A 40558-nucleotide genomic window follows, 5' to 3' on the forward strand; every position below is an offset into this window, starting at 1 on the left:
TTCCGAGACTCAGGACACTAGTTGCCTGCCACTGAAGTTGCCGATCAGCTGATCGGCAACGAGGCCCCACGCCACCATGTACGGCATGGCCTCTTCAAACTTGGCAGCAGACAGCCTGACAGCTGTCTCGATAGCTGCCGTCGCCGCTGTCGTTGGCGCGTTGTTCGGAGCGCTCGGGGCCTTTCTGGCCGCTCGGTACACCAGCAGGGGGACTGTGGGCGCCGCAGCGCGCACCGGAGCGGACGCCTATGGGAAGGCCGTTCGGGAGACACGCATGGATGCCTGCACGAGCTTCGCCAGCGCGGTGCGAGTCATGATCAGCGGCCTGCAGGACCAGGCGAACGCCGTGTACGTACATGGGCAAAGCCACGGGAGCGACAGCCAGCAGCCGCTCCCTACGTCAGCCGAGGTTCTGGCTCTCGGTGAACTCATTGGGGAGGATGCCGTACGCGTGCGGATTGCCGGCCCGAAGGTTGTTGCGGAGGAGGCTTACAAGGTGCTCGACAAGTGCACCGATCTCGTGGGCGACCTCAGCGAATACATCCGTCTCACCGCCAGCAGCCCCTTCTCCGTCGACAACCCAGAGCTCGCCATCATCATGGTGGACGGGCCCATCGTTCGGCATAGAGAAGTCATGGTCTCCATGATGGCGGCCTCTAACGCTCTCGCTGTCTTCCTAGATGTCGCACGCGACCACCTGGACGACTGGAATGGTCAGGCTGCTTGAGAGGCCACCGTGAGGGGCTAACAGCGTGACACCGACGCCGTACGACCACGGACCTCCGTCGCAGGTCAGCACGGTCGGCTCAGCAGGTCGTCTGTCGCCCTGGATTGCTTCGGGACGAAGCGGTCCCCCACCTGGGGGACCGCTGTTTTCAGAGACCTCACGGGTGCCCCAAAGTGTTGAGGTTGGCCGTAACCACTGCCAGGTGATGCGAGGTTGCCCACGCCCGCCAGTCTGTGCCACCGCCGGCTTTAGACCTCTGCCGCATGGCGCACTCATTTAGACGTGCGTCGCCCCATGAAGTTCGAGCCCCTGTGGCAGGCCAGTACGGAGACGCAACCAGGTCGGCGCTCAGAGTAAAGAAGTCATCATTGCCGGAGCGGACTCGCGGATAGACGAAGACCTGCCAGGCGTCCGGAGTCGTGTAGCGCATGTTGGGATCCGGCGTCCCACGGGACTTCTTCGGCATCCGAGGGTGCGTCACACCGAAGTCACCGAAGTCTGGCGGCCTCCCGCGGCATCCGCTCAAAACTCGCCGCCAGAGCTGCGCGTCGCGTCTAGCTATCGGCGTGACCTGTCCCCGCGGGAACCCAGTCAGGTTGGCAGGGAAGGCTCCGGCGGCAACACACTCACGCCGCCAGCGCCACGGAGAGAGTGCTGTCAGCGCGGCCAGAGCATGGTCAGCCAATTGATCTCTTACGAGGCTGGAATTAACCGGCCCAGCATCAATGAGCAGGTCGACCTCTTCCGGATCCAAGTGAAGCGCCCTAAGTAGTTCCCGGATCTGTCCGTAATCAGGAAGGCGCTCCGGCACGTCGGCGGCAATGGACACACGTAAGCAGACGCCACTCTGGTGCCGAGCGATCGCCTGAGAAGCCTCAGCCAAAACGTCGCGCGAATCTGTGTATCGGACTACCGGACACATCGCCACGCCACGGAGGCCGAGAGACTCGCTGAGGCGGACCATAGGGCCACCGGCCTCACCCTCAAGGACTCGTGTCGTTGGCAAGGCGCCGCTGTCGACCGTCAGGACGCCACCTTTCGGCACTGCGTCCATCGCGCGGTCGCAGAAGGTCTCCAGAACGTCCCGCACGTCTGGGTCAGGGACCAGCTCCATGACGGGGCGCATGAATGAACGAACCGCCGGCGTGACGTGTTCAAGGGCCGAGAACTCCCCCGCCTTGCCCTTGAGTATCGGAACGTATGCCAACGGCTTCCCCCAGCGCACTCAGCACCAGCCAATGGATGTCTCGCTCACTCCAACCAGAGTGTGACGAGAACCCGCCATCTCAGATAGAGGCATAAATCAGCCGCAAGGCTGATTCCCGCCCAACCGGGTAGCTCGGGGCATGCACAGCTACCAAGGGCTGAGGCGGCACAACGTGTGAGGGGCGCGTGAGAAGGACAGCAGACGAGGGAGTGACTGACGTTTGTGCAGGTAGACAGCACAATCGGACAGTTACTGATCACGGCCTCCGGAGCCGTGTGCGCAGGTTCGAATCCTGCCGGGGGCACTTCAGCCGGACCAGCGTGAAACACCCGCTGACCAGCAAGAGTGCCAAGCATGAAGACCTGGACCCAGTCCCACTGAGTCCAGGTCTTTGTCGTTGTTACGCACTGGTCGCGATAGACCTGCGATAGAAGCCGTCTCCGCTCCAACCTGCCGGGTCGGCAGGCGTCAGACTGCGAACCCCGTGCTGCGGTGTTTAGTCGAGCCGGCGCCCTCACCGCCCGACCAGCATGCATCCAACGCAGCGGGAGGGGTGGCTGGCTCGAGCGCCTCCAAGCATCCCCCTGACAGCAGGACACGTCCGGGCGCATCCAGCGGGACAGCCCCCTCGGCGCGACGTACCGTCGAAATCAAGGCCAATTCTCACCTGGTTCGGAATGGTAGGCGAGCAGTGAGGTTTCCTTCATTTCGCAGAAGCGTCACGGACGCAACGATTAGCGATCCGACTCCCGGCCCCCAGTACGACAACCTGCCGGATGCGCCGATCGAGGTCGAACTGAGAGGAAGACTGACCAAACTAATCACCAAGAGGACTAACGCCACCAAGAGGGGAAAGACTTCCGTTGGCCTCGGCCTTTTCATGATCGGCGTGGCGATCTACTTTGGGACCACATACGACGACAAGTACGAGGTGCTGCCATATGTGCTAATGACAATTCTCTACGGCGCTGCACTTTGCTTCATGGGAGCGATTATCCTCTCAACCCAGGCACTAGATATTGAAATTCACAGCATCGAAGACGATCTCGACCTTCTCGCCGTACAAAGACAATCTCCCACAGTGAGGGCATACACACTATTCAGGCGCCACCAACTCGACCTCAAGCGGTACTACAATCAATCTTTGACCCACAGCAAAGTGATCTTCTTTGTTGGAATTGCCTGCATTGCATCCGGATTCACCATTGTAGGTTTCACGCTATACCTCCTCAACAAAAACCTGCATGCCAGCACCACCTCACAAATCATTATCGGCACCGTTGGGGCCATCGGAGGCTTGCTGAGCAATTTCATCGCCGCCCTTTACCTCCGCATGTTTACCACCACCTCCGAATCACTTTCCACCCAGCACGATAGACTGATCTCTACCCACTTTCTCCACTTTGGCAACTTCCTGGCAACCAAAGTGGAGAGTGACGCAGGTCTAAGGGAAGAGACATTTAGCTCGATGGCGAAATCTCTCGCGGATTTTGCGAACCATAAAGAGATCCTTGACAGGGCAGCCAAACGAGAACCCGAAGTCGAATCCAAGAACGATCGAAGCGAAAAGAAATGAGACATTCCAGCTACAGCATTCCTGCTGATAGTGGCGAACCGACCCACCTCGCCTGAGGTGGGGCACGGCCGGTGAACCAATTGAGCTGAGGTCTGACCTAGTTGGTCACGCCCTGGGGTCTTCGCCGTCCTCTGGCCAGCCTATCTCCTTCTCGATCTTCTTGTTCATCGCCTCCTCTTGCCCATAAATGCAGCCCTCGTACACGCGGTGGATGACCTCGGGCAAGTTGCCCACCCGGCGGGCGACCTCGGCCACGGGCACCCCGGCGTTCAACCAGGTCGTGATACAGGTGTGCCGGAGATCGTACGGTCGGCCGCCAAGGATGGATGTCTGAAGGTCCGGCGGGAGCGCGAACTCCCGAGCGTCCTTCCAGACCCGCCAGTACGTGCTGCTGCCCACGAGACCGAGCCGCTCGTTCGTGAAGAGCCGGCCATCCTTGGCCGTGCCGAACGCGGTGAGGTGAGCCCGGAGCACGGCGACCAGCGGCGGCGGGATCGGGACTGGCCGATCGTCCTTGGCCTCCCGGGACTTCAGCCCGCGCTTGTCGTGGCGCTCCCCACTGTCCGTCCACTGCTTGCCCGACACGGGGTGCGTGTCCCGGAGGGTGAGCGTCCCCCATCCCTTCTCAGGGAGGTAGCAGTCCGACTTCCTCAGCCCAACCGCCTCGCTCGGGCAGAGGGCCGCGAAGTACATCACCGCGTAGAACGCCACCAGACGGCGCCCCTTCTTGCGGTCCCACGTCCCGACATACGAAACCGCGGCGGGAAATTGAGCGGCTTGGGTCTTGTTCACGAGAACGCGTGTGTCGACACGATCCGATGAGGAGATCTTCACCTTCTTGAGCCCGGCAAGAGGGTTCTCGACCAAGAGCTTGCGCTCGATCGCGTATTCCACGGATGTGTTCAAGGCGCGTCGCCTGCGGCGGGAAGTCTCTCCCGCCGCAGGCGACCCGTCCAGCTTGAACGAAAGCCGGTACTGGACGTCTCGCAGGATCTTCGGATCTTCCAACGCGGAGACGAACAACGACTTCCTCGAAAGCCACTGATGGGCATCTTCGAGTTCGGCCGGCGGCTCCTGCTCAGCGTTTGCCGGGACAACGGCCCAGCGGAGAGCAAGGCGTAGCTCCTCCACCTCTGGCATCTGCTTGTCTCTACGCCATGCTCAGCGCCACCGCCCTAGGCCCTGCTGAATGAAGGTGGAGGGGAGAACCGCGGCATCCCGCACCGCGGCACTCGCGTCGGCGCCGCGGGCCGGTGCGCCGACTACGTGATCGGCCGCGGCGGCATGCGCCACGGCCGCCAGATGGTACCGCTCAAGGGCCTCCTGCACATGCGCCGCGTACACGTGGACCTGTGCCTCCCTCCGCGCTCTGCCCACCCCGTCCCCGCTGAGCACCGCGTAGCGCGCCAACCGTTCCAGCGCGAGACAGAACTCCTCGACTGTGCGGAACGACCAGTCCACGGGGAAGTACGCCGTCGGCCGCCGGTCTCTGCCTCGGAGGGACTCCAGTGGAGTCCTGACCCTGCTCTCCGCGCTGGCCGGCAGCACCAGTGCCTCCAGGGCCACGACACCTCGACACACGGCTTCTCCATAGGGATCCGCCCGGCGCCGCGAGACGGCCTCTGCGGCTGTCGCCGCGGCCGCCAGGGCAAACAGGCCAGCGCTAATGGCGGCGGCGGTCGGCCGCAGAGGCCCACCCCATCCTCCCAACGCTCCGTAGAGCATCAGACCTGCCGCCAGGTTGGCCGGGCCGTACAGCCACAGCCGTGCGACTGCCCAGCGCCTGGACGCACATACCCGCACAGCGAGCGCGGCAGCGTCCGGCAGGCCGGCCCGGGCTCCGTCCGCGGCCGAGAGTGCCGTACACAGCTCGTCGATACGCCTCCGGGCCGACCGGCACCGGCGCAGCGGGCCGGAGGTCAGCCACCCCCCGGGACGTCTGCGCGTGCAGAGAACGAGACACGCCGTACCGATCAGAAGGAAGGGCATCCAGACGGTGCTGAAGTTCAGGAGGAACATGATCAGCCAGGCGGATGTCTCGGGCTGCCCTGTGCGAGTTCCTCGTGCCCCGGGAGGGCGATGGTCGCGGAGTGTGTCATGCGCCCCAGGCTCACACGCCCTACTGACAGTGCCGGGTCGGGGGGCAGGGCACCAGGAGTACGCTCCGACTGCGGGGCACCTCCACCCTTACCCGGCCGCGGTGAGCGCCGCGGCCAGCGCACGGGCGCTCGCCGGGACACCATGGACCGGTTCGCCATACAGGGGGTGGGCCTGGTCCAGGGTGGGCAAGAGGTTCGGTGCGCGGTCGGCCGGGGCGCGGTCGAGGACCGTGGTGCCCGTTTCGGCCTCCTGGGTGGGGGCGTAGCCGGCCGTGCGGAGGGCTGACAGCGTCTCCTCCGGCGGGGCGGTAGAGATCAGGACCGTGGGGGCGATGCGGCGCAGGCGGAGTTTGGTCAGGCCGCGGGCCTGGGCCACCTCGGCGATCAGTCCGGTGTCGTCCGAGCGGATGCAGCAGGCGGAGCGGACGACCTTGAGTTGTCCGTGGGTGCGGGCGGTGTCCTTGATCGTGTAGGCGAGCGGTTGTGGCAGCGGAGTGCCGCGCTCGCTCGCGGTGGTGAGGCGGTCGAGCAGTTCGTCCGCGCTCCAGCCGGCGTCCAGGGCGCGGCGTACGGAGGCCGCGGTGATCCGCCAGACCACGGCGTGCCCTTCGGACTCGATGTCGCCGACAGCGGAGAGCAGGTCCGCGAGGGCGGGCGCGGGCGCACCGGTGACGGTGGCGGTCAGGTCGCTCTGGAACCGGGCCGTCTCGCTGGGCTCGGGGAGCGCCGCGTACAGGTCCTCGCGCAGCGCGGTCACCGCCTGCGCCAGGGCAGGGCGCAGGGACAGGTCCTCGCCCAGGCCCTCGGAGCCGCGGGCGGACGGGTCCGTGCCCGCGCCGGGCACCGCCGGGTAGTGGTGGGCGGCTCCCGCCTCCAGCAGTCGGCACAGGGCCCGCCCGACGGGGGTGAGCGCGCCGTGAGCGACCACGCCGAGCAGGGCCGCCTCTGTCAGGGTGGCCGCCAGGCGGTCGAGCACTCCGTCCAGGCCGGTCAACTCCCCGGCGTCGTCTACGGCCAGGTGGCCGCGCAGGGCGGGCTGGAACCACGCGGCCAGGGAGAGCAGTTCGGTGTATCCCAGCGCGTCCCCGGTCAACCCGTGTCCGTCGGGGAGGACGGCGAGCGCTCGTAGGACCCCGGTGCGCAGGGTCACGGCGTCCTCGTCCTGCGGGCTGACGAGCGCGACCGGGGTCTCGTCGGGGTCCGGCCAGTGGCTGAGCACTGCGGGGACCACAGCCCAGGCGGCCAGCAGCGGCAGCAGCTTGCCCGCTGCGGGGGCGGCCGCCCAAGCGTCATAGCGGTCGCTCGGCAGCAGCCGGGCGGAGGGCTTGGGGCCCTTGGAGTTCCGGCGGCCGCGGGGAGCGGGGACCGGTTCGTCGTCCTGAGGCGCGGCCAGGCCGGCGTTGACCGCGAGGTCCAGCCACAGCCGGGTGTCGGCCTCATCGGCCCCGGCCGCCTTGGCCAGCCGCCGGGTGTCCCGTACGGCGATCCCGCCCGCCTTGCGGATCGCGACCGGCTGGGCGGCCAGCGCCCGCAGTACCAGTTCGGCCCGCCAGGCGGCCGCCGCGGCGGCCGTGCCGCCCTCACCCTCCCAGCCGGACGGCAGCGGCGCGGTGGCGGTGAACGGTTCAGGTTCCAGCCGGGGGCTGGGTGCCGCGCCCCCGTCACGGAGCGCACGGGCGACCTCGTACGGAAGCTCCACCAGGTCGAGACCGACGGGGACCAGCAGTCCTCGCATCGCCAGCCAGTCGGTTCCCTCGTCTCCGCTGCCGCCCTCCCGGAAGACGTACTTGGCGTCCGGGCCCGCGTACTGTGCCCCGTACCGTCCGACGAAGCAGTGGGTGCGCAGCAGCGGCGGGCCGGGTACCAGGTGGTCCAGCAGCTCCAGCGCCCGGGCCGGGGCGTCCGCCACCAGTGCCCGCACCCGGGCGGGATCGGCGAGGAGGTCGATGATCAGCTCTTGGGCCTGGTCGCGGGTACGGGCCGCGCCCTCGCCGAAGAGGTTTACGGCGATCCGTTTGACCTCGGGGGCGTTGTAGGCGTAGGTCAGCAGCCGGTTGGCGGTGCGACCGTAACCGTCGAACCCGGTGGCCCGGACATGCAACAGCGGCGGCAGCGCCAGTTTCCCCTTGGGCGCGGGGAGCAACAGCGCGCGCTCCCGCAGTCGGGCGAGCGTGTGCTCCGCCCGCCGCCGCTTCTCTCCCGGCTCGAACCAGGCCAGTACGTCCTGCTCGGGCACCAGTCGGTCCGCGGGCTCCACCGCGGCAACGGGCTTCCGCTGTTGCCAGGGATACCGGGGCCCGTCCTCGGCCTCGCCACCGACTACGGGGCCGTGGCGCTCCAGGGCGACGGCGGCGATGGAAGCGAGCAACTCCAGTTCTCCGGTAGTGCCCGCCATCAGGCCCTGGCCCACCGACTCGTCGGTGAGCAGGTGTTCGGCGAGCTCGCGCAGGGTGGTGATCCGCCGGTACTCGGCGGCGAGCGGCAGATCCCGCTCCTCCAGCAAGGCGGTCAGCCGCTCGGGATCCAGGGTGCCCAGCCATTTCGCGAGGGCGGTACGCGCATTCACCCGGCCAGGCTAGCGCCGTCCGGTCACCCCGCGGGGGTGAACGGCCGCGGCCCCTCAGACCGCCGTGCTCAGTGCATCAGCTACCCGTCTGACCTGGGTGAATACCTTGGTACTGTCCGGCCTCCGGAGCCGTGTGCGCAGGTTCGAATCCTGCCGGGGGCACTTACTGTGTAAGTGTCACAAGACCCCGCCACCAGCCGAAATGCTGAGGACGGGGTCTTCGCGTATGCGCAGCCAACTGCCGTGCCGTGCGGTGGTCCAGCCGTCCGTGCGCCGGGCGAGACGGTTCACGGGTCGACCACCTCGGTGGCGAAGGCCTCGGTGTCGGCGACTTCAGGACGCGCCGGACGCCACCACACGGCGCAGGTCGTCAAGGATCTGCGCGTCCGTCCCCTCAAGGGCCGACAGTGCGCTCGCCCATCGAATCCGGGCGGCCGGCTCATCCCCGAGTGCCCTCAGGATGTGCCCGTACTCGTGCTCCGCGAGCCCTCGTCCGTAGGAATCGCCACGGGTCACGGCCTCCTGGAGAAGCGAGGCACACACGTGCCTGGCCTGCCCGAGATCGCCCAGCACGCGCAGGGCGCCGGCCTTGCCCAGGCGTGTCTCGCGTTCCGCGTTCCAGTGGGAAGCGCTGGACGCCATGAGCTCCAGTGCTTCCTCGAAGCAGGACAGGGCCGCCTCCGGCTCGTCCAGGGCCAGGTGGACGCGGCCGAGGTTGCAGAGCGCGACCTGCTCCTGCACGGGGTCCCCCGCCTCCCGCGCGAAGCTCCGGCTCCGGGCGTGGTACGAGCTCGCCAGGCGCAGGTCGGTGAGTTCGGCGACGTATCCCTGGTGGCCGAGGAACAGGGCCTCCTCGCTCGCCGCCAGGGTCGCGGGACGGAGTTCGAGGCACCGCGCCAGCGTCGCCTGGGCCTCGGCGACACGGCCCAGTTCCTTCAGCAGCGCGGCGCGGTTGCCCAACTGTCGCATCCGGACCCCCTCATCGGGGAGGCGTTCGGCGAGAGCCACGGCCTCGTCCATGAGGAGCAGCGCCTCCCTGACGCGTCCGGCCGAGTAGTGCGCCGTGGCCAGTTGGGCCAGTGCCCGGCCTTCGGCCTCGGTGTTCCCGCTGGACCGGGCGAGCGCGATGGCACGGCGAGTGAGTCGTTTCAGGTCCTGGACCCGGCCGCGGTCGTGCAGGTAGGGGAACAGATCGTTGATCATCTCCAGGGTGCGGGAGGGGCCCAGGCGGCCGTCCGCGCCCTGGCCCGCCAGGAACAGCAGGTTTCCCACTTCCGCGTCGCCCCACTCAAGTGCGGCCGCGGCGTCGGTCAAGGCCGTGCAGGTGCGGCTCGCGGGATCCTTCGGGTGATCGGGCACACGTCTCGCATCGGGCCGCAGAGCGACGGCGCACCGCGCGAGCCCCTCCCGGTACCAGTGCAGGAACCGTGCGGTCGCTTCCTCGATCCGAGCCCGCTCACCGGGGCGTCCGGCGAGTTCCCGGGCGAAGTCGCGGACCAGGTCGTGGGGCTCGTAGCGGCCGCTGTCCGTCTCCTGGAGCAGCGCCACCTCCGCCAGGCGTTCCAGGGCCCTCTCGGCGTATCGCCCGGCTGTGTTCATGACAGCGGCGATCAGCGGTACCCCGTACTCCGGCAGGTCCAGCGCGCCGACGAGCACCAGCACCGCGGCGGCGTCGCCGTCCCGTGGATCGCCTGAGGCGAGGAGCGCCTCGTAGGCCACCATGAGGGACCGGCGGACGCTGAGGTCCTCCAGTTCGAGGTGGTCCAACCGGTCTTCCTGATGGTCCAGCCGTTCCACCAACGTCTCCACCGCGAGGGTCCGCCGACTCCTCAGGCGAGCGGCGGACACCCGCAGTGCGAGCGGCAGGCGACCGCACAGAGAGACCAGCCTGCCGACCGATTCGGCGTCGGACGCCGTCCAGGAGCGGCCCGACGCCCGTTCCAGCAGAAGGGCACTGTCCCCGGGCGAGAGCGGCTCCAGGTGGACGTGCGTGCTGGCTCCGAGTGTGGCCAGAGGCTGCCTGCTCGTGATGAGTACGGCGCAGCCGGCGCCGGCGGGCAGCAGCGGGCGCACCTGACTCACCGATGCCGCGTCGTCGAGCAGCAGCAGCGTGCGCGTGTCGGACATCGCCGAGCGCAGCAGGGCCGAGGCTGCCCCCACGTCGCAAGGAATCCGCCGGGAATCCACTCCCAGACCGAGCAGAAGGACGGCGAGGGCGTCGGCGGGTGTGACGGGAACCATCCCCGCCGATGCCCCGTGCAGGTTGAGATAGAGCTGACCGTCGGGGAACTCACCCTGAAGCTGTTCCGCGACGTGCAGGGCGAGGCCGGTCTTGCCGACACCCGGCATGCCACTGATCACGGCGAGCGTCGTGCGCCTGCGGTCGGACTCCAGCACCGAGCGGACGTACGCGGTCTGCTCCGCCCGGCCGACGAATTCACCGGGCGGCGCGGGAAGCTGAGCGGCCCGCGCGGGCAGACCGGTCTGGGGCCGGGATCGGGGGCGCGGGGCCGTCCGCGCCGTGCGGTCCGAGCGCGCGGGGGCGGCGGCGAGCACTTCCCGGTGTGCCTCCTGGATCGCCGGTCCTGGCTCCACCCCCAGTTCCTCCACCAGGGTCCGGCGCAGTGAGCGGAAGAGCGACAGTGCTTCCGCCTGGCGGTCCGTGCGTGCCAGGACGAGCATCAGCTGACGGTGAAGCGACTCCCGAAAAGGGTGCTCCTTGACCAGGACACCCAGCTCGGCAGCGATGCCGTCGAGTCGGTCGAGATGCAGCAGGGCCTCGAACCGGCATTCCAGCGCCTGGAGCCGCTGCTCCTGGAGGTAGGCGACGACAGGGTGCTCCCCCAGCCCCGGCACATCCGCGAACGGTGTACCGCGCCACATCCCCAAGGCCGCCACCGCGTCCCGCTCCGCCCCGGCCCAGTCCTCCCGGTGGCGGGCATCCTGGGCCCGGCGTATCAGCAGCTCGAAGGTCGCGCTGTCCAACTCGCCCTCGTACACCGCCAGTTCGAGCCCGTGTGCCACGGTACGCAGCCTCGTGCCACCGGCGCCGCCCAGGGTGCGCCGCAGTCGCGCCAGGTGATTGTGCAGGGAAGCGGCCGCCGTCGCCGGCTGCTCCTCACCCCAGAGCGCCTCCATGACCGCGCCCAGCGGCACCGTCCGGTTCGGCTGCAGCAGCAGTACTGCGAGCAGCGCGCGGGATTTCGGCCCGCCGATGACGACGGACCGGCCGTCCTCGTCCGACGCTCTCAGCGCTCCCAGTACACCGAACTTCACCAGCCGTCCCCCCGGATTGAACATCGAACGAGGCACCATCCTCGTTCAACACCGTTCCAGTACCAAAAGGCCGTGGCGGCGCGACCTGACACGGGGACAGCTCCTCGCTCGGCGCCGGCCCCGCCCTCTCCCTGCGCGTCGGTCCGGCGGTCGCCGGCCTCCTGCCGGTCCTCCGCTCCTGTCCGGTACGCGCGCTTCCGGTGATCCGTACGAAGGACGTGGGGCGGGGTCTGTGGGTTTTGAGGGGTGGGGAGGGTGCGGCCGGGTGCGTAGGTTGGACGGGAGGCCACCGTGTGCCGCTGACCAGGTGCTCTGTGGCGTGCTCTGACGACGAGATGGGGCGGCGCGACATGCGTGACCTGGTGGAGACGGCACAGCGGTGGACGGCCGAGGGGCGGGTCGGATTCCTGGCCCGGCCCGTGACCGAGCAGGGCTTCGGTCCGCGGGATCCCGCCGGCTCGGTGCTCGTGGACGCGGGCGGGGAGTGCGTAGGGGCCCTGTACCGGGGCGTCTTCGACGCCGAACTGGCCGCGGAGGCCGCCGCGATGGCGGCCGGGGACACCGCGCGGGTGTGCGAGGTGTCCGTCGGGGCCGAGGACGCCGTCGAGGCGAAGCTGACGTGCGGCGGGCAGGCCGAAGTGCTGCTGCAGCCGCTGAGCTCGATTCCCGCCGAGTGGTGGGAACTGCTCGGGCAGGGCGTCGGGGTCGCCCTCGTGACCCAGCTCAACGAGGGGGCGGACCAGGCCGTCAGCGTCGTGGTCCGGGGGTCGGACGTGCCCGGCACCGACGCCGAGCGGCGGGCCGGCGAGCTGCTGGCCACCCGGCGGCCGGGGCGGGACGCCCTGTACGGCGGGTCGGGGCTGGTCCTCGTGGAGGCGTACCCCTCGGCCCCCTTCGTGGTGATCGGCGGGACCGGGGAACTCGCGGAGGTCATCGAGGCGCAGGCCACTCTCCTCGGCTGGGGCGTCGCGAAGGTCGACACGGTCGACGGGGCGCGGAAGCTGCTCGAAACGCGGCGGGACGCGGCCTGCCTGGCCATGCTCAGCCACGACCCCGACTTCGACGTGCCCACGCTGCGCACCGCGCTCGCGCTCGGGATCCCGTACGTGGGTGCGCTCGGGTCCCGCAAGACGACCGCGCGGCGCCGCGAGGGGCTGCTCGCCGCCGGGGTGAGCGAGGCGCGGCTGCGGACGGTGCACGGGCCGATCGGCCTGGATCTGGGGGCCCAGAACCCGGCGGAGACGGCGCTGGCCATCTGCGCGGAGATCCTGGCGGTGCTCGGGGGCCGGGAGGTGCGCGGAGTGCGTGACGTGGACGGGCCGCTCAAGGGGTGAGACCTCCCCCTCCGTCACCTCGGGGAGGGGGCGTGACCTCCGCTTCCGGGGCCATCTGCTGAAAGTCGGCGGCCTTGATCGGGTGAGATGGGGCGAAATGCGGGAAAATGCGATGTATGGACATGACTCTGACCACCCTCGCGGTGGACAGCACCCTGACCGACATCGCCTGGTTCCTGGTCGTCGGGCTCGTTGTGGTCGGCGTGCTCCTCGGCGGCTTCAAGCTCGGCCAGCGGGTCCGGGCCCAGGAGCCGCCGCCACCCGCTCCCGAGAGCCAGCCCCACCTGCCGGACGGCGGGGCGGTCTACGAGGTGCGCGAGGAGCGGGACCCCGTGGAGTTGCCCGAGGGCGGCCTGCGCCCGCACGAGATGCAGGGCTACGGGAACTTCGGCTCCACCACCTCGGCCCATCCGGAGGAGGTCAGGGCCAACCGGGAAGCCGGGCACAAGCGGCCCGAAGGACCGGGTCCGCACCCGCAGCCGGGGGCTCCGCCCGGCTCGGGGCGCGGCGCGCACTCCTGACCACCGCCCTGACCGCCCCTGACCGCCCGCGACCGCCCGCACCGTCCTCAGGACCACCCCGACCTGTGACCCCCGGCCACCGTGCCGCGGGTCACAGGTCGGACCGCAGGCGCAGCACCTCCGGTGGCGGGTGGCGGGTCGAGGTGTGGCGGACCTCGGCCGCCAGGGGCGGGTCCAGCGGGTGGAAGGGGATTTCGCCGAGTCCGATGGCCGTGACGGTGGCACCCGCGCCGGCGGCCTCACCCCCGGCCTCCGGTGCCCGGGCGGCCAGCGCCGCCGCCACGTCCGCCCGCAGCGCCGCAGTCAGCGGGCTCGACGCCACCGGGTTCTCGTCGTCGACCGGCAGGACCAGGACGAGCGCGAGCGGCCGGCGCGCGGTGCCGGTGTACCCGACGACCGCCGCGTCGCGCACGTTCGTGTGCCGCAGCTTCTGCCAGGCGCGCCGCCCCGCCGGATAGGCCTGGTCCATCCGCTTGACGACCAGGCCCTCGATCCCGCTGGCGGGCAGGGTCTCGTACCAGGTCTCCGCGAGCTCCGGGTCGGTCGTCATCGGCACCGGCTGGAGCGGCGGTCCCAGGGGCAGCAGCAGGTCGACGAGGAGCGCGCGCCTGCGCTCGTACGGCCGGGCGCGCACGTCCAGCCCGGCGAGCTCCAGGACGTCGAAGGCCGCGTACGAGGCCGGCAGGGTCTGCGCCAGTACGGCGGCCCGCGCCGTGGTAGCGGCCGCCGCGCGGCGCTGGACGAGCGCGAAGTCGGTGCGGCCCGCGTGCCAGACGACCACCTCCCCGTCCAGCACGGTCCCTGCGGGCAACTGCCGGGCGGCCGCGGCCAGATCGGGGAAGGCATGGGTGACGATGCGGCCGGAGCGGGCCTGGAGGACCACCCCGTCCAAGGTGCGCAGCACGACGAGCCGGTGGCCGTCGAACTTCGGCTCGTAGGCCAGTCCGGGTGAGCGCGGCAGGCTCCGTACGGCGGCGGCCAGCGCGACGGTGATCACGGCAGCCGCCCGGCGCGGCCGGGATCGGCCAGAGGAGCGAACAGATCGCCGTGGCGAGCCAGCCGCGGCGGCAGGTCGTCGGCGAGGAAGACCAGGTCGGAGGGGGTGCGGCAGGCCTCGACCTCCGCCCACGAGACGGGGGCGGAGACGGTCGGCAGGGTGCGGGCGCGCAGCGTGTACGGGGCCGCCGTGGTCTTGGCGGCGGCGTTCTGGCTGTGGTCGACGAAGACCTTCCCCGGCCGCAGCGATTTCGTCATCCGGTGGACGACGAGATCGGGGAGCGCGCGTTCGGTCTCTTGGGCGAGGGCCTTCGCGTACGCCGAGACCTGCTCGGAGGGGGCCGGTTCCAGGGCGACGGCCAGGTGGAGGCCCTTGGAACCGGAGGTCTTGACGTAGGCGTCCAGGCCGTCGGCGGCGAGGCGGCCGCGCAGCCACAGGGCGGCCGCGCAGCATTCGAGGACGGTGGCGGGCGGGCCGGGGTCGAGGTCGACGATCAGCCGGTCGGCGAGGGCGGGGGCGCCGGCCGGCCACTGGGGGGTGTGGAACTCGACGACGAGGTTGGCCGCCCACATGAGGGAGGCCATGTCGGCGATGACCACCTGCTCGGCCCGCAGGTCCTCGGAGCGGGGAACGGGGGTGGTCTTCACCCAGGCGGGGGTACCGGGCGGCGGGTTCTTCGTGAAGAAGAGCTGGCCGTCCGGGCCGTCGGGATACCGCAGGAACGACACCGGCCGGTCGTGGATGTGGGCCAGCAGCGGAGCGGCGACGGTGGCGTAGTAGTGCAGCACCTCGCCCTTGGTGAAGCCGGTCTCGGGGTACAGGACCTTGTCGAGATTGCTGAGCGCGATGCGACGCCCCTCCACCATTGTGATCGGCGTCATACGATGAGATTGCCACGAAACAGGAGGAACCGTGCGATCCATTTGGAACGGGGCGATCTCCTTCGGCTTGGTCAGCATCCCGATCAAGCTCGTGAACGCCACCGAGAACCACTCGATCTCCTTCCGCCAGATCCACCTGAGCGACGGCGGCCGCGTCCGCTACCGCAAGGTGTGCGAGCTGGACGGGGAGGAGGTGTCGAGCGCGGAGATCGGCAAGGGGTACGAGGAGGCGGACGGGTCCGTCATCCCGATCACGGACGAGGACCTGGCGCAGCTGCCGATCGCCACCGCGAAGACGATCGAGATCGTGTCGTTCGTACCGGCCGACGCGATCGATCCGCTCCAGATGGACTCGGCGTACTACCTCGCGGCGAACGGGGCGACGGCCGCCAAGCCGTACACGCTGCTGCGGGAGGCACTGAAACGGAGCCGGAAGGTCGCGATCGCGAAGTACGCGCTGCGGGGACGGGAGCGGCTCGGGATGCTGCGGGTCGTCGACGACGTGATCGCAATGCACGGGCTGCTGTGGCCGGACGAGATCCGGGTGCCGGAGGGGGTGGCGCCGGAGGGCGAGGTATCGGTGCGGGAGGCCGAACTCGACCTGGCGGACGCGCTGATGGCGACGTTGGGGGAGGTGGAGATGGATTCGCTGCACGATGACTACCGCGAGGCGGTGGAGGCGATGATCGCGGCGAAGGCGGATGGCGGCGCACCGGCGGTCGCGGCGGGGCCGCCCTCGGTCGGGGGTCAAGTCATCGACCTGATGGCGGCGTTGGAGAACAGCGTGCGGGCGGCGAAGGCGTCGCGCGCGGGGTCCGCGGCGGACGGGGACGGGGACAAGGACGGCGAGGAGGGCGGAAGCACGGCGGAGGTGACGCCGATCCGGCGGAAGCGGACGGCGGGATCCGGGGCCGCTGCGCCGAAGGCGACGGGAGGGAAGAAGTCGACCGCGGCGGCCGCTGCCCCGAAGGCGGCGGGCGGCAAGAAGTCGACCGCGGCGACGGCGAAGAAGAAGGCGGCACCGACTTCGGCGTCGGGTGCGGCGAAGAAGACCACCTCCGCGAAGTCGCAGGCGGCAGCCACCCCGAAGAAGGCCGCGCCACCCCGCAAGCGAACCTCCGCCTGACCGCGCCCAGCCCGGCGGCGCCCTGCCCCTTGTCCCTTGTCCCTTGTCCCTTGTCCCTTGTCCCTTGCCCACCCTTACGTTGTTCCCGGGCTCCGCCCTGACCCGCGGAGCCCGGGCCGCGCCCGGACGCCGCGAGCGGACCCGCGCGCGCCGCCACACCCCACTAGGTCCACGTGCCGCGGTCGCGCCCGGCTGCGAACAGGGCTTCCACGTCCGGGGGCCCCAGGGCCGCCTCGGAGTCCGGGTCCGTCAGGAACGGGCCCAGCGTCGCCGGCGTCAGCACCCGCACGTCGCGCAGCGTCGGCGCCACCTCCACGCGGGCCGCGTCGACCACGGCCAGGATCGGGGTCACCGTCGCCGACAGCGCCCAGGTCGCGTACGCCGCCGCGCGCCGGGCCGTGCGCGGCTCCGGGCGGGGTTCCGCGCGGCCCAGCGTCAGGAGCAGGTCCCCGACCACCGCCCGCTGTCGGCGGCCCTGGATCGTGCGGACGCAGAACACGCCCGGCGGGCCGATCACGAGGTGGTCCGCGATGTCGCCCACGCAGTGGAGGACCCGCCACTCCTCGGGCTCCGGGAGCCCGTCCAGCACCTCGCCGATCCGCTGGCGTGCCGCCAGCTCCTGGCGGAACCGGTGGCGGGCCCGGGTGCCGGCGGCGCCGTGGGTGAGCTCGCCGATCAGCGCCTCCCCCGGCCGGTTCGGCGCCAGGTCGTCGTCGGGCGCCAGGGCCAGGCGGAGCAGGTCGGCGGCCGTGGGAACGGGAGGCGGGCCGATGGCCACGGTCCCGCTCAGGTAGGGGCGCAGGACCGTCAGGATCTCCTCCCGCCGCTCGTCGGCCAGCACGCTGATCCGGTTGGCCTTCCGGTCGTACCAGGCCACCGCCTGGCCGTCGGGCAGGTTGACGTACAGCCGACCCCGGCCCGGGCGGCCGCTCGGCGCCACTCTGAGTCCCCGCGTCACCATGGCCCTCACCCCCGCCGTCCATGGGAGCAGCCCGGGCGCCCGGCGGCAATCCCCCGGTTGTGTAACGACTCCGCCGGGCAGCTGCCGTGTGGCTGTTACAAAAGCAACGCCGTAGCGCAACGGCCGGTGCTTAGGTTGGTGCCACCTGGACGCACCAGGGCCCGACCAGCAGCGAAGGACGCCCCCGTGAGCACCGTGAGCCGCAGCAGCCACAGCAGCCGCACGCTCGTCCGCGCCGCGGCCGTGGCCGCGTGCGCCGGAGCCCTGCTGGCCTTCCCGGCGGCCGCCGCGCTCGCCGGGGGCGTGCCGGCCGCTTCCTCCGCGCACGCCGCCGGGTCCGCGGCCCCGCAGCGGACGCTGGTCAAAACCGCTTCCCTCGCGGACGGCTCCTCCACCGCGCACGTCTACCGCGTGGCCAAGGACGCGTACCGGGCCGAGGTCCTGAGCGCCGACGGCTCCAAGGCCGCCACCGTGACCAGCCGCGACGGCGTCACCGGCTTCGGCGGCTCCGGGAAGCTACACCTCGCGCTGCGGGCGGACGGCCGGTTGAGCTCCTGGGTCGGGGGCGACTCCCCCGTCGCGAAGCACGGGGCCGTCGGCTCCGGGCACAAGACCGCGAGCCGGGACGGCGTGGTCGTCGCCGCCTCCGCGCCCCTGGGCGAAGCCGCGTCCGGTCCCACCGCGGCGCTGCGCCTGCACACCGTCGCCGACGGACCCGGTGACGGCGTGCTGCTGCTCGCCGCGGGCGGCGGCATCGCGGCGATGGGCGCCGCGGGGCTCGGTTTCGCGATGCTGCGCCGGGGGCGCACTGACTCCTAGCCGACGGCGTTCCCGCAATGGTTCACCGGGTCAGGGCGCCCCGGCACGGCACGGGCCGACCCGGACGACCCGGACGCGCCGGCCGACCCGGACCCGCCGGACGACCCGGACGCGCCGGCCGCGCCGGACGCGCCGGCCGCGTCAGTCTGCCGGCGGGGGCGGAGGGGTGGGCTTGGTCCAGGGCCAGCGGAGCTTCGGCTTGTGGCCGTCCGGAACGTGGGCGTACTTCCAGCCCTTCTGGAGGCCCAGGCGCTTGGAGTACCCCGCCGGGACCCGCTCGTACAGCAGCACCGTCGGGTCACCGCCGTCCGGGTCCGGGACCGGGATCTCGTACCACTTCGGCGGATGCCCGGTCGGGCCGAGGAGGATCGGGAGGGTCCGGCCGTCCATCGGGCCGCCCTCGAAGGAGGTGGGTTGGCTTCTCACGCCCCCAGTCTCACAGCTCCGGAGGCGCGGCTCCCGCCGAGGAGGCCTCGGCGCCGGGGCCACGACGCCGAGGCGGCCCCGGGGTCACAGGAGGTGGGCCGCCTCGGAGACCACCGGGATCACCCGGCGGGCCAGGACGCCGACCGGGCCGTCCGCGGATTCGAGGGCCAGGGCGGCGCGGGCGGCCGCTGCCGTCTCCGGGTCGGTGGCGGCCGTCGCCGTCAGCAGGGCGATGAACTGGTCCACCAGCCAGTCCCGGAGCGAGGAGACCTCCGGCTGCTTGCCCTCGTCGATCCAGATCAGCGAGGCGGCTTCGACCGCCGTGATCCACGTGCGCACCATCATCCGCAGCCGCGGTCCCGGTGCCGGGACGCCGAGGTGGAAGAGGATCGCCTCGGCCGCGGCCCGGCGGATGCCGTCGACGGTGGCGGTGGTGCGGGAGGTTTCGACCACGCTGCCGCCCTGGAGGAGGGCGGAGAAGCCGGCGTGGTGTTCGTCGACGAAGGCCAGGTACCGGTCCAGGGCCCGGGAGAGCCGCTGGGTCAGCGGACCGGCCTGGGGTTCGGCGAAGCAGAGCTGCAGGACGTCGGCCGCCGAGCGCAGGGCGGCCTCGTAGAGCTGCTGCTTCCCGCCGGGGAAGTAGCGGTAGACGAGGGGGCGCGAGACGCCTGCGGCCTCGGCCACGTCGTCCAGCGAGACGTCCTCCGGCGCCCGGTGCGCGAACAGCGTCAGGGCCGCGTCGAGGAGCTGGGCCCGCCGCTCCTCGACGCTCAGCCTGCGGTACGCCCGTACGGCTCTCATGTCCGCAGGGTAGCCGCACCCGGTGGCCTTCAGGCGAGGAGGCCCGAGCTCTTCCACAGCCGGCGGCCGACCCCGCGCATCACGCCGATGTCGTCGAGGAAGTCGGTGAGCCGCTTCGCTCCGGTCTGCATGACCTCGCGGCGGTGTCCGCTGGCCTTGGCCTGGGCGAGCGCCTCGCGCCGGTCGACGCCGATGTTGTCGTAGACCTGGGGGTTGACGAAGGCGACCGCGAAGACGCGGGCCGCCTGGCCGCAGCTGACGCGGGTGAGTTCCTGCTCCCAGCGCGGGGCGGTGAGCATCTGGCGGCGCAGTTCCTCGCGGGCGTAGCGGACGTGGCGCGCCTCCTCGATGACGTGGATGCGGGTGACTCCGCGGACGAGGGGCTGGACCCGCTCGTCCGGGAAGGTCAGCCGCTGCATCCAGTCGAGGATCTCCTCGCCGAGGAGGGTGCAGGCGAAGGAGCCGGGGGTGGTGGAGACGGTCTTGAGGACGCGGGCGAGGTTGTGGTTGGTGCGGGAGACCGGATACTCGGGGGCTCCGCCCGTCTTGATCATGCGGGCGAACATCATCGAGTGGCGGCACTCGTCGGCGATCTCGGTGAGCGCGTAGCGGACGTGATTGCTGGTCAGGGACTTGTCGTAGATGTGCCGGACCAGCAGCTGCATGAGGATGATCTCGAACCAGATCCCGAGCGAGCCGAGCGCCGCCGCCTCGTGGCGGGAGAGTTCGATGCGCTGCTCCTCGCCCATCTTCTTCCAGAGCGGGGTGTCGTAGAGGGAGAGCAGCTCGGGCGGCCAGTAGTACTTGCCCTCGATGGGCGGGGTGTCCCAGTCGAGCTCCTTGTCCGGGTCGAAGGAGTGCTTGACCGAGGATTCGAGGAGTCGTTCGGCTGTCTGTTCGCGGTCCTTGAGCAGGCCGAGCGCGTCGCGCAGCTCCGCCCTGTCGGTCACGGTCGTCATGGCTTCGGACACCTCACGAGTCGGTTGCCGGCGGTGGTCGCCCGCGGGGGATACCGGGGTTACCGGGGGTTCACCGCTTATGAGACTGCTTGTCAGCAAGACCGTCAATCCCCCGCGCACGACTTGTTGACCGCGCGTCTACCAACGTGTGACGCTGCCAACGGCAGCCGACGGACACCGTCCGGCCGCCAACTGGCTTGTCCTGTACGGAAGTACGCGAGACGAGGGGGCGTCAGTGTCGACGCACGAGCTCTACACCACCGACCCGGGGGCGAGCGTCTGGCCGGTCCCCGCGTCCGGCGACGCCCGCTTCAGCTGGGAGTACGACGGCGGCCGCGAGCGGCTGCTGGCCCTGTACCAGAAGGGCAAGGACAAGCAGTGGGACGGCGCCAAGCGCATCGCCTGGGACATCGAGGTGGACCCGTACGATCCGCTCGGCACCCCGGACGAGGCGCTGACGCTCTACGGCACGCGGCACTGGGCCAAGCTCTCGGAGCGGGACAAGGGCGAACTGCGCCGGCACTACAGCGCGTGGAACTTCAGCCAGTTCCTGCACGGCGAGCAGGGCGCGATGGTGTGCGCCGCGCGCATCGTCGAGTCGGTGCCGGACCTGGACGCGAAGTTCTACTCCGCCACCCAGACCATGGACGAGGCCCGGCACGCCGAGATCTTCGGACGGTTCCTGCACGAGAAGGTCGGGATGCTCTACCCGATCAACGACAGCCTGCAGGGGCTGCTCGGCGACACCCTGCGCGATTCCCGCTGGGACATGCCCTACCTGGGCATGCAGGTGCTGATCGAGGGGCTGGCACTGGCCGCCTTCGGCATGATCAGGGACACGACGGACAAGCCGCTGCCCAAGCAGATCCTGGCCTACGTGATGCAGGACGAGGCGCGGCACGTGGCCTTCGGGCGGATGGCGCTGCGCGACTACTACAAGCAGTTGTCGGACGCCGAACTGCGCGAGCGCGAGGAGTTCGTGATCGAGGGCTGCTACCTGATGCGCGACCGGCTGCGCGGGGTGGAAGTACTGGAGAACTTCGGCATCGCGCGCAAGGAGGCCGAGGAGTTCAGCGAGCAGTCGGAGTTCCTGGCGCTGTTCCGCAAGCTGCTGTTCAGCCGGATCGTGCCGTGCGTGAAGGACATCGGGCTGTGGGGCGAGCGGCTGCAGAAGGCGTACCTGGACATGGGCGTCTTCGAGATGGGCAACTCCAACCTGGACCTGTTGATGAGCCAGGACGAGGAGATCGCCGAGGCCCTCGACCGCGAACGGTTCGCGGCCGAGGAGGCGGACCGCGTGGCGGAGGTGGCGCGGGCCGTCGCCGACGGCTCGGACACGGTCCAACGCCGGCCACGAGACTAGGAGGCGCCCGGGGCGAAGTGGGTGCGGAGGGTGAACGCATAGGGGGTCGGGCCGTGTTCCCGCAGGTGGGTCAGGCGTTCCTCGGCGTCCTTGACCGTGGGGCGCTCGCCCGCCGGGACCCACCACAGGGTCGTCATCGCCTCCTTGACGTGCTCGAACCACTCCCGGCGGCGGGCCATCAGCTCCCGGTGGCGACCGGCGTACATGAAGGCGTCGAGGGCCTCGGCGTCCCGCCAGACCGACATGTTGACGATGATCCACTCGTCGTCGAAGACGACCACGTCGGTCGCGTCGCCCCCTTCCCCCTCGAGCCGCCAGACGAAGCCCTCCGCCGCGTCCGCGACGGCGTTGACGTGGTCGAGGCCGTCGACGAAGTCCTTCAGTTCCGGGGCGTCCAAGGGGTACTTGAGCCGGGATATGTTCACCTGTGCGAGTTCGTAGGTCATTCCCCTACGGCTACCAGGGAACCGCCCCTGTCCGTCAGCCGTTTCAGCGGGTGGACAGCGCCGCCTCCATCACCGCCCGTGCGATGGGCGCGGCCGCGCCGTTGCCACTGATGTCGCCGCGCACGGCCGACGCGTCCTCGACGACCACCGCCACGGCGACCGCGGGCGGCGCCCCGCCCTCCGCTTGGGCCCAGGCGATGAACCAGGCGTACGGGGTGCCCGCGTTGCCGACGCCGTGCTGCGCCGTGCCGGTCTTGCCGCCGACCACGGCGCCGGGGATCGCCGCGTTCTTGCCCGTGCCGCCCTCCACCACCTTCACCATCAGCTCCTGCATGCGCATCGCGGTGAGCGGGGTCATGGCCCGGCCGAGGGTGTGCTGGTCGGCCCGGCGGACCGGATCACCGTCGTCCTGCGTGGTGCGGTCCACCAGGTAGGGGGCCTTGAGCACGCCGCCGTTGGCGACGGCCGCCGCCACCATCGCCATCTGCAGCGGCGTGGCCCTGGTGTTGAACTGCCCGATCGAGGAGAGGGCCAGCTGGTCCGCGCTCATGTCGGTGTCGAAGTTCGAGCGCGAGACCCAGGCCGGCACCCGCAGCCCGCCGTCGTTGAACCCGAACCTGCGCGCCGCCTCCGTCATCCCCCTCAGCCCGACCTGTACGCCGATCTTCGCCATCACCGTGTTGCACGACCACTGCACGGCGTCGGCCATCGAGGCGTCGGCGCAGCCGGTGCCGGCGTTCGGGAGCAGGGTGCTCGTGCCCGGCAGCGGGTAGGGGTCCGGGGTCTGGGTCGGCGCGTCCACGTCGGTGACCACGCCCGCGTCGAGGGCGGCCGCGGCCGTCACGATCTTGAAGGTGGAGCCGGGCGGGTACGTCTCGCGCAGCGCGCGGTTGAGCATCGGCTTGGCGGGGTCCGCGTTGAGCTTCTCCCAGGCGCGCTTGGCCTTCGCCCCCGTGCCGGAGAGCAGCGCCGGGTCGTAGGAGGGGCTGCTGACCAGCGCGAGGATCTTGCCGGTGGCCGGTTCGACCGCCGCGACCGCACCCCGCTTGCCGGCGAGCCCGGTGTACGCGGCCTGCTGCGTCTTCGCCCGGATGGTGGTGGCGGCGTTGCCGCCGCCGGGGCGGCCGCGCGCGAGCTCGTACCAGAGCGGGAAGGCCGAGAGACCGGGGTCGGTGCCGGAGAGGACCGCGTCCTCGGCCCGTTCCAGGAAGCTGGTCCCGTAGGTCTGGGAGGAGAAACCGGTGACGGGCGCGTAGAGCGGTCCGTTCTTGTACGTCCGTTCGTAGCGCAGCAGTTGGCGGCTGTCCCGGGAGCCTGTGACGGGGCGCCCGTCGACCAGGATGTCGCCGCGCGGTTCGGCGTAGCGCTCGATGGCGGGGCGCTTGTTGGCCGGGTTCGCGCCGTAGGCGGCGGCCTCCCAGACCTGGACGCGGGCGACGTTGACCAGCAGGGCGAGCAGCAGCAGGGCGCAGAAGTACGCGCACCAGCGGATGTAACGGATCACGCCGCTGCCTCCTCGGCCGGTCGGGGCCTGCGGGCGCTGTCGCTGAGCCGGATGAGGAGCGCGACGATGATCCAGTTGGTGACGACGGAGGAGCCGCCCTGGGCGAGGAAGGGCATGGCCATGCCGGTCAGCGGAATCAGCCCGGTGACCCCGCCCGCGATGACGAACACCTGGAGCGCGACGATCGAGGCGAGTCCGGTGGCGAGGAGACGGCCGAAGGGATCGCGCAGGGCGAGCCCGGCGCGGAAGCCACGGGCGACGAGGAGGCCGTAGAGGAGCAGGATCGCGGTCAGGCCGACGAGGCCGAGCTCCTCCCCGGCGGTGGCGAGGATGAAGTCCGACTTGGCGGCGAAGCCGATGAGGAAGGACTGGCCGTGGCCGAGCCCGGCGCCGAGGAGTCCGCCGGCCCCGAACGCGAAGAGGGACTGGGCGAGCTGGCCGGGGCCGTCGCCACGCTCGATGGAGGCGAAAGGATTCAGCCAGTCGTCCACGCGGCTGTTCACGTGCGGCTCGAACGTCCCGACGGCGTACGCGCCCACGGCGGCGAGCAGCAGCCCGATGGCGATCCAGCCGATCCGACCGGTGGCGGTGAACAGCATGATGACGAAGAGCCCGAAGAACAGCAGCGAGGTCCCGAGGTCGCGCTCCAGGACGAGCACGCCGACGGAGAGCAGCCAGATGGCGAGGATCGGGCCGAGGACCCGGCCGGGCAGCAGCTTCAGCTTCCAGAAGAGGGTGCGTCCGGTGAGGGCGAGGGCGGTCCGGTTGGCGGCGAGGTAGGCGGCGAAGAACACGGCGAGCAGGATCTTGGCGAACTCCCCCGGCTGGAAGGAGAGTCCGGCGAAGCGGATCCAGATGTGCGCCCCGTTGACGGCCGGGAAGAAGACCGGCACGAGCATCAGGGCGAGCGCGACGGCCACGGAGAGGTACGCGTACTTCTGGAGCACCCGGTGGTCGCGGAGCAGCGCGACCCCGAGGACGAAGAGCGCCACCCCCAGGGCCGACCAGCGCAGTTGCTCCCCGGCCGTGAGGCGGTCGGGCGTGGTGGCGTCGAGCCGCTGGATGAGGACGAGGCCGAGGCCGTTGAGCAGGACGGCGATCGGGAGCAGCAGCGGATCGGCGTAGGGGGCGAACAGCCGGACGGCGAGGTGGGCGGCGAGCGCGGCGGCCGCGAGGCCGGCGGCGTAGTGGGCGGCGGGCCGGGGGATGTGGCCGGTGGTGGTGAGGCCGACGTAGAGGTGGCCGAGGACGGCGATCAGGACGGCGCCGACGAGCAGCGACAGCTCGACTCCGCGGCGCTTGGGGGCGCGGGCATCGGGTGGCGGGGGCGGGGCGGGCTCCGTCACCTTTGCCGTCAGAGCGGTCATACGGGGAAACGTAGCAAGCAGGCGGGCCGTATGTCCGCTTATGTCATAGTGTGCCGAAGAGTCGTCAGAACCGGTCGCAAGCGAAGTTCGGAAGCGAAGTAACGGATCAGCGGATCAGCGGATCAGGAGCCTCCCTCATGGGACCTGCGGAGTTCATCGTCCTGGCCTTTCCCGAAGAGCAGCTGCGAGTGGCGGCGGTCGAGGCGGTGATGGGACTGCGCAAGGCCGGGGTCGTACGGCTGATCGACGGTCTCGTGGCCACCAAGACGGCGGCCGGCCAGGTGCTGTCGGCGGAGTTCGACGAGTTCGTCGAACTCCGGGGCCTGCTCGCCCACCGGGAGGCCACCCCGCTGATCGGCCCGGAGGACGTCACGGAATCGGCCGAACTGCTGGACCGCGGCAGCTGCGCCCTCCTCCTGGTCGTCGAGCACGTATGGGCCGAGGACGCCGCGATCGCCGTCCGTGCGGCGGGCGGCCGGATCGCGGGAGCGGTCCGCCTCCCGGCCGACCGGCTGGGGGTGGCCTGATGTTCATCCGCCCCATCGGCTCCGTCGTGAACCCCTCCCAGCGCCCCTCGGGCCGCCCCCTCCTGCGCGGGATCCTGGCACGCGGCTCCTACGTGTGGGACGCGGCCCGGCCCTCCGCGGAGACCCCGCACGCCCCGGAGAGCGAGCCCGCCCCGCACACCCCGCACGCCCCGGAAGGCACGGGCCCGGCTGCGGTCCGGAACGCGACCCCGGGCGCGGCCTCCGGCCCGGCTCCGGCTCCGCCCATGGCCGGCGCCGACCGCCCGGCCTCGTCCACGGCTGCGGGAGGCCCGGGAGGTCCGGGAGCTCCGGGACCCCTCTCCCCCGGAGCGGAGCTGACGGACCACCTGACCCAGCTGGCCGCCCTGGCCCGCGAAGGCCTGCTGACCCCGGAGGAGTTCTCTGCGGCCAAGGCCCGCCTGCTGGCCGGCTGACCCCGGACGGGGTGCCCGCGCCCGGTTACCGGCGATGAGCCGCACATAGAGCTGAAGAAGGGGCTTGAGGAGGCCACCCGGAAGGGGGGCGAGCGAGGGCGCTCCGAGTGCCCCTCACCCAGCACTTGGCCAAAGCATCACCAAGCGTTTCATCGGGTCCGGCGGGCGAGCGTACGCCGACCGGGTGGGCGGGCGCGGCAGGGCCGCCCCGGGTGGGCGATTTGTCATACCGCGCGTGGCAGCATCGGGGGCCTGGAGGTGACCACATGTCACGTCGACACCGACGTCGGCTGCTTCGCGCCGCCTGCCTCGCCGCAGCCCTCGTCACGGCGGGCGGCCCACTCCCCGTCGCCCACGCCGAGCCCGCCGCACCCGCCGTACCCGGCACACCCGAAACGCACGAAGCACCCGAAGCACCCGAAGCACCCGGCACCCCCGAAGCACCCGCCGAGCCCAACGCGCCCACCCTGCCCGGCACCCCCGCCACCCCCACCGAACCCGTCGGCGTCCTCCTCACCCGCCTCCAACGCCTCTACCAGCAGGCCGAACAAGCCACCGAGGCCTACAACGCCGCCGAGTCCGCCCTCACCGCCCGCCAGAGCGAGGAACGCCGCCTCGGCACCGAGCTCGGCAAGGCCCGTACCGCCGTCTCCGACGCCCGGGCCACCGCCGGCCGGCTGGCGCGCGAGCAGTACAAGGGGGCCCGCGGGTTCTCCCCGTACGCCCGGATGCTGTTCGCCGGAGATCCCCAAGAGGCCCTGGCCCAGCGTCGGATCGCCGAGCGCGAGGGTGCCCGGCGGGCCGCCGCGCTGGACCGGCTGACCCGGGGCGAGCGGCAGGCCGACGTCCTCGCCGCCGCCGCCCGCAAAGCCCTGGACTCCGAACAGAAGCTGGCCGCCGAGACGAAGAAGCGCAAGGACGCGGCCGCCGCGCAGCTCAAGGAGGTCGAGCGGATGATCGCCTCCCTCACCCCCGCCCAGCTCGGCGAGCTCGGGACGCGCGAAGCCGAGGACACCGCCGCCGCGCAGCGGGCCCTGGTCGAGTCGGGGAAGCTCGGCGCGCAGTCCCGTAATCCCACGGCGGCCGGCGGCACGGCCCTCACGTACGCGACCGCCCAGATCGGGAAGCCGTACGTCTGGGGCGCTGAGGGGCCGGGCTCCTTCGACTGCTCCGGGCTGACCTCACAAGCCTGGGCGCACGCGGGCCGCGCGATCCCCCGGACCAGTCAGGAGCAGTGGGCCCGGCTGCCCAAGGTGCCCCTCGACGAGCTCCGCCCCGGCGACCTGGTGGTGTACTTCCCGACCGCCACCCACGTGGCCCTCTACGTCGGCGACGGCAAGGTGATCCAGGCGCCCCGGCCGGGCGCGAAGGTCAAGGTCTCGCCGATCGCCGCCAATCCGCTGCTCGGCGCGGTGCGGCCCGACCCCGACGCGGCGCCGCTGACCGCCTTCACCCCGCCGCCGCTACCCGAGCCCGAGGCCGGGGACGCGTCGGCATCGGCATCGGCCGGGGACGATACGGCCTACTCAGAGGCCGAGGCGCCCGCGACCTCCGCCAGGTAATCGGCGGCGTCGTCGGGGTCGTAGAAGTACTCGTCGAAGTCGGCCGGGTTGTCGAAGCCGTTGGCGAAACGATCCGCCACCGGCTGGAGCTGCCCCGCCGCGCCGATCAGGTTCAGCACGTGCTCCGGCGGGACGCCGAGCATGGCGTTCGTCCACTGGGTGACCGGCTTGCCGCTGGTGTACCAGTACTTGTCGAAGGTCGCCTTCATCCACGCCTCGTCGAACGGGTTGTCCCCGTGCATGAGGATCGACGAGAGGTACGAGGCCGCGCATTTGGCGGCGGAGTTGGCGCCCTGCCCGGTGATCGGGTCGTTGGCGACGACCACGTCCGCGACGCCCAGGACCAGCCCGCCGCCCGGCAGGCGGCCGACGGGGTTGCGGACGACGGGCGCGTAGCGGCCGGCGAGCGTGGCGCCCGCGTCCGTCAGCTCCACCTTCGTGGCCCGCGCGTACTCCCACGGCGTGAACGTCTCCATCAGTTCCAGCGTCAGCGCCAGGTGCTCGGCCGGCTCCCGCACGCCCTTGAAGACGTCCAGCGGACCGCCCGGGACGCCCTCCCAGAACAGGATGTCGGCCCGCCCGGACGTGGTCAGCGTCGGCATGACGAACAGCTCGCCGACGCCCGGCACCAGATTGCAGCGCACGGCCTCCGTCTCCGGGTGCTCGGGGCGCGGCCCGAGCCCGTGCACGTAACTGACCGCGAGCGCGCGCTGCGGAGCGTCGTGCGGGGAACGGGCGGCGTTCCGCTCGAACAGCGAGACCAGCTCGCCCTTGCCCGCCGCGACGAGCACGAGATCGTACGTGCGGGAGAAGAAGTCCAGGTCGGAGACGGAAGCGCCGTGGATGACCAGCTGTCCGCCGCGCTGCGCGAAGGTGTCGAGCCAGCCGGCCATCTTCACACGCTGGTCGACGGACTGGGCGTGGCCCTTCAGCTTGCCCAGCCAGTCGATGGCGCGGCTCGCGTCGGGGGCGGCGACCGAGACGCCCAGGCCCTCGATCTTCGGGGCCTGCTGCTCCCAGAAGTCCAGCCGGAGGTCCCGCTCGTGCTGGAGCGCCGTGTCGAACATGCACTGGGTGGACATGACCCGCCCGGTGCGGATCTCGTCCGCCGTCCGGTTGGACATGAGGGTGACCTCGTACCCCTTCGACTGGAGTCCGAGGGCGAGCTGGAGGCCGGACTGGCCGGCACCGACGACAAGTATCTTGCGCACGTGCACCTTCTCTATTCGGGAGTCGAGTCGAGGGCGTGGCCCACGAGGGTCAGCAGGGATTCCAGCACCGTGACCCGGCGCCGCGCGTCCATGATCACGACGGGCACGCGGGCCGGTATGGTCAGCGCCTCCCGCACGTCGTCCGGTTCGTACGAGCGCGTGCCCTCGAAGTGGTTGACGGCGACGGCGTACGGCAGCCCGCAGCTCTCGAAGTAGTCGAGGGCCGGGAAGCAGTCGCGCAGCCGGCGCGTGTCGGCGAGCACGATCCCGCCGATGGCTCCGCGCACCAGGTCGTCCCACATGAACCAGAAGCGCTCCTGGCCCGGGGTCCCGTACACGTACAGGACGAGGTCGTCGTCGAGGGTGACGCGCCCGAAGTCCATGGCGACGGTGGTGGTGTGCTTGTCGGGGGTGGCGGAGAGGTCGTCCGTCCGGACGCTGGCCTGCGTCATCAGCGCTTCGGTACGCAGCGGAGCGATCTCGGAGACGGAACCGACGAAGGTGGTCTTGCCCACCCCGAACCCGCCCGCCACCAGCACCTTTACGGCTACGGGCGCGCGCGAGCGGTCGTACTGCCAGGGCTGTGCGGGCTCGGCCGCGAGCTCGGCCCCGGTAGGGCGGCCGGTCTCGCAGGAGAGGCCTGTTTCAGAGACGGCTGAGCCCACTGAGCACCCTTTCGAGCAGCGCGCGGTCGGGACGGCCGTTGCCGTGCCCGGTCCCGTAGACGCGGATCCTTCCCTGGTCGGCGAGGTCGCTGACGAGTACGCGCACCACGCCGAGCGGGAGCTTCAGCAGCGCGGCGATCTCGGCGATCGTGCGCATGCGGCGGCAGACCTCGACGATCGCCGGCATCTCGGGCATCCGGTCGGGCTTGCGCGGATCGGACGCCTTGGTCTCCAAGGCGGCGACGAAGGTCTCGACGTGCAGGACCTGCGCGAAACGGGTCCGGCCGCCCGTGAGGGAGTACGGGCGTACGCGGGCGGGACGGCGGTCGGCGCCGCGTATCGGCAGCCGGTCGGAGGCCGGACTCCTCACGGGGTGTTCTCCATCGACTGGCGCAGCTCACTGCGGACTTCGGGGGTCAGGACGTGGCCGGCGCGGCCCACGAACAAGGCCATGTGGTAGGCGACGACGCTCATGTCGCAGTCGGGCATGGCGTGCACTCCGAGGAGCGAGCCGTCACTGATGGACATGACGAAGACGGAGCCGTGCTCCATCGCCACCATCGTCTGCTTGACCGTGCCGCCGTCCATCAGGGCGGCCGCACCCGTGGTGAGCGAGCCGAGGCCGGAGACGATCGTCGCGAGGTCGGCCGACGCGCCGCGCGGGCCCGTGGGGCGGGCGGGTGCGGGTACGGGCGCGGGCCCGGCCGGGGGCGTGTCGGGTGCCACCGGATCGGAGGACAGCAACAGGAGCCCGTCCGAGGAGACGACGGCCACGGAGTCGACCCCGGGCACCTCCTCGACCAGGTCGGTCAGCAGCCACTGAAGGTTGCGGGCCTGGGTGCTCAGTCCGTACGTACTGGGCGCGTTCATGTGCGTGCCTCCTGTGCGGTGTCCCCCCGGTCGGTCTGCCCCTGCTCTTGCCGTCGGTCGTGCCCCGGGTCCTGCGCGAGCTCCGCCTCCACGACGCGCCGTCCGTCCTGGGCACCCCGGTAGAACCCGCCGAGCCGTCGGCGCAGCTCGTCGGCGTCCACGCGGCGCGGCGCGGCGGGTACGTCCTCTCCGCGCCCGGCGGCCACCGTGCGGGGGGTCCGCTTGGGGAGGCCCTTGTCGGTGACGGGCTCCTCGGCGGATTCCTCGGCGGGGGCCTGGACGGTGAACACCTGGTCGGGAGGCACCGGCACCGGATTCTGCGCCTGCGCCTGTGCCTGCGCCTGTGCCTGCGGCGGGACCCGGAACACCTGCTCGGTCGGCGGCAGCCGCCCGGCCCGGGGCTCGAACGCGGCCGGATCGGTCTCCGGGACCACCCGGGCCAGCAGCTCCTCGGCCGGAGCCGGCGCGGTTTCGTGCACCGGCTCGGGCTCGGCCGCGGGCTGGGGTGCGACCACCGGCTCGGATGCGACCACCGGCACGCGGGCGGGCTCCGGCACGGGCACCGGCTCCGGCTCCGGCTCCGGCACGAAGTCGGCCTCCGCCGGAGCAGCCGCGACGTCCGCGACGTCCGCGGTGGCCCGGCTACCGCCGCCCTCCCGCAAGCGCGACGGGAGCGTGTTCTCGTTCGCCTCCGCGACCGCCCCGGGCAGGTGCAGCGCGGGCGCGCCCGGCGTGCCCAGCGTGTGGACCGGCGAAGTCGGCGGGGTGGCGGGCAGCAGCGCCGCCGGTACGACGACCAGGGCCTCCGTGCCTCCGTGCTGCGGGGCCCGCAGCTCCGCCGTCACCGCGTGCCTGGCCGCGAGCCGCCCGGCCACGTACAGCCCGAGGCCCAGGCCGTGTTCCGACTCAGGCTCCTCGTCGTACGCCTCCGGCGCGGCCAGCCGGGCGTTCAGCGCCTCCAGCCGGTCGCCGGTGACCCCGATGCCCTCATCGACGACGGACAGCACCACGTCGCCGGAGTCCAGCAGCCAGCCGGACACCTTCACCTTGGCGTCCGGCGGCGAGAAGGTCGTCGCGTTCTCCAGCAGCTCCGCGAGCACGTGCGAGATGTCGTCGGCGGCGTGCCCCGCGACCTGCGTGTACGAGGGCAGCGCCCCGAGGTCGACGCGCTCGTAGCGCTCGATCTCGCTGACCGCCGCCCGCATGACGTCGACCAGCGGCACCGGCAGGCCTTGTCCGTGACCGTGTTCCTGGCCGGCGAGGACGAGCAGGTTCTCGTTGTGCCGGCGCATCACGGTCGCCAGGTGGTCGAGCTTGAAGAGGGTGGCGAGGCGGTCCGGGTCCGGCTCCTGCGACTCCAGCTCCTCGATGACGGCGAGTTGGCGCTCGACGAGCCCGAGGGTCCGCAGCGACAGCGACACGGACGTGGCCGACATGATGCGGCGGTGCTCCTCCAGCCTCGCCCGCAGCCGCGCGAGTTCGTGTTCCAGGCTCTCGCGCCCCGCCGCCAGCGCTTCGTTGCGGCCGATGAGGCGGCGCCGGTCGGCGTCGAGCCCGGCGATCCGGGTGTGCAGCGAGACCGTCTGGTCCCGTACGGCATTGAGGTTCCGTACGACCTCGGCGAACTCGTCGTTGCGGCCGGTGAACCGGACCGGTTCCACCGAGCCCTCGGGCGTCGCCAGCCGCGCGGCGCCGCGCCGCAGGACCGACAGCGGCCGGGTCAGCGAGCGGGCGACGGCGGTGGCGGCGCCGACGGTGACCAGGAACAGCACGCCGAGGAAGGCGAGCAGGCGCTCCAGCGCGGTCACGTCGTCGTCCCGCAGCGTGGCGAGGGCGGTGGCGCGCTGCGCGGCGAGCGTGGCCTCGACCGAGCGCATCCGGTCCACGCGGGCGGTGAGGGACGATCCGACCGTGCCGGCGTCGAGCTTGCGGTCGGCGGTGGAGAGGGTCGGCCGGTCGGTGAGCCGCTTGAGGTAGTCGTCGGCCGTCTTGACCTCGGGTCCGGTGACGGTCGCGGCGAGGGTCTGGCGCACATCGGGACGCGCGGCCCGCGCGAAGTCGTCGAGGGCGCCCTGCTCCCGTACCCGCGCCCGCTGGGCGGCGGTGGTCAGCTCGTCCACGACGGCGGAGCCCGGGGCCTGTTCCCCGCGGGGGACGCTCAGCGCGGCCAGCAGCAGTCCGCGGGTGGCGGAGGCCTGCTCCACGGCCTGGTCGAGGGGGGCCAGCGGCCGGGCCGTGACGAGGGCGTCCTCGGCGCGCGGCGGGGTCAGTTCGGCGAGCCGGCCACCGGGGGCGAGGAGTTCGGCGATGACCCCGGAGTAGGACTGGTGGGCGGCGAGGGCGCTGACCTTGCCCTCCACGGCCTCGGTGCGCACGGCGCGGATCCGGCCCAGTGCGCGGGCGAGCTCCTCGTCGGCGTCGGCCTGGACCTCGGCGAGCTGACGGTCGGTGCCGGCGGTGCGCTCCCGGACGGTGGACTGGGCGCCGCCGGGGCGGCCCTTGGCCACGTACTCGGTGACGGCGTCGCGCTCGTCGCCGAGGAGGTGGGCGAGGGTGAGCGTCTGCCGGGTCTGATCGGCGAGGTCGACCAGCTGCTGGGAGTCCTTCAGGTCCGCCGAGGCGGAGAGCACGGCGGGCGCCCCGGCGACGAGGACGGCGAGTGCGGCCACGGCGACTCCGACGACCAGCCTGCTGCGCACCCGGACGCGGCGCCCCGCGGGGAGCCCGTCGGCGGCAGGGGCTGGACGGTGGGGTGCGGTGCCGTCGGGCGCGGTGCCGTTCGCGACGGTGCCGTTCTTCCGAGGCCGCTTCTTCTGCACCGGTGCTCGCAATCCTGTACGTGTGCTGCTCGTGCTCGTCTACTCGCGTGGCCGAGGTAACGGCCGGTCAACAAGTAAACGCCTCCCGCCCCCGCCGTCCCGCCGCGTCGTACGACGCGGCGCTTCAGACCTTCGCAGTGCGCCGGGAAGAGAGCCGCACATCATCCACCCGGCCACACGAAGGAGTGAACAGCACGGAGGAGTTGGCGGCCAACTCGGCGAACCGGCGTCAGAGCCAGCCCCTGGACAGGCGGTTGAAAGATCGATGCGGCTTTTGGCAGGATGCCCGCCCACAGACCGGCGGTCACCCCACTGGCCACGGGAATTCCCTCGCGCCCCACGCGCCCCGCTTTGGTCCGTACTTTCCCCGGGCCGCCCCGCCCCTAGGGCGCTCCGCGCGGGCAGAATGTCCGCATGCGCATCGATCTCTCCTCCGCCCCCGGCAACCGGGAACGCCCCAACGAGGACTGGGTGTCGGCCGCCATACCCGCGTCGGGCGGCGGGGTCCTGGTCGCCCTCGACGGGGTCACACCGCCGCCCGGTGACGTCGGCTGCGTGCACGGAGTCCCCTGGTTCGCGTCCCGGCTCGGCGGCCGATTGACCGAACTGTCCGGATCGCGCCGGGACATGCCGCTGCGGAGCGTCCTCGCGGAGGCCATCGGCATCACCGCGGACGACCACCGGGACACCTGTGACCTTTCTCACGCGCGGACGCCACAGGCCACGGTGGTCCTGGTCCGCTGGGACGAGTCCCACGTCGAACACCTGGTGCTCTGCGACTCCGTACTCCTCCTCCAGGCGCCCGGGGGCGAGGTGCGCGCCGTCCTCGACGACCGCCTGGACCGGATCCCGCGCGAGCGGCTGCGCACGGAAGCCTCGGCGGACGAGCTGCGCAACGCGGAGGGCGGCTTCTTCACGGCCGCCGCGGACCCGGCGGTGGCGGCCCGCGCGGTGACCGGGCGCACGCCGCGGGCCGAGGTCCGGGCGCTGGCGGCGCTCACGGACGGGGCGAGCCGGTGGACGGACACCTTCGGCGAGGGCGACTGGGCCGAGTGCCTGGCGGTGCTGCGCAAGGAGGGGGCGCAGTCGCTGATCGAGCGGGTGCGCGCCCTGGAGACGGACCCGGACCGCCCGCACGGGCGCGGCAAGCGGCACGACGACGCGCCGGCGGTGTACGCGGAGCTGTAGACCGGGGCCGACCGGGCGGACCGGGCCGACCCGGCTCCTACGCCCACGCCTACTCGTACTCCTAACTCCTACTCCGCGCTCGCGTTCAACTGGTTGAGCAGCCGGGCCAGTTCCGCGACTTCCCCGCGGTCCCAGTCCGCGAGCTTTCGCATGTACTGCTCGCGCCGGGCGCCGCGGACCCGCAGGAAGCGCACCCGGCCCTCCTCGGTGAGCCCGACCAGGAAGGCCCGGCCGTCGGCCGGGTCCGGCTCCCGGGCCACCAGGCCCAGCACCTCCAGGGCCCGCAGCTGCCGGCTCATCGTGGCCTTGCCGACGCCGAAGTACGCGGCGAGCTCGGTCGCCCGCTGCCGGCCGGCGGCCTCCAGGCGCACGAGGAGCCCGTACGCGGCCGGTTCCAGCTCCGGGTGCAGGGCGCGCGCCATTTCCCCGGACGAGGCGCGGGCGCGCCGGAGGAAGACCGACAGCTCCCGCTCCAGGGCAAGGAACTCCTGGTCTTCGCTCCCGTGCACGTCCCGCTCCTTCGGTGGTGTGGTGGAGCACCAGTATTTCGCAGCGGGTACGCCGGGGGCCCGGGGCCCCGCCGGAGCGGGATCCCGGGCCCTTGCGGCGGGAGCCCCCGCCCCCGGCGCCCTCGGATCATGCGTTCTGCTCCCCGGGGGATCAGGCGACGGCGGTCACCGCCACCGTGTCGGCGGCGAGGGCCAGCTCCAGGACCTGGCGCACGTCCGTCACCGGGTGTACCTCCAGCCCCTCCAGCACCTCGGCCGGAACGTCGTCCAGGTCGGCCTCGTTCCGCTTCGGGATGATGACGGTGGTCAGCCCGGCCCGGTGCGCGGCCAGCAGCTTCTGCTTGACCCCGCCGATGGGCAGGACGCGCCCGGTCAGCGAGACCTCACCGGTCATCGCCACGTCCGTGCGGACCTGTCGTCCGGACAGCAGCGAGGCCAGCGCCGTGGTCATCGTGATGCCCGCGCTCGGGCCGTCCTTGGGCACCGCGCCCGCCGGGAAGTGGATGTGCACGCCCCGGTCCTTCAGGTCCGCGACCGGGAGCTCCAGCTCCGCGCCGTGCGAGCGCAGGAAGCTGAGGGCGATCTGCGCCGACTCCTTCATCACGTCGCCGAGCTGCCCGGTCAGCGTGAGCCCGGCGGCCCCCGTCTCCGGATCGGCCAGCGAGGCCTCGACGAACAGGACGTCGCCGCCCGCCCCGGTCACGGCGAGGCCGGTGGCCACGCCGGGCACGGCGGTGCGCCGCTCGGCCGGGTCCTGCGCGGACTCCGGTACGTGGTGCGGCCGTCCGATGAGTGCCCGCAGGTCGCCGGCGCCGATCCGGTACGGCAACTCCCGCTCTCCCAGCTCGTGCTGGGCGGCCACCTTGCGCAGCAGCCGGGCGATGGAGCGCTCCAGGGTGCGCACGCCCGCCTCGCGTGTGTACTCCCCGGCCAGCTTGCGCAGCGCGTCTTCCTCCAGGACCACTTCATCGGCGCCGAGGCCGGCCCGCTCCAGCTGACGGGGCAGCAGGTGGTCGCGGGCGATGACGACCTTCTCGTCCTCGGTGTAGCCGTCGAGGCGCACCAGTTCCATGCGGTCGGCGAGCGCCTCGGGGATGGCTTCCAGCACGTTGGCCGTCGCGAGGAACACCACGTCGCTCAGGTCCAGTTCCACCTCCAGGTAGTGGTCCCGGAAGGTGTGGTTCTGGGCGGGGTCGAGCACCTCCAGCAGCGCCGCCGCCGGGTCGCCGCGGAAATCGGATCCGACCTTGTCGATCTCGTCGAGCAGCACGACCGGATTCATGGACCCGGCCTCCTTGATGGCCCGTACGATCCGGCCGGGCAGAGCGCCCACGTACGTACGCCGGTGTCCGCGGACCTCGGCCTCGTCCCGCACGCCGCCGAGGGCCACGCGGACGAACTTGCGGCCCATGGCGTGGGCCACGCTCTCGCCCAGCGAGGTCTTGCCGACTCCCGGCGGTCCGACGAGGGCCAGCACGGCCCCGCCGCGGCGGCCGCCGACGACGCCCATGCCGCGCTCGGAGCGCCGCTTGCGCACGGCGAGGTACTCGGTGATCCGGTCCTTCACGTCGCTCAGCCCGGCGTGCTCCGCGTCCAGGACCGCACGGGCTCCGCGGATGTCGTACTCGTCCTCGGTCCGCTCGTTCCAAGGCAGTTCGAGCACGGTGTCCAGCCAGGTCCGGATCCAGGACCCCTCGGGCGACTGGTCGCTGGAGCGCTCCAGCTTCTCGACCTCCTTGAGCGCGGCCTCCCGGACCTTCTCGGGAAGGTCGGCGGCCTCGACCCGGCTGCGGTAGTCGTCGGACTCCTGGCCCTCCTTCTCCCCGCTGAGCTCGCGCAGTTCCTTGCGCACGGCCTCCAGCTGCCGCTTGAGCAGGAACTCGCGCTGCTGCTTCTCGACTCCGTCCTGCACGTCCTTGGCGATGGACTCGGCGACGTCCTGCTCGGCGAGGTGGTCGCCGAGGGCCTTGACCGCGAGCCGGAGCCGGGCGACGGGGTCGGCGGTTTCCAGCAGCTCCACCTTCTGGGAGACGCTCAGGAACGGGGAGTAGCCGGAGTTGTCCGCGAGGGCGCCGACGCCCTCGATCTGCTGCACCCGGTCCACGACCTGCCAGGCCCCGCGCTTCTTGAGCCAGCTGGTGGCGAGCGCCTTGTACTCCGTGACGAGCTCGGTGACGGCCCCGGGCAGCGGGTCCGGGACGCTCTCGTCCACGGTCTCGCCCTCGACCCAGAGCGCCGCCCCGGGCCCGCTGGTCCCGGCCCCGATGCGGACGCGCCCGCGTCCCCGGATCAGCGCCCCGGGGTCCCCGTCGGACAGTCGCCCCACCTGCTCGACGGTCCCCAGCACCCCGGTGCCCGTGTACGTACCGTCGACGCGCGGCACGAGCAGCACCTGCGGCTTCCCGGTCCCCGCGGCGGCCTGAGCGGCCTCGACGGCCCCTCGCACTTCCGCGTCGGACAGGTCCAGCGGTACCACCATTCCAGGCAGCACGACCTCGTCATCGAGCGGCAGCACGGGCAGGGTGAGCGTTACGGACGTCGAAGCCATGATCTTCCCTCCGGCAGTGAAGTTGAGCTATGCCGACTCAATGCACGTGCGCCTCCCAATGTTCCCCAACGCCCGTTCGCCCGGGGCGAACAGGGACTGACGGCGACTCACGATCCAGGCGAGCGCTGGCCGGAAGAGGAGGAAATCCCAGGTCGGCAGGTCCGCGCTCGGCCCGATCGGTCCGGAGCCGCGCGGCGGAGATCCGGATGTCGCCGGAGGTGGTCTTCGCCGAGAGGCGCGCGGCGGAGGAGGGATCCGGCGCGGGGAGGGGGATCTCGCGCTTGCGGGAGGCGGTGGACGCCTCGATCCCGTACGGGGCCGAGTGGGCACATTGAGCCGGGCGTCCCCCAGGTGGTCTCCACCTCGACCGAGGCCGGGGCCTTCGTGACGGCGAGACGGAGCTCGCCGGAGCCGGAGCGGGCCTGGGCGGTGACCCGGTAGCGGGCGGTGCGGTGGGCGGTGGCACCCGGTCCGGGGCCGGGGGTGACCGCGATGGAGCGGCTCCGGGCGTACGACACCTCGACCCGAGTGACGGCTTCGGTGACGGCGCTCGCTGCCTTCTCCCGGCCGCCGCCGGTGCCGACGGCGCGCCCAGCGAGCACCCGGACAGCAGCAGGCGGCGGCGAGGGCCGCGACGCGGCGGCCGCGGCCGTACGGGCGGCAGCAGTGGCGGCGGCCGTGGCGGCGCGCGGAGTCCTCTTCGCCGTCACGCGTTCGATCGTCCGTCCGGTCCCGCGCGGCGCCCGGCAGGGGGCGCGTGCCCGACTCCTGGTGGGGGGGTAGTGGTGTGACCGGAAGGGTTCACCGGGTCGCGACGCCCGGTACGGCACCTCGCGGCGTTGTCGGACCACGCAACTACGTCCAGGACGAGCCGCGCTCCTCCGCCTTGCGATGCACCTCACGGGACGCCGGGACCCGCCAAACCTTCCCCCCGTCACAGCACTGGCCCCCCCGGAACCGGTCGGCTCGCCGCTACGCGCCCGTCACCACGGGCCGGTCGGGCGACGGCACGCCCCACTCGCTCCAGGAGCCGTCGTACACCGCGAGCCGGTCGTAGCCGGCCAGGTCCGCGCCCAGTGCGAGTACGCAGGCGGTGACCCCGGAGCCGCAGCTGAAGTACAGCCGTTCCCGGTCCCCCGCCACCGCCTCGAAGGCCGCGCGGAGTTCGGCGGCGGGCCGCATCAGGCCGGCGGAGTCCTGGAGGTCCCCGAAGGGAAGGCTGACCGCGCCCGGCATGTGACCGCCGCGCAGGCCGGGGCGGGGTTCGGGGGCGGTGCCGGCGAAGCGCTCGCGGGTGCGGGCGTCGAGCACGGCGGCGGCCGGATCGGCCAGGGCCGCCGCGACGGCGGCGGCGTCCACCAGCAGCCCGGAGCGGGGACGGGCCGTGAAGGAGCCGCGCGGGCCCTCGTACGCCGCCGCGCGCTCCTCGACCGGCAGGCCGGCGGCGAGCCACGCGGGGAGCCCGCCGTCGAGGACGGCGACCCGGTCGAAGCCCATGGCGCGCAGCATCCACCAGGCGCGGGCACTGGAGTAGACGCCGGCGCCGTCGTACGCGACGACCGTGCTGGTGTCGTCGACGCCGAGGTCGCGCATCGCCCCGGCGAACGCCGCGGAGCCGGGCATGGTGTGCGGGGCGGCGGCGTCGTGGTCGGACAGGGCGCCGTCGAGGTCGAAAGGGCGGGCGCCCGGGATCCGCCGGGCCGCGTCGCGGTGGCCGCCGAGGGAAGCGTCGAAGACGACCAGCCCGGGCGCACCGATGCGCGCCGCGAGCCAGTCGGCCCCGACCAGCGGACCGGGCAGCGCGAGCGGGTCCGCGAGCGGGTGCGGTGCCGCGAGCGGGTCCGCGAGCGGGTGCGGGGCCGAGGGCGAGGGCGAGGTCAGGGACGCGGCCAGGGCCGGACCCAGGTCCTTGCTCAAGCCCGTGGCCCGATCCGTGACCGGTGCCGGGGCCGGTGCCGGTGCCGGTGCCGGTGCCGGGGCCGGGCCCGTGGTCAGGCCTGTGGCCCGATCCGGGACCGGTGCCGGTGCCCGGGCCGGTGCCGGGGCCGGGCCGGTGGTCAGGCCTGTGGCCGGATCCGGGACCGGGTCCGCGGCCAAGCTCGGGGCCAGGCCGGTGGTCAAGCCCGTGGCCGGATCCGGGACCGTAACCGGTGCCGGGCCCGTGGTTATGGCCGGGCGCGTGGCCATGGCCGTGGCCGCGTCCCTGGGCGGGGCCGAGGCCGTGGCCGGGCCCCTGGTCGGACCCGGGCCCGGGCCCGGGCCCGTGGTCGAGGCCGGGCCCGGCCCCGGGTCCGTGGTCAGGCCTGCGGCCGGATCCGAGGCCAAGCCCGGGGCCAGGCCGGTGGTCGAACCCGTGGCCGGATCCGTGACCGGTGCCGGGCCCGCGGCTATGGCCGGGCCCGTGGCCAGGGCCGCGTCCGTGGCCGGAGCCAGGTCCATGGCCGGGCCCGGGCCCGGGGCCGGGGCCGAGCCCGGGGCCCCGGCCGGGGTCCCCGCCTCCGTCGCGTTCGTGTCCGCGTGGGTACGGGCTGCGGTCATGTGGCACCTCCGGCAGGAGTCGACGACGGGCCCCCCGCTCGGCGGCCCCCTCCGCCTCATCCTCCTACGGGCAGCCGCCCGGACGGGCGAAGAGGGCCACGCGGGCTCCGTGGACCTCCGTCACCGAGCACAGGTCGAAGGAGGAGACCAGCGTCTGCCGTTTCACCGCCTCCGCCGGGTCGCCGTCCAGGGGCTGGCCCGCCGGGTCCAGCAGGGCCACCACCCGGTCGGTGTCCGGGTCCAGCAGGGCCTCCCGGATTCCCTCCGGCGTCCGCTCCACCCCCTGGAGGCTCCGCGAAGCAGCCGGGGTGCGGGACAGGGCGAGGTCGCGCAGAGAGCCGTAGAGCTCCGGCGAGGAGAGCAGCCATTCGCGGCGCCGCGAGGGGAGGAAGAGCACGGCGTCGCCCGGCCGCGCGAGTGCGCGGACGGTCGCCGCGACCGCGAGGGCGTCGTCCTTGCGGCTCTCCTGGGTACGCAGCCACGTGGACCAGAACCCCAGCGGGACGAGGAGCGCGCCGACCAGCAGCCACGGCCACCAGCCGCCCCGCACCCGGCCAAGGACCGCCCTGGGGGCCCGAACCGTCCCCTCGTCCCGGACCGCCCGGCCCCGGACCGTCCCCCCGCCCCGAGCCGCCCCGCCCCGGACCGCCCTGCCCGGGACCCTCGCGAGCCGAACCGGGGAGGGCCCGGCCGCCCCGCCCCGGACCGTCCCGCCCGGGACCCTCGCGAGC

Annotated in this window: 33 protein-coding genes and 1 pseudogene; 12 read left to right on the plus strand and 22 right to left on the minus strand. The window is 72.1% G+C overall.

Going from position 1 to position 40558, the window contains the following annotated elements:
* The first annotated feature begins 85 nt into the window (after window positions 1-85).
* Complete coding sequence (locus J7E97_RS18055) at window positions 86-727, plus strand: hypothetical protein (RefSeq protein ID WP_215028295.1); 642 nt, start codon at window positions 86-88, stop codon at window positions 725-727.
* A 157-nt stretch (window positions 728-884) separates the two neighbouring features.
* Here J7E97_RS18055 and J7E97_RS18060 read toward each other — a convergent pair whose 3' ends face one another.
* Window positions 885-1952 carry a beta family protein gene (locus J7E97_RS18060; protein ID WP_308346567.1) on the minus strand — a complete coding sequence of 356 codons (1068 nt, stop codon included), beginning with the start codon at window positions 1950-1952 and terminating at the stop codon, window positions 885-887.
* A 673-nt stretch (window positions 1953-2625) separates the two neighbouring features.
* Here J7E97_RS18060 and J7E97_RS18065 point away from each other — a divergent pair.
* Window positions 2626-3510, plus strand: a complete 885-nt coding sequence (locus tag J7E97_RS18065) for a hypothetical protein (protein WP_215028299.1) — start codon at window positions 2626-2628, stop codon at window positions 3508-3510.
* A 105-nt stretch (window positions 3511-3615) separates the two neighbouring features.
* On the opposite strand, the gene J7E97_RS18070 is transcribed toward J7E97_RS18065, so the two are convergent.
* From J7E97_RS18070 to J7E97_RS18080, 3 genes are all read right to left on the minus strand, one after another.
* Window positions 3616-4650 carry a hypothetical protein gene (locus tag J7E97_RS18070; RefSeq protein ID WP_251054748.1) on the minus strand — a complete coding sequence of 345 codons (1035 nt, stop codon included), beginning with the start codon at window positions 4648-4650 and terminating at the stop codon, window positions 3616-3618.
* Window positions 4651-5697: 1047 nt separating this feature from the next.
* Window positions 5698-8175, minus strand: coding sequence for a helicase-associated domain-containing protein (locus J7E97_RS18075; RefSeq protein WP_308346568.1), 2478 nt, complete (start codon window positions 8173-8175; stop codon window positions 5698-5700).
* Window positions 8176-8508: 333 nt separating this feature from the next.
* On the minus strand, window positions 8509-11475 hold the full coding sequence (locus J7E97_RS18080) for a BTAD domain-containing putative transcriptional regulator (protein ID WP_215028301.1): 2967 nt from the start codon (window positions 11473-11475) through the stop codon (window positions 8509-8511).
* A 326-nt stretch (window positions 11476-11801) separates the two neighbouring features.
* Here J7E97_RS18080 and J7E97_RS18085 point away from each other — a divergent pair, with 326 nt between their 5' ends.
* Together J7E97_RS18085 and J7E97_RS18090 are read left to right on the plus strand one after the other, a co-directional pair.
* Window positions 11802-12785, plus strand: coding sequence for an XdhC family protein (locus tag J7E97_RS18085; RefSeq protein WP_215028303.1), 984 nt, complete (start codon window positions 11802-11804; stop codon window positions 12783-12785).
* Between the two features lie 116 nt (window positions 12786-12901).
* Window positions 12902-13306 carry a DUF6479 family protein gene (locus J7E97_RS18090; protein ID WP_215028305.1) on the plus strand — a complete coding sequence of 135 codons (405 nt, stop codon included), beginning with the start codon at window positions 12902-12904 and terminating at the stop codon, window positions 13304-13306.
* 91 nt (window positions 13307-13397) lie between these two features.
* Here the strand turns inward: J7E97_RS18090 and J7E97_RS18095 are convergent, their stop codons facing one another.
* Together J7E97_RS18095 and ligD are read right to left on the minus strand one after the other, a co-directional pair.
* Window positions 13398-14300, minus strand: coding sequence for an ATP-dependent DNA ligase (locus tag J7E97_RS18095; protein WP_215028341.1), 903 nt, complete (start codon window positions 14298-14300; stop codon window positions 13398-13400).
* On the minus strand, window positions 14300-15184 hold the full coding sequence (gene ligD / locus J7E97_RS18100; protein WP_215028307.1) for a non-homologous end-joining DNA ligase: 885 nt from the start codon (window positions 15182-15184) through the stop codon (window positions 14300-14302). The genes J7E97_RS18095 and ligD overlap by 1 nt, the downstream gene beginning before the upstream one ends.
* Before the next feature lie 31 nt (window positions 15185-15215).
* Between ligD and J7E97_RS18105 the strand changes: the two genes are divergently transcribed.
* Window positions 15216-16310 carry a Ku protein gene (locus J7E97_RS18105; protein WP_215028309.1) on the plus strand — a complete coding sequence of 365 codons (1095 nt, stop codon included), beginning with the start codon at window positions 15216-15218 and terminating at the stop codon, window positions 16308-16310.
* A 163-nt stretch (window positions 16311-16473) separates the two neighbouring features.
* Here J7E97_RS18105 and J7E97_RS18110 read toward each other — a convergent pair whose 3' ends face one another.
* A complete protein-coding gene (locus J7E97_RS18110) occupies window positions 16474-17271 on the minus strand; it encodes a nuclease-related domain-containing protein (RefSeq protein WP_215028311.1) in 798 nt (265 codons plus the stop codon).
* A gap of 186 nt (window positions 17272-17457) precedes the next feature.
* Here J7E97_RS18110 and J7E97_RS18115 point away from each other — a divergent pair, with 186 nt between their 5' ends.
* Entirely contained in the window at window positions 17458-18090 is a 633-nt protein-coding gene (locus tag J7E97_RS18115) for a hypothetical protein (RefSeq protein ID WP_215028313.1), read from the plus strand.
* Between the two features lie 141 nt (window positions 18091-18231).
* Here J7E97_RS18115 and J7E97_RS18120 read toward each other — a convergent pair whose 3' ends face one another.
* The 3 genes from J7E97_RS18120 to J7E97_RS18130 form a co-directional block, all read right to left on the minus strand.
* The gene (locus J7E97_RS18120) at window positions 18232-18516 is read right to left on the minus strand and encodes a hypothetical protein (protein ID WP_215028314.1); all 285 of its coding nucleotides are present in this window, start codon (window positions 18514-18516) and stop codon (window positions 18232-18234) included.
* Window positions 18517-18600: 84 nt separating this feature from the next.
* The gene (locus tag J7E97_RS18125; protein WP_215028316.1) at window positions 18601-19317 is read right to left on the minus strand and encodes a TetR/AcrR family transcriptional regulator; all 717 of its coding nucleotides are present in this window, start codon (window positions 19315-19317) and stop codon (window positions 18601-18603) included.
* A 29-nt stretch (window positions 19318-19346) separates the two neighbouring features.
* The gene (locus J7E97_RS18130) at window positions 19347-20276 is read right to left on the minus strand and encodes a diiron oxygenase (protein WP_215028318.1); all 930 of its coding nucleotides are present in this window, start codon (window positions 20274-20276) and stop codon (window positions 19347-19349) included.
* 235 nt (window positions 20277-20511) lie between these two features.
* On the opposite strand from J7E97_RS18130, the gene J7E97_RS18135 reads away from it, so the two are divergent.
* Window positions 20512-21639, plus strand: coding sequence for a ferritin-like domain-containing protein (locus J7E97_RS18135; RefSeq protein ID WP_215028320.1), 1128 nt, complete (start codon window positions 20512-20514; stop codon window positions 21637-21639).
* Here the strand turns inward: J7E97_RS18135 and J7E97_RS18140 are convergent.
* From J7E97_RS18140 to J7E97_RS18150, 3 genes are read right to left on the minus strand one after another with little or no spacing between them, the layout of a single operon-like run.
* Window positions 21636-22085 carry a DUF3291 domain-containing protein gene (locus J7E97_RS18140; RefSeq protein WP_215028321.1) on the minus strand — a complete coding sequence of 150 codons (450 nt, stop codon included), beginning with the start codon at window positions 22083-22085 and terminating at the stop codon, window positions 21636-21638. The genes J7E97_RS18135 and J7E97_RS18140 overlap by 4 nt on opposite strands.
* Before the next feature lie 43 nt (window positions 22086-22128).
* On the minus strand, window positions 22129-23589 hold the full coding sequence (locus tag J7E97_RS18145; protein ID WP_215028322.1) for a penicillin-binding transpeptidase domain-containing protein: 1461 nt from the start codon (window positions 23587-23589) through the stop codon (window positions 22129-22131).
* Entirely contained in the window at window positions 23586-24956 is a 1371-nt protein-coding gene (locus tag J7E97_RS18150) for an FtsW/RodA/SpoVE family cell cycle protein (RefSeq protein WP_215028324.1), read from the minus strand. The genes J7E97_RS18145 and J7E97_RS18150 overlap by 4 nt, the downstream gene beginning before the upstream one ends.
* Before the next feature lie 137 nt (window positions 24957-25093).
* Here J7E97_RS18150 and J7E97_RS18155 point away from each other — a divergent pair, with 137 nt between their 5' ends.
* The 3 genes from J7E97_RS18155 to J7E97_RS18165 all read left to right on the plus strand — a co-directional run bounded on the left by J7E97_RS18155 (window position 25094) and on the right by J7E97_RS18165 (window position 27479).
* On the plus strand, window positions 25094-25483 hold the full coding sequence (locus tag J7E97_RS18155; protein WP_215028326.1) for a DUF6325 family protein: 390 nt from the start codon (window positions 25094-25096) through the stop codon (window positions 25481-25483).
* Complete coding sequence (locus tag J7E97_RS18160; protein WP_215028328.1) at window positions 25483-25917, plus strand: SHOCT domain-containing protein; 435 nt, start codon at window positions 25483-25485, stop codon at window positions 25915-25917. The genes J7E97_RS18155 and J7E97_RS18160 overlap by 1 nt, the downstream gene beginning before the upstream one ends.
* 266 nt (window positions 25918-26183) lie before the next feature.
* Window positions 26184-27479, plus strand: coding sequence for a C40 family peptidase (locus tag J7E97_RS18165; RefSeq protein WP_215028329.1), 1296 nt, complete (start codon window positions 26184-26186; stop codon window positions 27477-27479).
* On the opposite strand, the gene J7E97_RS18170 is transcribed toward J7E97_RS18165, so the two are convergent.
* Genes J7E97_RS18170 through J7E97_RS18190 form a run of 5 tightly spaced genes read right to left on the minus strand, consistent with a single transcriptional unit; the run spans window position 27440 to window position 33044 of the window.
* A complete protein-coding gene (locus J7E97_RS18170) occupies window positions 27440-28690 on the minus strand; it encodes a styrene monooxygenase/indole monooxygenase family protein (protein ID WP_215028330.1) in 1251 nt (416 codons plus the stop codon). The genes J7E97_RS18165 and J7E97_RS18170 overlap by 40 nt on opposite strands.
* A gap of 11 nt (window positions 28691-28701) precedes the next feature.
* Complete coding sequence (locus tag J7E97_RS18175) at window positions 28702-29355, minus strand: ATP/GTP-binding protein (RefSeq protein WP_308346571.1); 654 nt, start codon at window positions 29353-29355, stop codon at window positions 28702-28704.
* Window positions 29336-29725, minus strand: a complete 390-nt coding sequence (locus tag J7E97_RS18180; protein WP_215028331.1) for a DUF742 domain-containing protein — start codon at window positions 29723-29725, stop codon at window positions 29336-29338. Before J7E97_RS18180 ends, J7E97_RS18175 begins: the two co-directional genes overlap by 20 nt.
* Complete coding sequence (locus J7E97_RS18185; protein WP_215028332.1) at window positions 29722-30225, minus strand: roadblock/LC7 domain-containing protein; 504 nt, start codon at window positions 30223-30225, stop codon at window positions 29722-29724. The genes J7E97_RS18180 and J7E97_RS18185 overlap by 4 nt, the downstream gene beginning before the upstream one ends.
* Window positions 30222-33044, minus strand: coding sequence for a nitrate- and nitrite sensing domain-containing protein (locus tag J7E97_RS18190; RefSeq protein WP_215028334.1), 2823 nt, complete (start codon window positions 33042-33044; stop codon window positions 30222-30224). The genes J7E97_RS18185 and J7E97_RS18190 overlap by 4 nt, the downstream gene beginning before the upstream one ends.
* A 414-nt stretch (window positions 33045-33458) precedes the next feature.
* On the opposite strand from J7E97_RS18190, the gene J7E97_RS18195 reads away from it, so the two are divergent.
* Window positions 33459-34232, plus strand: a complete 774-nt coding sequence (locus J7E97_RS18195) for a protein phosphatase 2C domain-containing protein (RefSeq protein ID WP_215028335.1) — start codon at window positions 33459-33461, stop codon at window positions 34230-34232.
* Between the two features lie 68 nt (window positions 34233-34300).
* On the opposite strand, the gene J7E97_RS18200 is transcribed toward J7E97_RS18195, so the two are convergent.
* Together J7E97_RS18200 and lon are read right to left on the minus strand one after the other, a co-directional pair.
* Window positions 34301-34741: a MarR family winged helix-turn-helix transcriptional regulator gene (locus tag J7E97_RS18200; protein WP_215028336.1), complete on the minus strand. Its 441-nt coding sequence runs from the start codon at window positions 34739-34741 to the stop codon at window positions 34301-34303.
* Window positions 34742-34892: 151 nt separating this feature from the next.
* Window positions 34893-37289 (minus strand): endopeptidase La, encoded by a 2397-nt coding sequence (gene lon / locus J7E97_RS18205; protein WP_215028337.1) that lies wholly within the window; start codon window positions 37287-37289, stop codon window positions 34893-34895.
* A gap of 492 nt (window positions 37290-37781) precedes the next feature.
* On the opposite strand from lon, the gene J7E97_RS18210 reads away from it, so the two are divergent.
* A complete protein-coding gene (locus tag J7E97_RS18210) occupies window positions 37782-38072 on the plus strand; it encodes a hypothetical protein (protein WP_215028338.1) in 291 nt (96 codons plus the stop codon).
* A gap of 189 nt (window positions 38073-38261) precedes the next feature.
* Here J7E97_RS18210 and J7E97_RS18215 read toward each other — a convergent pair whose 3' ends face one another.
* Complete coding sequence (locus tag J7E97_RS18215) at window positions 38262-39089, minus strand: sulfurtransferase (RefSeq protein WP_215028343.1); 828 nt, start codon at window positions 39087-39089, stop codon at window positions 38262-38264.
* Between the two features lie 802 nt (window positions 39090-39891).
* Window positions 39892-40558: pseudogene (locus J7E97_RS18220) on the minus strand (hypothetical protein); the annotation flags it as partial.

It is taken from the genome of Streptomyces sp. ISL-66 (assembly GCF_018614135.1).
GTDB lineage: Bacteria > Actinomycetota > Actinomycetes > Streptomycetales > Streptomycetaceae > Streptomyces.

Bases quoted from the DNA above. Each gene is read 5' to 3' on its own strand.
- J7E97_RS18125 (WP_215028316.1), bottom strand. From the start codon at position 19,317: ATGAGAGCCGTACGGGCGTACCGCAGGCTGAGCGTCGAGGAGCGGCGG.
- J7E97_RS18110 (WP_215028311.1), bottom strand. From the start codon at position 17,271: ATGGTGACGCGGGGACTCAGAGTGGCGCCGAGCGGCCGCCCGGGCCGG.
- J7E97_RS18130 (WP_215028318.1), bottom strand. From the start codon at position 20,276: ATGACGACCGTGACCGACAGGGCGGAGCTGCGCGACGCGCTCGGCCTG.
- J7E97_RS18085 (WP_215028303.1), top strand. From the start codon at position 11,802: ATGCGTGACCTGGTGGAGACGGCACAGCGGTGGACGGCCGAGGGGCGG.
- J7E97_RS18080 (WP_215028301.1), bottom strand. From the start codon at position 11,475: ATGTTCAATCCGGGGGGACGGCTGGTGAAGTTCGGTGTACTGGGAGCG.
- lon (WP_215028337.1), bottom strand. From the start codon at position 37,289: ATGGCTTCGACGTCCGTAACGCTCACCCTGCCCGTGCTGCCGCTCGAT.
- J7E97_RS18185 (WP_215028332.1), bottom strand. From the start codon at position 30,225: ATGAACGCGCCCAGTACGTACGGACTGAGCACCCAGGCCCGCAACCTT.
- ligD (WP_215028307.1), bottom strand. From the start codon at position 15,184: ATGACGCCGATCACAATGGTGGAGGGGCGTCGCATCGCGCTCAGCAAT.
- J7E97_RS18070 (WP_251054748.1), bottom strand. From the start codon at position 4,650: ATGCCAGAGGTGGAGGAGCTACGCCTTGCTCTCCGCTGGGCCGTTGTC.
- J7E97_RS18140 (WP_215028321.1), bottom strand. From the start codon at position 22,085: ATGACCTACGAACTCGCACAGGTGAACATATCCCGGCTCAAGTACCCC.
- J7E97_RS18195 (WP_215028335.1), top strand. From the start codon at position 33,459: ATGCGCATCGATCTCTCCTCCGCCCCCGGCAACCGGGAACGCCCCAAC.
- J7E97_RS18155 (WP_215028326.1), top strand. From the start codon at position 25,094: ATGGGACCTGCGGAGTTCATCGTCCTGGCCTTTCCCGAAGAGCAGCTG.
- J7E97_RS18165 (WP_215028329.1), top strand. From the start codon at position 26,184: ATGTCACGTCGACACCGACGTCGGCTGCTTCGCGCCGCCTGCCTCGCC.
- J7E97_RS18150 (WP_215028324.1), bottom strand. From the start codon at position 24,956: ATGACCGCTCTGACGGCAAAGGTGACGGAGCCCGCCCCGCCCCCGCCA.
- J7E97_RS18090 (WP_215028305.1), top strand. From the start codon at position 12,902: ATGGACATGACTCTGACCACCCTCGCGGTGGACAGCACCCTGACCGAC.
- J7E97_RS18055 (WP_215028295.1), top strand. From the start codon at position 86: ATGGCCTCTTCAAACTTGGCAGCAGACAGCCTGACAGCTGTCTCGATA.
- J7E97_RS18210 (WP_215028338.1), top strand. From the start codon at position 37,782: ATGGAGCGGCTCCGGGCGTACGACACCTCGACCCGAGTGACGGCTTCG.
- J7E97_RS18160 (WP_215028328.1), top strand. From the start codon at position 25,483: ATGTTCATCCGCCCCATCGGCTCCGTCGTGAACCCCTCCCAGCGCCCC.